Source organism: Ruminococcus sp. SR1/5 (genome assembly GCF_000209835.1).
In the GTDB taxonomy this organism is placed as follows: domain Bacteria; phylum Bacillota; class Clostridia; order Lachnospirales; family Lachnospiraceae; genus Blautia_A; species Blautia_A fusiformis.
The window spans coordinates 804,928-862,598 of sequence record NC_021014.1 but is presented as its reverse complement, the minus strand read 5'-3'; the positions used below and the strand labels follow the sequence as shown (position 1 = coordinate 862,598).

Sequence of the window (57,671 nt, the reverse complement as noted above, 5' to 3'; positions counted from 1 at the left end):
GCTTCCGATTGCAGCCGTCTGAAAGAATACTCCCTGCTGCAGCAGCTTTTTCCGAATCTTCTGAAGGTCCCTTTTTTGCCCCTGTGCCTCCATACTGGTTTGCATTAGGTGCACCATCACTGATCACAAACAGCAGTTTCTGCTTTTCCGGTCGTTCTAAAAGCCGGCTGCCAGCATACCACAATGCAGTTCCATCCCGGTTGCTTCCATAAGGCTGCATACCAGCGATCCGGAACCGATCCTTTTCATCCGTTTCAAAATCTGCGCAGCAATGCAGATACACCGTTTCGTCTTTCAGGTTCTCATGCCGGTATCCATCTGTATGATGTCCGCACACCAAAACCGGTATTTCTGATTCCATACAAAAATCATACAGGCAAAGTGCTGCAAGAATGGCATGATCCATCCGTTCCCCACACATGGAAAAAGAATTATCGACCAGCACAGCCACACAGATATCCAGCTTTTTTCCTGGCTGTTGTTTCTTAAATACTGCCCCAGACGGTGCAGCTATGTTTCGAAGATCTACCCGACGTCCAAGAAAAAGCTTATGTTCCGTGCGTTCTTTCTGATTTTTCAATATAGGAAGCAGTTTCAGGCGAAGTCTCTTTTTTACCTGTTTAAGCTGCCCCTCATACTTTTCTGTCTGTAATTTTAAAAAATCTGATATCTCGGTCTTACGGCAAAGTTTTTTCTGTACCAGGTCATGGCCTTCTTCAAACGGTATCTCCATCAATTCCTTTTGAAGATGTTCGAAAATTTCTTTCTGTATCTTTTCATCAAGCGTCTCTTTCGCCATTTCATAAAGGATTTTTTGCAAGGCATTATCACTGGATGCTTCCGTTTCTGAGGCAGGGATGCCACATTCATTCTGTTTGTCTTCGAAGCCGCCAGACTCCCTGACACATTTCGGAAGATTTTCACACAGTTGCTGTAGAAACTTCTGAAGCTCTGCCGTGCGCCCGTTTTCATGGCCTTCCGTTTCCTGATCCTTTCCGTTTCTTTCTGCTTTGTTTTCTGTTTCCGACTCCTGTTCCGTATCCTCTTTTCTGATCTTATCTTCATTTTGCTCAGTCTGTGCCCCTGTGTTACCCTGCTTTTCTTCCTCCGGTTCTTCTTCGGATTCAATCTGGTTTTCCTTTTGCCCTTCACGCTCTTCCTGTTCTGGCTTTTGCTCTTCATTTTCTGTACTGTTCTTCTCTATTTCGTCTATGATTTCCGCAAAATATTTCCAGATCATCAGAAGAATATGGTTGGTGGCAAGATATCTCTCCATGTCATCTGCTGCCTTTCCCGCTTCATCAATGACCGGCATAAGCAGTTTTAGTGTATCAATAAGCTCGTAATCCGCACCATCCCAGGCATTGACCCTTGAAGACAAGGCATACTGTGCACACAGGTTCATAAGAATAGATAACCTGTCTTTCTCCGTTTCCAGCATTTCCCTAAGTGTTGGAAGCCATTCCACATTCCGGTCACGATTCATAAGGATTCCCCTGCGGATGCTTCCCGGAAAAAGGGCGCACATCTTCTCTTCTATGTACATATCATTCAAAAGATTGCTGAGATAAGATGCTGTCTGCAGAAAGATAGAAAGAATTGCTTTATCTTTTCTTTCAAAGTAGACATTCATCGCATCCAATGCCTCTTTTTCCTGTGCATTTTCCGGTACTGGCTCCTTTGGATACCAGCTGCCATTTAACATATTCTCGGCATACCTTTTTCTAAGTGCAGAATCCGTATACCGGTAATGTCCGCATTCATGTCCCAGAATCCCGATCAGACTGTCACTTTTTAATTCCAGTGTCAGAAAACTTGACGTAATCTGGTTTCCAAGATTTACGGCAACTGTTTCTCCCTGATTCCATCCTGCAATCCCTGAATTTTTATCATCGTATAACCGTAATGTAGTCAACTTTCCACCCGTGATTTCATGCCCGATCGAGGTCAAAAGATCACGATACTGCGGCGTATGAAATACTTTTTCCGGTGTCAGTTTTTCTTTCTCTGCACATATCCGTTTCCGGTATAAAGCCTTTTTCATTCGTTTCCTCCATCCGTTTTTAATCCACATCACAATGAGGAAGAAGAAAGACGCGTTCCATAGTTCCCCGTTCTTCCCTGTCCATGGATGCTTTACTGAGCAGTGCTGTCCATGCTGACCTCCTGAGATCATTGGAAACCATGTAACTTAACACCCAGTTTTCCAATTCCCGGTATCCGCATACGCCATCTGTAATGTCCTGTTCGATCAAATATTCATGGATCTTGCAGACCGTGGCAGCCATAAAGGACAGAAGTTCTTTGTTTTTAAACCCGGTTCTTTTCATTGCCCTTTTTGCCATTTCCTCTTCTGTCAGGGCTTCCTTTGGCTGAATCAGGTTCATTCGGGAAAGAACGGACTGGTTGAAGTTCTGACAGCCAACATAATCCAGATTGGTGGTCATGATCACAATCGTATCCGGATTTCTCCGTATCTGTTCTCCATTTACCAGATCGGTTACAGCTCCATCGTCAAACAGGGAGTTTAATCTCGTAAGTGTCCCAGGTTTTTCAATCATGGCCGGCTCCTGAATTTCAATCACAGATGGTTCCCTGCATGCCTTTACGATTTCTGACTCTTTTAATAGGAAGTCTTTTTCATTTTTCGACTTTTCATAGCCTTTTTCATAAACTGCTTTCAGGATCTCCCGAAAAGCTTTTTCCCGGCTGATCCCCTCTTCATAAATGCCATTTACCGTTGCAAGAGCTGAAGCCGGATCCATTTCAATGTCTTCCAGACGTGGCAATTCCATTTCCAGATGTGCTGTTCCGCCCATATTTGGCACGGTGGTCGCTAAAAGTTCCAGTTCATCCGTTCCAGGTCCACAGGTGAACACATAATATGGAAGCCCTAAGATCTGGGCGATCATTCTGGCATCCGTTGTCTTTCCAGTACCGGCATCGCCTGTCATCATAAACAGCCTTGCCGGTGTCTTATCCACCATCTGCAGGATTTCTTCAGCTTCTTTACTTACCAGATAGTCTTCCGGAAGCGAAGGGATCCTTTCTTTTGTCCTTTCATTTACATCCCATCTGCCAGAGTAGATCTGTTTTAATTCAAAAAGTGTTCTTTTTGTCTTCTCATTTACAGGCAAAAGCACATGAAACTTTCCATAGATTTCATCGTTTGGCGCATATACCCCGGCCGCAATTTTATATTCCGGAAGCACATCTTCCAGTTCTTCTGTATGGAACTGACTCTTTTCCAACGGGATTGCCCGCTCCGGATTTGCTATGACTTCGCAATATATGGCATCGCAGCAGATAAATGCTGCCCGCAGTGCAGCTTCCTTGTCTTCCCATTCATTTTTTCCTGTTCTTCGAGTATTCGGAAATTTCTTTGGAACTCTTCGTTATACAAAGGATTATCCGGGACCAGATTTGCATACGCCAAAAGAGCCAGATACTGCTCCCCTGTATTTTTGCCTTCCCGGATTCCCGGAAGCTTCTCGTTTTTTCTTCTGTCTTTAAAATCCCACTGAAACGTCCGTTTTTCGAATTATAGGTCATTACATACCTTCCCTGTTTTCCAGGGTATTCCATGCAGAAATAATTTATGGTATCCCTGCCCCTTTGTATACCGGCAGCACCAGAGTCATTTCCTTTTCGAATCTGAATCAGTGTCAGAAGTGCATGTAACGTAGGCCCATGAAGGCGGGAGACTTTTCCCTGCTTCCTGATATTTTGCATGGAACAATCCGCTTCCTCATAACTGATCCGTTTTTTCCCTGCTTTTTCCAACATCATCCGAAATGGGTCCGGAATGGGTTCTTTCATAATCCATGGTGCATAAAAACAAAGAGATTGCATCTTGTTCCCTCCTCTTTTATTTTTGTGATTTTCTGCATACGAAGGAAAGAAACAGGCAGAGCATTGGACTTTTCCAACGTCTGCCTGTCATTCATTCTTTATGCGGTCTTTTCCTGTTCCAGGATTGCTTCATATATTTTTCGGATACGGTACCCAAACATGGTGTTTCGCCGGCTGATGTAATCCGTCCGGATAGCCTGTGCGATTGCACGTTTGCTTCCCACAATTATAAACCTTTCTCTGGCTCTTGTTACTGCTGTATAGAAAATGTTTCTGCGAAGCATCCACCGGAAACATGGAAGCATTGGAAGGATTGCCATCGGATATTCACTGCCCTGAGCCTTATGTACCGTAATCGCATATGCCAGTGTCAGCGGCCAATAGTCTTCCTCCTGATATTCCATGACCCGGCCATCCCCAAAATCTACACGCATGACCATTTTTTGATCTTTCCGAAAAATCCCTACGACTTCTCCAATGTCGCCATTTGCTACTTCATCGTTGTTTTTTGTCTGCATGACCCGGTCACCTTCCCGGTAAGTATTCCTGCCATTTGTGATTTCCGGATAACCGAAACGCTTTGGATTCGCAATGTCACGCAATACCAGATTCAATGCATCCGTACCTGCTTCCGTATCTTTCCGAAGCGGTGACATCACCTGCACTTCTTCCAGAGAACCGTTTCCCTGCAGCACTTCTTTTCGATAGATCTGCTGTATCTTTCGAGAAGCCTCCTCCGGTGTGGAAGCCGGAATAAACCGAAAGGTATCATCAAACACCAGATTCAGCTGATTCTTATTGATCTTAATGGCATTCTGGTTGATGGTAGAATTCCCTTCCTGCCGGAAGCATTCATCTAAGACAGTTACCGGAAATACGCCGGAATCGATGATCTCCTGAAATACTTTTCCAGGCCCTACGGATTCGATCTGATCTTTATCACCCACCAGAACCAGTCTGGCACCGGATTTAATACTGGAAAACAGTTTATCCGCCAGATACATATCAACCATGCTGAACTCATCTGCTATGATCAGGTCATCTGGAATTGGCTGCTCGTTCTTCCATTCTTCCTCTCCAGCTTCTCCTGTAAGCCCTATGGATTTATGAATCGTCAGTGCTGGATACTCTGTACATTCCCGCATTCGTCTTCTGGCGATGCCTGTAGGTGCACATAAAAGGATCACCGCATTTTTATCCAACGCTTCCTGTACAGCAATGATGAAACGGATCACCGTAGTCTTTCCTCTGCCGGGTCCTCCTGTAATGATGGATACCGGGTTTTCAAAGACATTTTTTACTGCCACCTGCTGTTTCGCATTCAAAATAATATCCTGTTCTTTCTGGATCTTTCTTAAAATACGGTCAACATTTACAGCCATTCCAGTCTGCATATGAAGCCTGACTAATGCGGCAGCAGCTCCCAGTTCGGCCTGAAAGCTTTTGCGTGTATAAAACCCTCCATCGTGGCAGATCAGGCTCCCATCTGTATGGATCATATCATTGCCTGCATCCCGGATTGCCCGTTCAGAGACCGTTGAAACATCTTTGTTATGATTTAAAAGTTTTTCGACACGTTCAATGATGTCCTCTCTTTTTAAATACAAATGTCCTTCGCCTTCTGCTTCTGACATAATATGCAGAATAGCAGCTTTGATACGAAGGGGATCATCTGCACGGAAATGTTTTGCCTTTACTGCAATCTGGTCAACAGTCAGAAATCCAAATCCATGAACCTCACAGAGCCGGAAAGGCTCCTCCTTCACGATCATAACTGCAGCAGGGCCAAATTTCTCCTGTATTTTTTGATACTTTTGCAGGAGTCACCCCAAAAGGGGACAAATACATCATCAGTTCCCGGATAGAACTGCTTTTTTGATATCCTTCCAAAATATCATCTAAGCGTTTCTGGGTAATTCCTTTTATCTGAAGAAGTTTCTCCGGGCTGTCATTAAAAACATTCAGTGTGTCTTCCCCAAACGTTTCCACGATGCGGGCTGCCATTGCCGGTCCGATCCCTTTAATCAGGGATGACGACAAATATGCCCGAATACCTTCTTTTGTGGTTGGCATGGTTACTGAAAAATTACTCACGCTATACTGCATTCCATATTTTGTGGGTTTCCATTCTCCCGTCAGTTCCACATCCAGGCCTTCGTTCGTCGGAAGTTCGGTTCCAAACGCCTGAAATATTCCATAATTTCCATTCTTCTGTTTTTTACTTCCTCCGGTAAATCTTCATTGGTCATGTAGGAAGCTACCGTATATCCACTTCCTGCATTATAATAGATCTGCCGGATGGCTTTACAGCAAATACTCATGTCTCAGCTCCTCTCTACCATGAGATCCAGAGATAGTTATTGCATCCCATACTGGTGATGAAACCATCTTTCTTTAGTTTTTCCCGGATCACCTCTGTCTGTCCGGAAGGATATCCTTTTAAAATTCCAACCCTCTGATATTTCCTTTTTCCAATGGAAATCCAGCAGATTCCTTCCCTGTTTACTGAAAAACGATGTCGATTTTCAGATTCCAGAGTTTTCCGAATCGCCTGTATCCGCTCACATCCCTCATTTTCGTACCATATGGCAGCCTGTGCCCTGCATCTTGACTGCTTCTCCTGATTATCGAAATTTATCGTTTCCGATCTCTTCTCATGATTTTTCGGTAAATCCTCGGTCTTTTCAGCATCTGCATGTACTTTACGGGCATCTGCATGGTTCTTTTGCTGTTTGTTATCATCATCATTCTCATTCGTTTCCTCCTTGTCCATTTTCATAATAAATTTTTCATAGAAAAACAATCCTGCTGCAACCGGAATGACCAGTGAAAGGGACTGTATGATCACTGCCAGAAATACCGGCCATAAAAATGGTGATACTAACAGACCAAAAATTCCAGTTATCACGCACAGCTTTTTATGTGCATACAACCATTTGTTCATTTCCTCCATCATAAGCATTTCCTCCTATGATTTGCTCAGTCAAAATCCAGTTTTTCATCATCTGTTTCCATGTAACGGTCATCAATATCCTGACTACGCTCTCGGCTTCTTGCCGAAGTTCCTCTGGATCTTGTCCCGCCAGAATTTGATCTCCGTCTGTCATCCGATGCATCTGTCCTGGTATTGCTTCTGTATCTTCCACCTTCACGTTCCCTGTCATAGTCACGGTCATCCAGTTCTGCTGCTCTTTCACTTCTGGTGCTTCTGGAAGCTGAACGCTGGTTTTCTGCACGGTCAGAACGGTTTCGATTAGAAGATGCCCTCGTTTTCGTTTCTCTTTCCAGTTCTTCCCGCTCGTCATTTCCAGATTCTAAAGCTTTCTTACTTTCTGCAAAAGAAATCTCTTCAATCATAAGCCGCATGCCGTAGACATTTTCACCAGCCCGATTCTTGTAGTTGTCATTCTGCATACGACCTTCTACCAGAATCTTGATACCCTTAAACAGATATTTTTCCGCGAACTCTGCTTTTCTGCCAAAAGCCGTACAGCTGAAGAAATCTGCTTCCGGATCTCCTCTTCGTACAAATTTCCGGTCTACCGCCAAGCGAAAGTTTGCAATGGCAAGTTCTCCATTCTCTGTCTGTGTGTAGCGTAAATCAGGCTCATTTACTACTCGTCCCATCATGATTGATTTATTCATAGTTGTCCTCCCATAGCTTTATAAGGTTTTCCAGTTTCATTCCAGATGCTCCCGCATACATTTGACTAATGCTCCCATACCATTTTTTCGGATCTCGCGGGCAGCAGAGTCAGCCGTACATAAATTTTTTGCCATCTCCAGTGATTCTTCTCCCGGATGTGTTGCAAACAATACCGGTATCAGATAAAACAGAGATTTTTTGACCAGCATATCATATGCCATCTTAAAAGATTCAGGCGAAGTTTCTTTTCCATCTGGATTACATACAATCTGCCATACTCCTGGATATTCGATAATCCATTCAAGAAGGTGCACGACCTCCTTTTCCATCTTTTTTCGTTTCATAACGCCCTCCTTGCATTCTGAGTTTCCTTGTGTTTTTTATGATCCTCCTTTCCTTATTTGCTGATCTGTACTTGTTGTCTGCCATATTTTTGCAACAAAAAAAGGCCATTTAGAAATTTTCATTCTAAATGACCTTATTTATTACAAAGGCAGGAGGCTTTTGGCTCCTTAATGTTTTACTCCCGGTCAGATCCGGAACCAGCGTTTCTTATCTGTGTCTACAGATACAAATACAAATCTCACAATCATATTAACACAAGATATTGTTGGCGTCAATCGCACTTTTGCTATATTTTGTATACCATATAAAATTTTTACACCTTTATAATCCGTGTTTTTCTTTTATAAAAACAATTTGTCCTAACGAATCTAATAGATCCGTATTTATTTTCCCATATTTTTCATATTCACATGTTCCAATGAATAAATATCCTATATGATATTTTTTATTAATTCCTGTATTTCATTCTTATCAGTTGAAGTATATATCGTCTCTACATCTGCTTTTCGCTGGTTCTCTTCTTCCAGATTATTTCTCCATAACCATTCGTGTACATACCATCCGAGAACAGTCGGAAGTCCCGTCATTGCTGAAACACGATTGTCATAGTCTTTGTAGCTGTCACCGCATGCTTCCAGAACTATCGGCTGCCCTTTGACATTTTTGTTGAGCCATCGAATTGCCGCCGCATCATCCGGAATCGAATTTTCCAGGTATCCTGTTGCATTCAGTGTCTGATAAGCACTTTTTCTTGGAAATCCATCAAACCAATGGTCAATCGCATTGCACAGATATCCGCAGGTTGATATAAGAAGCAAAATCGCAGAAAATCCAGCCAGGATCTGTACGAAAATAGTTTTTTCATCCTTCGTCTCTCTCCACTCAATGAATTTTCCTTTAAGCATCTTATTCTGCCTGTCACAAAATAAACCAATATATATGACATCATAAGGGCAAATAAAATGTACGCCTGATACGTCAATTTAAACATGGTATTTGCTCTGGGTGCTGTTTTTTCATAGATATCTCTGACGTAAACAACTTCAGGAATAAAAATCAGACCTGTGGCACAAAGTACAAGAACCACACTATATAAATCTGAATACTGTATATTAAAAAAAGTTCTGCAACTTTTTATCCTGAAATATTTTTATTTTCATCAAAACACCCACGACAAATGGCACACACACCAGCAATGGGAAAGCCCATAATACGCAAAACTGGTAAAAAGCTGTATGTATCTTTACAGTTCCGATTCCCTGCACCATCACATTCTGGAAGGTCAGATGAAACGGAAAAGATACCACTACAGCAATCAACAGCAACTCACTCCATTGTACAAGGCTCCATTTTACTGCTGCTGTAACCGAAGCAGAACTATATCTTTTTAGATTTCCAAAGAACAGCGTTCCGCAAATCACCACATAATAGATCATGAAATCCCAGGTATTGGAAAACAAAAACATTCCCAACAGCAGGCCCAAAACGCCTATCTCCTTCTTTTTCCAGCTTTTTCCTTTATTATTTTTCATCCAAGCATAGAGGATTCCCAGCACAGTCAGCACCATAAATACATTGATCACATGTGCATGAAGATCTCCGAGCACAAAAGAATAGGAAGGAAATTCATGAATCGTTTCATCCCCTTCTACAACAGGATCAAAGCCTATATAGCGGGTAGAACTTGGAAACCAGTAATCTTCCCTTATTTTCAGCAGTTGAAAAATCACTCCATAAATAATATAGTGGAGATTTCCGCTTATGGACACCGCCATCCCTGCCAGAATGCCTCCTGCTTCTGCAATCCATTCCCTGTGCCTTTTTATTTTCAGTCTGTCTTTCAGCATCTGCCGGATGAGAGAAAACGGAAGTATAAAAGCAAATGCTGCTATCATTGTACGCATCAGGTTATAAGTGATCTCTACTCTGGTCCCTGTCAGCTTTGTAAGAAATACAGCAAGGTACTGACCGCCATAATAATAATTAAATGTCTTTCCGGCATACCACATATCCTGGGCAGGCAAAGTCGTGCTTCTCATCATGGACTTCATAAAACCAAAATCCATATACTTTTCAGTTCCATGCGCGGCTGGGTGAAAACCTGCAAGATATGTCCAGAAAAGAAATACTGCAAAAAACAAGATTTCCTCCTGATAAATAAGTGTTATATGCTTCCAAGGAAAAATCATAGAAATTTCTTTCTTACTTTTAGCTATGTACAAGAAAATAATTGAACAACTCAAACCAGTAACTACGATACAACTTTGTGTTGTAAACGATATAACCTTTAAGGATGTCAGCCCCCACTGTATATAACCACATAAAGCTACTGCCAAAACTTTTGAATACATCCAGCCTTTATCATCAAATTTACTGAAAATCCTAGAAGTTATTGGCAAAAACACCACTCCTAATAGCCAGAGCAGTTCCCACCAAGTCATAAAAGTAAAAAATCCGAATCTAACAGCCAATATGAAAAAAGCAGTAGTAAAATGGCGAATACTATCTTAATCCCATACTGAAATTTTCTATTTTTCATAAAAATATCCAAATTTGAACCTATTTCTTTTTAGCCGCACATCTACTACATTGGTAATATCCTTTCTTTTTTACCCAATTATGGCCTAATGGTGCTGTAGGTGTTGGTGCATTTCTAACCTTTCCGCAAGCACACACATTGCACTTTTCTCCCGACGCTGTACAAGTTGCTTTTTTAGTTACGACCCAATGAAATCCTGTATGTTTTTTTGCCGTACAACTAGCTGCATATACATTAGTTGTATTTCCTCCAACGGATAAACACGTACAACACATTAAAATCATCATGGCATATAATACTTTTTTCATGATAAGTCCCTCCTTTTTATTCTCTACAATGTTGTCGTGCTTTTAGAGTATGACAATTATACGTTTTTGTCAATGCTTTTTTCTCTACATTCTTGTAAATATTGACATTGTTTAATTTTTTGTCTTGACTACAGTAATTATTATATTGTACAATAATAAAAATTAAAAATAATGTAAGGAGATGGCATTATGCAGGAGCATTATAATCTTTCGGATACCGAATACCAAATCATGCAACTTTTTTGGAAAAGCCCAGATCCGCTTCCTTTTAATGAAATTTTGAAATATTGTAATGAAGAACTTCAACTTAATTGGGCTGTGGGTACTGCTCAGACTTACCTTAATCGTCTAGTTTTAAAAGGGATCTTGAAAACCAATAATAAACGTTATCGTAAATTATATTCTGCACAACTCAGTGAAGCGGAACTTGCTCAAAAATATGCTCACCAGTTTGTAGATGACTCTTTTGGTGGATCTCTAAAAAATTTCCTGGTTTCTTTTACGCAGGGCACCCAGTTATCTCAAAACGATGTGAATGAACTAATAGATATTCTGCATTCTAATATATCTGATGATAATACTTAATGAAGTTCTACGGGAGGTATGCTTCCATTGAAAATGTTAATCTATTTACTTTTATGTATGAGTACATCAGGTAGCATTTTTTTTCTTATCTATTTGCTGCTTAACTTTCTCACACATGAATCATTTACAGCTTCATTTCGATATACGATGTTGAAATTGAATATTTTTATTTTTTGTTTCCCTTACCACTGGTTAAACATCTGATACAAACATGGTTTTTTCACCATAATTCGGATCTTATCAAAACAAAGGGGAGTTATTTTTTTGACAGTAATCATTTTTTATATGTGACCCATACAGGATTTATCTTTCCTACCCTATTTACTTATCAAAAAGTTTTAACAGGATTATGGCTAAGTCTTATATTATTAATCATAATTTCTCAGATTTACCGCTTTTATAGTTTTAAACATAAGATCAGACAATGCTTATTACCACTCAACAACTATGATAAAGAATTACATTCTATAAAAGCAGATTTGAATATAAAAAAGACTGTAACTTTGTACTATTGCAATATGGAAATTTCACCTTTTACATATGGAATAAAATCCCCTAATATTGTACTTACTTCACTTGTTACAGATGAATCTAAAGATATGATTTTACGACACGAATTACAGCATATAAAATCTAAAGATTTTATATTTCGAGCATTCTCATTATTGGTAGTCTTGTTACACTGTTTCAATCCAATATCATATTTACTTTTAAAGGACTTAAAGGAGATTCAAGAAATGAATTGTGATGAAAAACTAATTACCAAATTCACACCTGAAGAACGCATAAAGTATGGACATATCTTAATTTCAATTTCTTCTAAAGCGAAATATTTAACCGCACCTGCACTTTATCTTTCTCAAAATAATAAAACTTTCTTAACCAAACGTATCAAAAAAATAGCTTCCACAACATTCAATAAAACCTCACATGTAATTATAGCAACTATAGTTCTATGTATTTTTAGTTCTATTCCAGTATTTGCCTATTCTCCAGAAACTATTGATTGGAGAGACAGTTCATCACAAATCCAGGATAGTATAAAAAATTCAACATGGATAGAATTAGAAATAGATTCTTCTATAGCCACGGAAAATCCATTAGCTTTTCCAGATGATGAAAAGTTTTTTTCAAACTGCAAGCAATATATACTTTTAGATGATGGGACTATACTTCCACTACCAGATACAACCGTTAAACCATTTTCCAAATGCAAACATTCTTTTAAAAATGGCACTTTTAAGAGCCACATTCCCAAGGGAAAAGGCTGCACTGTAGAAAGTTACAGTGTAAGGGTCTGCACAAAATGCAGTGCAATTCAGAATAAGGCATTGCTAAGTTCTACGCATTATCCCAAGTGTCCACATAATTGACATATAACAAGCCTCAAAATCCGGATAGCTGATAACAGTCTATTACGATTTTGAGGCTTGTTGATTATTAAAATTATTTACTATAAAATACTCGATACAATGCTAGCTTATTGTGATTTCACTAATTTGGAACATTCCCTCTTTTTCTAACACATCTGCCGGATGAATTACAAAACAAATTTCTGCTATTTGTCCTAATGCCTTGGATCGCATTTTCTTTAAAGGTATATGTATTTTGTTTTCTCCATAATTTATTTGAAATTCCATAGTTCCCAAAGGTCTGATTCCATCAGAATGCTTGAATTCTACAAAAATTCTAGTTAATGAATTTGTAAAACTTGTCAGTAAAAAATTGAATTCAGCCTCATCGTTGAAATCCAGATATCTGCCTAAATCTATTTTATCTGGGAAACCTAATACCATGCTAATAAAGTTAGGATATTTTACATTTTCCTTTTCATATGGATTCATATTATAATTAACTACAATTGCATTATCCTTAATACTATATTTGACAATATCTTCTTTACATCGAAAATCAATCTTATCATCAAAATATGTTCCAATATTTGCCATTTCGATAATATTTTGATTTTTTAATAAAATTTGATCTATCTCTGTTATAAGAGCGTGTAATTTTCGATTTGCTCCCGCACCAACATGAATTTTTCGTTCCAGGTCTATATATTCAAGAAGTGATCTGATATCCTCTTTGTCATTAATTTCTCCTACCTGAATATTCATCATTGGTGTTCCTGCCAATGCCTGACTTTTGGTTACCGGATACAACGCATATGGAAAAATGTAATCTTCCCCTTTGCTTTCATACTTTTTTATCAAATAAGAATATGCAACCCCCAATTCAATCATGCAAAAATTTTGCTCTCGTAATACTCTCTGCTCAAGACTGGAATAAAAAGGTCGCAGGCATCTAATTCGTCAAATATTGTTTTTACAAAGTTTTTTCCAGTTCCAATGCTTCCCTTTTCAGAAGAGCAAAACACTTCAATTTCACTATTAATTGATTCTAAAAATTCTGCGAATTCTAAAACAATTTCCTCGTTTTTTATTGAATGACTAATAAAAATACGCATATCTTAATTTCCTTTCTTTCAAATAAAGTTACTTGATATGTCCTAATACCAGCTCTTTCAAATAGATTTTTTCATTTTCAATATCTATAATTTTTTCTTCACGTAACCTTTCAATGGTTTTATCCCATTCTAAATTATCCGGATATTTATCCAGAGTCCTCTCGCACCAATGCAGATATTCCTGTTGAACCTCTGATTCACAAATTCCCTGTTCGTAACAGTTCCGTTGGTGTAAAAAATATAATACATAAGCATCTTCCTGTTTGATTTCCTGCTTTGTAGCTTTTTGAATAAACAGAGCTGTGACGATTAATAATTGCAGGTAATTAAAAAAGCTCTCTGGTAAATTGACTGATGCAACCAGTTCTAATGCTGCTATAATTGCACTTTTGATATTCAGACGCACATTTCCTAATTTGTACGATGCGGATTCTTCTCCCAGAAAAATCATTCCCTTTCTGGGATCATCAGGAATTACCAGAATATTTCTATCAATAAATTCACCTCCAGCTTTCCCTTCAATCCCAAGTGTTTCTGCTTCTTTTATCACTTCATGGATTAATAAATGATTATACTCTTCTGCTTCATGTTGGGTCATTTACTCATCTCCTCATTCTGTTTCTTCGCTCTGTATGAATAATTTTATCCAATTTCCCTTTTCTTTTTTAGAAAAACCTGATCCCTATATTCATCATAGACGTCAAGGAATCCACCATATAGATGATTTCCATCTATCGTATCAAAATCATATTCATCTCTATCTACAATGGCAAATAACTTTCCTTTTCGCTTAACTGGGTTTGGATGCTCTGAGTCTGAAAGCATTGTCTTATACAATACACGGTCTGTATAATAATACAAGTCAAAAAATCCATATACATTGCAGGTGCCAAATAAGTATATTTTTCCAGAATCGGCTCCTCATTACTCTCCTTCATGATAATTTTAAGGACAATATCATAGGCTATTGCATCTGCATCGTATTCTTCCTTCTCCAGATGTCTTTCGGAGTATTTTTTGCCAATATGCGCGAGATAAGCATGTGCAATTTCGTGAGCCATGCTGAAAACTACAATCGTCCAATAACAGTCTTCTGCAAGTTTCATAATCTGCATATCTCCATTTAGTAAATGCAGCAAAGCATTATTTGCATCAAGTGCCTGCATCTCGCCAAAAATACATACATCATTCATCAAAAAAAGTGTGTATCTAAAACAGTCTCCGTAAATATCCAAGTTATCAAATTCTTTGGACCACTTGAACATTGCTACGAAAAAAGAAATCACTGTTGATTCAAATAATTCATCTATATGAATAAAAGTTGGATTTTTTGATCGTTATAAATATAGCTATTGATTGTCTTCTGATAACGATTATTTAACTGAATTGCATTTCCTTCAAAATCATATTCTTTTTTAAAATACTCTTTTACTAATTCAAACATTTTAGGGAGATTATATTTTTTCATATTCTCCCGAATTTGTTCTTCTGTTAAAAGTCCTGAGAAATTTTGCAGCATTCTTTGTATGCCAACTTCATCATTTTTTATTTCTTCACCTCCGAAGCGAAATATATCATACGTTTGTGACACCATAAACTTTTCTAAAAAGGGGATTTCATTCTGATCTTCAGGTGATTTTTTTGCCATATTTATCATCTCCCACTATTTGTTTTTCCTATATTTTACCATATTTTTATTATTGTCACTACATTTTAATATAAATATTATATAATTTCAAAAAAATAAGAGCTGCCACTCCATGTATTCATGAAAGGCAGCTCCTGCTTAAATCATTTTTATTTAACAACTACTTTTACTTTTTTACGGATCTTTCCAGATTTCACTGTGATATAGGCTGTTCCCTTTTCTTTCCGGTGATCACACCCTTGGAATTTACCGTCACGATTTTCTTATTTGAAGAACTGTAGGTAACCTTCTCCTGGGAAGTGATCGGGCTGATGACCGGTTTCAGCGTAAGTTTTTATTCCTTGCAACGGTCACCCTGGATTTCAGTCCGGTGATTTTCGTTGTCCTTACCGTTGTTTTCTGCACAGTAATGGAAATGACCTGTTTCTTGCCGCTAGCCAGTGTAATGGTCACTTTGGCTTTTCCGGCTTTCAAGCCTTTCATCGTTCCCTTGCTGTTTACAGAAACGATTTTCTTATTGCTGGAAGTCCAGCTTTTAACGGAATCACCTTTTGCAAGTCCGGAAACCTTTATTTTTGAAGTAGACTGTTTTACTTTCAGCTTAATGCTGGTAGCCGTTACTTTGATCGTAGGTGTCAGTTTTTTGCCGACAGTCCTCTTTTCCTTGCGGCCCTTGTTGCTGGTACGCATCTGTACAGCCGGTGAAAATACTGTGGCAACAGAGATCGTTTTCCATGGTCCGAATACCTCCGGAACTTCTGTAGGTGTTGGTGTCGGAACGATTTCTTTTCGCTGTATGGTAAGAAGATAGTCTGTTTTTCCGCTTCCGGCAGCTGTTACCGTGATCTTCACCTGTGCTTCGCTTGCATCGGTTTCCCAGTATACATTTACACGTTTCGTTTTTCCGTTTGCCACAACCGGCATGGATACTTTCTCAACACCTTTTACTTTCTGTACCGTTACCGTGGCATCCCCATCTGAAGGTTCCACATAAAGGCGGAGGAACTTCTCTTTATTTTCCTCTTTGTCTGCAAGGTACGAAACAGTATAGCTGGTTTTAGTGCTGTCAAATACCGGTGATAATGTAAGATATTTCGAAGTGTCTGTAAAAGTATTGCTGGTACTTACCACCAGGTTTGCCAGGGAAGAGTTTCCAAGCCCACTGGTAAGGTGGAAGATATAATCCCTGCTCTTTCCGTTCAGTGTTGTTTTAACCGTAACATCTGCCTGTCCGGATCTTACATCTGCCACATAGGTTCCATTGGAAGCTTTTCCGTTGACGGTCAGGGTACATCCGGCAGGTGCTTTAAATGTCAGGGTCACTTTTGTAGCATTTTCGGCAACCCTTAAGGTATGCTCTTTTTGCGAACGCTGGAATGCTTTTTCCCAGCTGACCCGGCCAGTATCTGCTTCTGCTGATACACTGTCAAGGTAAGCTCCATTTGTTTCCAGTGCCATCAGATAACAGGAGTCATTCTTATAATAAAGTGTCCCATCCCTGTCCACGCAGATCGGGCTGATGCAGTACTCCTGCTGTGCAAGTACCGGACGGAAGAGTTCTTCCGGTTTTCCGGAAGTCTGGCCCGGCTCATCTGTCAGCATATAGATACCGCCAGGTTTTGCATTGTAGGTAAAATACAGATAGACACGTCCATCCGCTTTGCCATCTCCATTAAAGTCCTGGTTTTCATAAGCGGTCGAAAGAAGCGGTGCTGCCTGCGGATATCCCGGGATAGAGACTTTATATGCAAGGGAAAGACCGGAAGCGGATTCTGTCAGGACATCAAAAATGGTGTCCCCCATCCGCATTGTACTGTCCGCCGTTTCCGCAGACACCTACATAGATCCTTCCTTTATAGACGACCGGTGTAGATGTTGCCGCACCGCCCAGGTTATAGCTTGCCACTGCGCCAAAAGTACCGTCTGCATTCATGGCAACCCGGTAGAGATAGCCGCCTTTGGTAGTAAAATAAACATATCCATTGTTATAAACGATGGTGGAGCGGATATCGCCGATCATATCCGTGCGCTTGTCGATCAGCTGTCCGGTGTGCGTATTAACCGAATACAGGATAGATGTATAGGCATCACCGGCCCCGTCATCAGAACCAAACACCAGATAATTTTCGGACGCATAAGCACCTGTCCAGTAAAAACCGCCTTTGTGGTTATATTTCCAGGTACAGTATTTTATCTCATCGCCTTTTGACGGATCTTCATCTGTAACAGAAAGGCAGAAGTAAGAACCAGGGGTTGTATCCGAAGTCCAGGTTCCGGTATAAATATATCCATCTTTATAGGTGATCGGGGAAAGTGTCTGGCCGCCCAGGCTCTCACTGATCCAGAGGGATTTTAAAGAAGTAGCACTCAGTGCCTGGATCTGGCCGCCGCCGATCTGTGCAAAAAGCATTCCTTCCGCATAAGCAAGCGGGATCATTGCATACTGCATATTTCCGTGCATCTGTTCACTGGTCTGCACGATATCCCCGGTATTTTTATCTATTTTATAGATGAACTGTCCGGATGCCACGTAAAGATAGCCGCCCAGGATCAGTGGAGGGGTAAGTGCTGCATCCCATCCCTTTGCATCCAGATGCAGGGACCATTTCTGTACCGTTGTATCCTTGCTGGTCGGCGTGGAGGTATTGGTGATCCCGTTGTTTGTTTCACTGTTCCGGTAACTGCTCCAGTCATTATCCGTGATCTCTGGCTGCGTTGCCGTCTGCTGTTCCAGTTTTACCTGGATCTCTGTTTCCTCACCTACCGTAAACTTCTTTCTTCTGGAGATATATCCATGTCGTGACACATTCCAGGTGTACTCATCCCCATAATAAAGGGAATCATACACATCCGCATCTTTGGAAGGTTCCACGCGCTCCCCTTTGGAATCATATACACTGACCACTGCATCCGATGGATCTGTTACAAACGTGATCGAGGACTTTGCTTTTTTATGTACGGTGATCGTATAGGTTCCTGTGGAAGTATAAGTGATATCCTGATAAGCCGGATCCTGATAAGTCCCGTCTTCTTTCATCTGGAATGTGATCTTGGTCTCAGAACCGTCAAGAGGGATCTCAATGGCATTGCTGCCGGATACTGCCTGTCCGTTTACGGTAAGGCCATACCACTTGTCATTAAAGGCTTTTGCAGAAACTTTTACAGATTTTGTATTCTCACCCACTGTCACATCATAATCCCTGGTGATACCGGCACTGTCAAACTCTGAGATCAGGTTTTTGGCCATGTCCGTGTCCGAGGGAAGGTAACAGCCGATCATGGAAAGGTCCAGCCTCCGGAGCACTACGATCTTATAAGTCTGGCTGTCTGTAGCTGTACCGGCTGTTACTGTGTAAACAGCCCTTTTTCCATTATCCTTTGTAAAAACATTTGAAAAATTATAACGTTTCCCATCGGTATATCCGGTTGCAATGATCTCACTCTCAACCGTCTTTCCATCAAGATCGCAGGCAGATAACCGGATCGTTGATCCCTCCGGTGCATCGGCCCCAAGATCTGCCGTTACATAAAATCCGGTAGAATTATAACTGGATCCGATCTCAACGGTATAAGTTTTCCCGCCATAGGTTTCATCCAGGTCTTCCCTGCGGCTGATCTCCAGAGGATCTTTAACGCCATAGCCGGAATACACACTGAGATCCTTGAGATATTCTTTCGTGCTGTTCTCCCCGGCAGCTGGAGCATCCTCAAAGGTAAGTTCTGCAGAATCTTCATCGTCAGAGCCGTCCATGACCAGTTCCTCCTGATCCTCGCCGTTAAATTCCCCTTCTGAGAATTCTGGTTCCTCTGTTTCCGGTTCTTCTGTAATCTCCACGTCACTGTCTCCCGGCTCTTCTGTGATCTCGGTTCCTTCCTGGACATCCGGCTGTGCTTCCGTCTCTGCTGCCCCGGAAGAAAAATCACTTTCCATGGATATGTCGGCTCCATAGACCGGAGCTGTCCCTGCCAGCATGCTCACCGACAGAAGGACTGCCAGCCATTTTCCTAGTCTTCCTTTCATCTGATGTTTACCTCCCTTTTTGATCTTTTACTGCTGAAGCAGTGGATTCCTGCTTTTTATCTTTCTGAAACTGCGTCTCGCTCCTGTCCACAGGAGCAGATACAAAACTCCTGCCAGTGCAAATAAGGATAAGATCTTTGTAAAAAGTTTCATATGCGTCCAGGTGTCTGTTACCTTACTGCCAACCAGTTCCGGGATGCTTTTTCTTCATTTTTGGAGGAAGCGGACACAATACCGGATGCGGTCTCTCTGTCGTTGCTTCCTGTCAGTTCCTCTGTGGATGACTCTTCTGTTTTTCTTCTGTTTTGTCTTTTATGGCATCCGCTTTTTTACTGCCTTTCTTTTCACCTGATGTACCAGAACCGGAACTTTTTTTCTTTGTGCCTGCATAAGCCGTCAGTTTCTTTTCCTTGTTTTCTTCCGTGCTGTCCGATCCGTTCTTTCCATCTGACGTGCCTTTTCCGCCAACCGTTTTCAGATTTGCGAGGGATCCTTCCCCATTATTGCCTTTACCCGGGACTCCGGCTTCACTTTTATTTCCACCATATCCGGGTCTCTGGGCTATAGAACCGGAATTTCCACTGCCCCCATTTCCCGCTGTCCCGTTGTTCTTCTTTCTGACATCAGGGATCCGGATCACCAGCGGACTGCTGACATTGCCTGCAAGGTCTTTCACCACGATCACCACATCTTTTTCACCTTCTGACAGGCCTGTAATGGTCAGGGTATCGCTTCCTTTCAGTACCTCTCTTCCCTCTTTTGACGTGTCCGGGGTCTGTACTTTCGCGCCGGCCTCTATGACACGGTAATAGCATTGTCCCCTTTCACTGGTCTTATATACTACTGAGGCCTGGTCCACGGATATCCTGCTGGCACTGATTTTTTTCAATTCCGGCGGGGTCTGGTCTGTGATCCCAAGTGTCAGGTAATAATCCCTCCGGGTGCCGTCCTGTGCGGTTACCTGTACCCGGACCATAGCTTCCTTTTCCTGGTCTCCGAAATGGATCTTCCAGTAAACATGCCCCTTTCCATCGTTGCTTTCTTTGATGGTCTCATCTTTTTCCACGGTAGAATGATTCACTCCGCTCAGCGCATAAATCTTGACCGTGGCATGTTCTTCTTCCGCTGCCAGCCAGATGTTCAGGCTCTGGCGTTCCCCGTCATAAACCGCCTTGTATCTGTCCCGGTCCTTGTTTAATACAGGATCCAGTTTTAAGATCCCTTTTCCCCAGGTATCGGAACTGGATATATATAATTCTTTCAGATCTGCATTGCTGCTTTTAACTTCCGGAGTGACGGTCGGTTCCGGTGTAACAGAAGGTTCCGGTGTAATAGAAGGCTCCGGTGTAACGGATGGCTCTGGAGCTGCGGTTGGTTCCGGCGCAGCAGTTGGTTCCGGAGTGGCAGTTGGCTCTGGTGCAGCAGTCGGTTCCGGTACAGCGGTTGGTTCCGGTATCTGGGTCGGCTCCGGTTCTGCAGTCGGCTCCGGTACAGCGGTCGGTTCTGCCGGTACCGATGGTTCTGCCGGCGTTTCCCCTTCCGAACCCTCTGCGCTGTCTGCTGCATAAACTTCCCTGACAAAGATCGCATCTGTTTCTGGTGCAGCCCCTCCTGCCAGCAGTCCTGCAGAAAGGGTCCCGATAATAAATTTGTTAATGATCGGTCTCTTTAAATTGTTTTTTTCATTACCAGTCCCCCCATACTTCGCCGTTATCCCCGACACCCAGATCTGCTCCGGAATACAGGGTAAAGCGAAGCCTTACTTCGTCACCGTCTGCCGGGAAATAGCCCGACATTCCAATGTTCATATATTCACCGTTTACAAAATACATCCAGCCGGAATTCATGGTAAAATCAAATTCCCCCAGCCAGTTGGCATCATGCCCGGACAGCTGGCAGTTTACTTCTGTCAGATGCGCCATCAGGTCATCCGGGATCGAGGCTCCGGAAGTGATGCCGCCACGTCCGATGGCCTTCAGGTAAAAGCCTCCTGTTGCACTTCCATCATTTCTCCAGTCAAACCCGCTGTTCTGCAGAAGCCTTAAGACCACAGAGGAAAGCTGCTCGCCCTGATAAAAGTCGATCGAGGTAGCCGGCAGGATCGTCCCAAGTCCGACAGTCCCGGCCTCAATGCTGACAGTAATGGAACCGGCAGGTTCTTCCTGGCTTTCATCCCCTTTATAGATGGTAAAAGTTGGAAGTGTGGTACTCCACCCCTCATCATCCGTTGCCTTGATGGTCACGGTGTTGCTGCCCTCATTGAGATCCAGGCGGTAAGCCAGGATCCCCGGCGAAGGCTCCCCTTTTGAAGAAAGCCTTTCACCATTTCCATATACTTCCAGTGCCGTAGAGGATAAGCTGTTCCCGTACCAGTCTACCGCCTGTACATAAAATGTACGGTACGCGGCATTTACCGTTTCCCCGTCAGTCAGGTCTGTGGCGATCGTCGGATAATGGTCTTCCTCCGGTTCCTGTGTCGGTTCCGGCTCCGGGGATGGCGTCGGCGTTGCACTGAGCGGTACCTGCGCCCCGTCCTGGTTCCGGTCATCGTCCTGATCCGGTGTTTCTTTCTGGCTGTCATCATCCTGGTCACCATTTTTGTCATAATGGATGGTATTGTCTTTGGAGCTGTCATTATCCTCTCCTGTGGAACCGTCTTCCGGATCGGTATCCCCTTTTTGGGTATCTTCCTTCTGACTGTCCGGTTCCGGTGTCTGTGAAGCTTCCGGCTCTGATGTCGGCTCCGGGGTAACGGTCACCTGTGCCTCTTCTTTTTTCTTTTCCGGTTCTTCCTCCGGTTCATCTTCCAGGAGCTGTGCCTGTTCTTCAAAGGAGGATTCTTCACCCGTGGAAGCATCTTCCTGGCTTCCGGCATAAGCATATCCCTTTCCAAGATAGCCCTTTAAGGAGCTTTCACTGTTCACCCCCTGTACCGGATTTTCACTTTTCTCCGGTTCATAGTTTTTCATTCCCAGAAATAATACTCCGGCAAAAAGCAGGAGACAGACAAGGGCTGTCAGAAAGGAAAGCCGGTTATTCTTTTTTCTCTTTTTCATGGCCATTCCCTCCTTAATACAGCCTTTCTATGTATTTCATGATCCAGTTCCCATACCAGCTTCTGGCTTTTTTCAGTTCCTTTTTCATTTTCTGCACGCACAGAGCGGTATCCTTTCGTTCTTCTTTTGATACAGCATGGGGACTGAACGCAGCCTTTTCCCCGATAACGCTTGTTTTCCGGTAACACTTCATGGCATCTTCCGAATAAAGCTCAGGGCCATGATAATAAAGAAGCCGCGCATATCCGGCCATGGCGCGAACCGCCTGGCGGTCATCTTCACTTTCAAACAGTTTTCTCCGTCTTCTGTTTGCGTGGATGCGGAGCACACAGACCGTAAAGATAAATATCAGGCAGAAGAGGTCAAATACCGCAAGCAGGAGGATCAGAAGCTTTTCGATTCCGAACAGTGCCAGTTTTAAGCTCCAGTGTGTCTGGATGTTCTCCTGTGCAGGCGGTTCGTCCTGTGCTTCCGGGATGGCAGCTGCTTTGGCTCCTTTTGCCTCCAGGCCTGCCGTGAGGTCTGCTTCCTCCATGACATTGTAGTATTCCGGTGTCATTTCTACCGGTACCCATCCAAGGCCGTCCATATAGATCTCGGTCCAGGCATGTCCATTCTTTCCCGGGACTTCTATCGTATCCCCCGGGTTTTTATCTTTGATATCTTCCGGTGTGACCAGATATCCTTCCACATAACGGGACGGGATCCCGTAATAACGGAACATCAGTGCCGCTGCCGTGGCATAATGGACACTGTGGCCGATCCTGGTGTTTGTCAGGAAGTCCTCTGCAAAATCCCCCTGTCCGGTATAGGGATCGGCTGCCGTGCTGTAAGTCAGGTTCTTTTCCAGATAGGAACGGATCCTGCTGATCGCTGTATAGTAATCGGTATGCCCCTGTTCCCGGTTTCCACCGTCCCCCAGTTCTTTGCGGAACAGGGTTTCCAGTGCACCGGACAGCTTCGTATCCTGGCTGTACACAAATGCGTTGTAATAACTCTCATCATCACGGTAGGAATCCCCTTCATCCCTGGCAAGTGCCTGATAGACCCTTGCCCCCAGCACCGTAAAATCTTTTACCAGGTTTCCATTTGCCTGATAGTGATAGTTTCTTGCTCCAAAGAGTCCTTTTGCTTTTAACATACTGTCAGCAAACGGTGTCTCTTTCCTGTATCCGACAGGCAGTTCTGTGATCTCATAAGGGGTATAGAGATAACGGCTGTCTGCCTTTTCATTTTTTATATCCACTTCGGATACTTTGTCAGAAAGGGTATCATCATCTGCAAGTGCCCTTGCACGGCTTAGCTGGGTCTCCCCATAAAATCCATCCTGATGGAGCCAGTAAAAGAGCGTCCTCTGTTTATAGGCATCCTCCGTATCCAGGCTTTCCCAGGAAGAACCGTCATACACGCTTCCCACAAATCCTCTCAGGTAGAGAGAATCCGGATTTTCCATGGTAACGGAAAGTGCCGTATCGTCTGAGGCACTCCAGGCACCGCATTCTTTCAGCTTTCCATCCGGAAGGGTATTGATCTTTCCTTTTCTGTACCGCAGGCTGCTGATCCCGTCCAGGGCCTCTTTTTTAGCTTCTGTGACAAGTGTCGAGGAACCATAGTCTTCGGACGGCATAAACTGTTCCAGAAGGATCCCGGCTGCCAGCATTACCGCACATGCCAGGATGCTTCCTGTCAAAAATGCCCGGCTGCTCTCTGCCCGGTGGCGTTTCCTTCCAGAACGGGAAAGGATAAGATTCAATTCCAAAAGGATCCCCATGTAAAAAATAACTCCTGTGCCTGCATCCGGTTCCATACCAAGGATTCCCGAAAGGACAGGAAGTACCAGAGCCCAGGCAAGCACCAGTAGATAAAACTTCAATTTCAGGATAAGGAATCCGCAGACTGCCGCTGCCATTCCAAGATAAATAAGGAATACCATGCGGGCGGCATCCCCTCCCTGTATCCCGGCAGTCTCAAACCTTTTGAGGTAAATTCCTGCCCGGCTTCCCAGGATGTCTGCCATATCATTCCAGTATAATGCCATGCCGTCTAAGAGCTGTCCATGGAACAGGAAGATCCCTGCGATGGAAACCATTCCCAGTCCCAGCCGTCCATAAAGCCCATATTTTCCCATTCTTTCTGTTGCAGTACAGAACACTGCCATAAGAAGCACGCTTCCCAAAATCGGTGCCATGCGTTCCTGCTCAGTAAGGACACTCATGAAAAGCAGGAGCCCTCCGCCTGCACTAAGCCAGATCAGTGCAGTTTCCGGCAGGATACCGGACAGTTGTTTTCCATATGCTGTTTTTGACTGTCTTTTGGATTCTGTGATCCGTATTTCCATAATACCTGTTCTCCTCCACTGTCTCTGCCGCCTGTGCCGCATCCTACGATAGTCACTTCTCCCTTTGCTGCCAGGAGTTCTGCTTCTTTGTCCTGCGGGTCGCCGGTTATATATACATAGTTTGCAAAATTCTGTATTCCCGGGTCTTTCAGATATTCCCGTACTGTGACCGGCGTTTTTGCATCACTTCCATAACGCAGGAAGCGGTACAGGATGTTTTCGCGGTCCTCTTCTGTACGGATCTTCTCCAGCCGAAACTTCCCAGTGCTGTGGTCATAGACTCCGGCCTGGCAGGAGATCTTCTTTTCCATAAAGCTCTGAAGGACTGCTGAAAAGACTTCTGCCACCGTTTCCGCACGCTGCGGATCCCGGTCTGCCTGAAATGCTTCTGCCAGAATCAGTACCGTATCATCCACCGGGAAGCTTTTTTCCCGGATCATAATGTCATCCAGTTTTCCGGACAACTTCCAGTGGATCTGCCGGATACTGTCACCGGAACGATATTCCCGGATGTCATAAGTTTCTCCCGGATCATCCCCCGGGCGGCTTCCGGAATAGCGGAAACTTTCCATGTCGAATCCTTCCCTTGTAAAAAGGGAAAGCTCACCTTTTTGTCTTTCCGGCATTACAACGGTATAAGCGCATGTATCAGCCTTCCTTTTTAAAGAAAAGACACGAAAAAAATCCTGGCATTTCCAGTCAGAAAAACAAAATCTGATACAGCCGCACCAATTGCTTCCAGCCTCAAATTCAATGACCTGCTTTTCCTTTCCTCCCAGGGAAAAGGAAATCGGGACCACCCTTTTTCCCCGGTAAAAAGATTTTCCCATCTGAGCACTCCTGCTCCGCCAAATACCGGCCATGCAGACTGATTTTCCAAATACATTTTTCCATGGAAACACTCCATTCTCTCTGATGCCTTTGGAAGATGCAGTTTGATAACGGCTTTTTTTCCGGACAAAACCACACTCCCTGCAGAAAAGATCAAAATAAGAACGGTGAGCAAAAGAACCGCTGCAAAAAGCCATGTGCCTGTAATTACTGCTGCTCCTGCCATGCAGACCAGCCACAAAAGCCACAGGATCCTGTTCTTTATCATCCTTCCACCTTCGGTTCCGGCACTTCTGACAGGATCTCCGAGAGGATCTCACGGGCAGTTTTTTCCTGATACCTTGCCTTGGAATCCAGGATCATCCTGTGTGCCGCAACGTCCTTGAATACCTCCTGCACATCCTTTGGAATGACATAATCCCTTTCTTTCATGTAAGCAGCTGCTTTTGCCATCCTTACCAGTGCCAGGGTTCCACGCGGGCTTAATCCCAGCGTGATCAGCACATGTTTCCTTGTAGCTTCCGCAAGGTCTGCCACATAGTCGAGCACCTGGTCTGCCACATAGATCTCCTGTACCTGTTTCTGGAGTTCCAGCACCTCATCCCGGGTAACTACGGTCTTTGCATTTTCCAGGGGATTTTCCTTCTGTCTGTCCCGTAACAGTTCCACCAGGCTCTGGTGATCCGGATATCCCATGCTGACACTGATCATAAAACGGTCAAGCTGTGATTCCGGAAGGAGCTGTGTACCGGAAGAGCCCACCGGGTTTTCTGTGGCAATGACTACAAACGGGGATGGCACACAATGGGTTTCCCCGTCTACCGTCACCTTTCCTTCTTCCATTACTTCCAGAAGGGCAGACTGGGTCTTACTGGAAGTACGGTTGATCTCATCTGCCAGTAAAAGGTTGCACATGACCGCTCCCTCATGATAGGAGAACTGTCCGCTCTGTTTGTCATACATGGTAAATCCGGTCACATCGGAAGGGACAACATCCGGGGTGAACTGGATACGGTTAAATTCCATCCCCATGAGACGGCTCAGTGCCAGTGCGGTCGTCGTCTTACCGACACCAGGAACATCTTCCAGAAGGACATGTCCCTTTGCGAGCACTGCCATGAGGATCTTATCTGTGATATTTTTTCCTTTAATGATTTTCTCCAGCTGATTCTGAAGTTCTGTTATTTTCTGCGGCATTTTTTCTCCATCCTTATCTGTGGTCTGTCATATCAAAAAAACTGTTTTCCTTATCCTGGTAACGCTGGTAAGCCACCAGTGCACAGAATCCCTGGTCTGTTGCCATAGGATCGCTCTCTCCGTCCAGGATGTGTTTAAAGCTTCCATCTTTCTGATAAAAAGTCATCAGTGTATCATACAGGCCTTTTCCATCTTTCTGGAAACGTTCGTCTTTATTACAGTCTACACCTACCGCACTGAGTGCGATCACGGTCTGGGAAATGGATTCCGAGCTCTTTGCGCCAAATGCGGTATAACCGCCATCATCGTCCTGTATCTCTGCCAGAAATTCCACACCCTTGTCAATGACTTCCTTTACATCTTCTTCATCCTGGTATGGTTCCAGGCTCTGCAGTGTCATGGCGGTCAGATCCACATCCCCGTCTTTGGCGTTATCATCCAGGGAAAATCCGCCATCTGCTTTTTCCCGTTCCAATATGTAATCCAGATATTTCTGTTCTAGTTCCCCGTCTTTATTGGCATCCGGGTCATCGGCATTTAAGGCGATCAGTGCATAAATGGCACCGTTTAATCCCTGGGAGACCACTGCATCAAAATCTTCCAGCGGCTTTTCAATATCGTAACCGCCAATATCTGTCGGATCTTTCCCTATGGATTTCAGGGCCATGACTGCCCTGGAATACTCGGTATAACGGTTATCGCTGAGCACGCCTTCCTGGTCTTTGACACGTTTTTCAAGATTGGCCCGGTATTTTTCAAAATAGTTTTCATCTACCGTTTCTCCTGAACGGGCAAGTGCGATCACTGTCCATTCCCCACCCAGGGTATCTGATGCCGGTGAAGTTACGGTTTCCTGTTCATAAGCAGCTGTCTTTTTCAGTGCATCTTCCAGCTTTGGGGTTCCGCCCCCGCAGCCTGTCAAAAGCCCCGCTGTGGTAACTAACACCAGAAACTGGCATGTCCGTTTTTTAATCTGTTCATAATTTCCCCCTCATTTTTCGTTTATCTGTTTTATGCAAAGAATCACATCTTCTTTATTGGAACATTCTATCGTCCAGGTCCGTTCCTTTGTGCAGGGAAGAAGTTTTAAAACCTTTTCCCATGGAATTGTGCCCTTTCCTAAGCCCAAATGGGAATCCCTGTCCCCTGCGTTGTCATGGATATGTACATGTCCGACACATGGAGCAAGTTCCTTCGCCCATTCGAGGACAGAAATTTCCGAATAGCAGTGTGCATGCCCCATATCCAGACACAGCTTAAAGTTTGGATAATCCACGAGCCTGTATACATCCAAAAGAAGCCGCCAGTCTTCATCCAGGACATTTTCCATGACGATCTCAGGGCCTTCCCTGTCTTTCAAAAACTCCTGGAAAAACCGGCCTGTCTGTTCCGCCCATCCTTCCCGGAAATATACCGTAGGGATCATCCCGGAATGATATACGATCTTTTTTGCTCCAAGGCGAATTCCTGCCTGGTAACACTGGTCAAACCGTTCCATGGTCACTTTCCTTATCCGACTGTCAAAAGATGCCGGGTTTAAGTCCAGAAATGGCCCATGCAGGGTAAGCGGTGGATTTCCCATCTGCTCCAGTCTTTTTTGATACTGTTCCATTTTTCTTTCCAGCTGGTCCAGATTGTCAGATATGGAAAACTCGATACTTTCCACACCGGCTCCATACTGACCGCAGATTTCTTTCATATCTTCATCACAAAGCAAATGGCTGACATAGATCAAAGCATTTCCTCTTTCCCGGACTCAATCAGCCCGTATTTTTTCTTAATGCGTTCCAGTTTTTCAAGAAGCGGCCTGCTCAAAAACCATAAAAAGATCACGGTTGACAGTGCATGCACCAGGTCCACCGGGATTCCTGAAATATAGAAAGCAACCAGGCTGGCCGGTGTGATATACCCATAAGACATCAGGATGCTTGCCGGGTTCATGATCCCGCCGTAGATCAGGACCACACTTAAAAATCCATAAATGCAAAGGTCCCGTTTCCTTGCTTTTAAGATTCCTTTCTGGTAAAGGATTCCTGCAAGGAAGCCAATGATGCCAAAAGAAAACATCTGCCATGGTGTCCAGGGACCCTGTCCCATAAACATGTTGGATAACATCATGATTAGACAGCCAACAAGAAAACCTGCCTCGCCTCCGAAAGACACACCGGTAAGGATCACAATAGCAGCTACCGGTTTGAAACTGGGTACCATAAAGAAGGCTGCCCTCCCTGCAACACCAATCGCTGCAAGGACAGAGATCACCATGATTTCCCGTGCTTTTGGTTTGCGTCCTTCAAACATCATAAAAAACGGGAGCATTGCAGCCACGATCACAATCAGGCTGCATATCAGATATTTCCTTCCATGGAAAAACCGGACTGACAGATACAAAAGCAGTGGTACGACCAAAAGCATCAGAGCAAGAGCAAACCAGGTCCTCCGGTTCACTTTCCCCTTCTTTTCCATCTGCCGGATGATCATCCCATCGGAGGGAAGGGTATATTCTTCCAGGTCTTCTGCCGGTTCCTCTTCCTGTGTTTCATTTGGGATGTCTTCCCAGAATTCATCTATAAACTGGTCCAGTTGCTGCTCTGTAAGCACGTAACCACATCCTTTCCGGTCACAGCTTCCGGAAACAAATGCCTTGCCATCCGGTTTGCTGCAGTTGTGTAGAAATTATTTCCGGCAAAAAACTCCCGGGTATCCTGGCTGGTAACGATGTTTCCCTCAAAAAACAGGCCTACCCTGTCCGCGTATTCTGCAACAAATTCCACGTCATGGGAGATCATAAAGATCGTCAGGCCATGCTGTTTCAGCCGGGTTAAGATCTTTCCAATCTCTTCTTTATATTCTGCATCCATTCCCTTCGTAGGTTCATCCATCAGGAGAATCCTCGGACGAAGCAAAAGGACTTTGGCAAGTGCCAGCCTCTGCTGTTCCCCACCACTCAGATCATAAGGATGTCTTTCCAGAAGCCCTTCCAGCCTGGTAAGGCTTACGATCCCTTCTATGGCCTTTTCTTTTTTCATGTGAATCTGATATTCCGAAGACATTTTTTCTCTCCTGCCCCCGATCACAGAATACAAATCTTCCAGGACTGTTTTCTTTAAGAAAATGCTCTGTGGGTTCTGCGGCATGACTCCCAAAAGCCCGCAATACAGATCCCGGTCTTTATACGAACGGATATCCCGCCCTTCCAGAAGGATCTTCCCGCGATATGGACATCGCACCCGGCTTAAAAGAGACAGCGTAGTGCTCTTTCCCGTACCGTTTCCACCTACCAGTGCATAGAACTCTCCTTTTTTACCTCCAGGGAAAGATCCCGGACAACATCCGGGCTGTCCTTTTCATACCGGAACCAGACATCTTTCGCCTGAATGGACAATTCTTTCTTCGAACTATCTGTTTTTGTGTATCTGACTTTTTCAGTGCTTTCGCTCTTTCGCTGACTATCCGAAGCAATTCCTTTTTCGTTACAGTAACGGGAGAGCCACTGTCTTCCCTCACTGACTGTCAGCGGACAGGTTGCCTGACTGTCTGTCTCACCATAGATCTGCATAGGAATCGGCATGGAAAGAAACATGCCATGTTTTTGTTCCTTTAATTTTACCCCGATTTCCCTGGGAGTTCCTTCCAGATAAACATTCCCCTTATCCATGACAAATACCCTATCCGCATAAGGGATGATATCCTGAAGCCGGTGTTCCGTAAGGAGCACCGTTGTTCCAATATCACGGTTAATCTTTTTTACGGTTTCCAGAAAATCAGAGGCAGCGATGGGGTCCAGCTGAGACGTAGGCTCATCCAGTATTAAAAGGGATGGATGCATTGCCATGATCGCAGCCAGGTTTAAGATCTGCTTCTGCCCTCCTGACAGCTCTGAGATATTTTTATAAAACCACTGATGGATGCCAAAATAGCTGGCCATCTCCGCAACCCGCAGCCGGATAGTCGCATTGTCATATCCCAGGCTTTCCAATCCAAAGGAAAGCTCATGCCAGACTTTATCCGTTACGATCTGATTATCCGGGTTCTGCATGACAAAACCGATCTCCTGGCTCTGTGTCCGGTGATCGATCCCCGAAAGCGGCATCCCCCGGTAAAAGATTTCTCCCTCTGACTTTCCAACCGGGACCAGCACGGTTTTTAACTGGCGCAACAGTGTGCTTTTGCCACATCCGCTCCGTCCGCAGATCACATTTAACGTTCCTTCTTCTATTTTCAGATTCGCATGGTCCAGAACCTTCCTGGAACATTCCGGGTATGCGAAGCTAAACTCCTTTACTTCTACAAGATTCATAATCATTATCCTTCCTGTTCCAGAGTTTCGTAGATTTTTTTGTAAGTCATGTCCAGATCTGTTTCACAATGCTTCCGGCTTCCGGCAAAACGGATAGTCTCCGTCACATCCAGGATCACCGGAAGGAAACAAAAACATGCAAAGCAGATATATGTAAGCATTGCTTCAACTACTGGAACAGATACCGGAGCCTGATGCCCCTGAATGGTAAAACCAGCAAGTAAAATACGGGGATCATAACTTGCATAAGAAGCCCCATTCATACAGCCAGTGGCAAATACAAGGAATAAAGCTGCCATCACTGCCAGAAGCCCCTTATCCTTCTTCGTAAACTTGTAAATGGAAAAAGCAGTCCTTCCTTTTAATCCATATCCCCTGCTCCGCATGGAATCCGAAGTCTCTATGGCATTTTCCAAAGCCCATGTGACCAGTATCGACAGCATATTAAATCCCGCACGGATGCGGTTAAAAAGACTGCCCTCTGAAACATCCCTTCCCATGGATTTCTGACCGTTCCGGATCACTTTCAGCTGCCCCGTAAATCTGGGGACAAAGCGAAGTGCCATGGAAAGGATCAGAGAAAGGGCCGGTATCAGCCTTCCAAACAGGTAAATAAATTTATCACTTGTCATAACTTTATTATAACAGGAAAACCACTGGATCACTACGAACATGACCGCTCCAAGGACTACTCCATAGACTAAGGCCTCCAAAGTGATCCAGTTTCCACTGCTTTCTACATAATATAGCATCGTGACCCCATAATGATTGAAAAGTGGATTCAGAAGAGCCACGATCAAAAGACTGGGAAGGGTAAAGAGAAAGCTTTGCCTAAGTGTCCTTTTTCCTCCAAGCAGAAAGACGGAATAAGACAAAGCACCCGCATAAGAAATGCAGATAAAGACGGGATGCTGATTAAACATAGTAAATAACAGTACTACAGCAAAATAAAAAAAATTCAAAAATGGATGGCATGTGGAAAAAGCATCAATGATGGATTGATCCGCAGGCTGTCTGTTTCTTTTCTCGGTCTTATTTGTTGATAACACGTTTAAATGTACTCCCTCTTTAATCCCTGCTCTTCACAGTACAAATCCACTTTGCTTCCCTTTTTGCAACGTATCGTGCAGTTTTTGTTCACGATCTTTGAGCCAATATGCTCAGGATCATGATGTATCTCCAGATATTCCAGCCGGTTGCATCCATGAAAGACTTCCTCTCCAAGATACATGATATTTTCCGGAATATATACCTCTTTCAATTTCTTACATCCGAAAAAGGCCCTCTGATCTAATTTTTTAATTTCTTTTGGTAAGACTATGGTTTCAAAGCCACAGAAGTAAAAGGCTTCCATACCAATTTCTTCCAGTGTATCCGGCAGCGTGATCTCCTTTAATTCCTTACAGCGGTAAAAAGCTCTTCTTCCTATACTCTTTAAATGCTCCGGGAATACCACTTTACTTAACTGCGTGCAGGAATGAAAACAGCACTCCGGAATCCTGCGGCATTCTGAACTGGTTTCAAATGCTACCTTTTTAAGGGCTGTGCATCCTTTATAACTATAATCTCCTAAAATTTCCAAAGATGCCGGAAATGTTACTTCTCTGAGAGAATGATTTTCCGAAAAAGCACTCTCTTTGATTTCTTTAACGGTCTGTGGGAATACAACGGGCTTACGGAGCTGGCAGCTTGCAAAAGCTTCCTTTCCTATGATTCTGCAGCCGGATGGCAGGATTATCTCTTTTATTTTCCCGTTGCCCTTATAACAGCAATCATCAATATAAATATATTTTTCAGGAATTGCTGCTACCTGTTTGTTTCTTTGCATACTGGCAAGCTGTGCCGTAAATGTACGATGATCAAATCGCAGTATACTCCATGTTGCTTTATCATTTTGTGAGCGCATATGATCTCCTTTCCAACGTTCGGATCATACAAACTGTATATCTTTTACATGTTTGTATTCTTTGCCTGACGTGTTGGATATACTGGCTCAAAATGTTTTCATAAGGCGTTTTTCATTCGATACATTTCACACAGGGAAAAGCAGCTCCGGAATCGCACCGGATTTCCTTAAATCGGCTGCCATCAGCCGAACCACGCTCGATTTTTTTGTTATTCTAATTATAACGATACGCCTTATTTCTGTCAATGTTCGCCAATGTTTCTGGTCTTTATCTCATACCAGTTTAACTATTTTTCACAATTTCTTTACTTCTTATCTTTGTATGGGTTTCCAACATCACTTCCAAGATTGCAGGTATACTTCCATTCAATCTTATCCCCATCTTTGGGCTTATAACTGGAAGCCCCATAATTCGGGAACTCTCCATTTACACTGTACATCCAGCCAGAATTTTTTCCGCAGTCAAATTCATAAAGCTGATTGATGCCTTCCACATAATAGCTTTTATATAACGGGGTATATTTGGAAGAGAGCTGGATGTTTTTTTCCCCACAGATCTTTTTTAAGATGTCAAATACGGTATCGCCCGTAGTAAATTTAACTTCCATTTCCGGAAGTATCCAGCCGTCTTCCGGGACAAATTCTTTTTTGGTTTCTTTTAGATCACCGATATTGTCAAGGATCGTCTGGCAGTCTATCGAAATGGTACAGGCAGCAGGTTTTCCGGAATCCCCTTTTCCGATTCCACAGCCCGTAAGGAGACAGCTCCACAAAAGCATAAAACAGCTGATTCCTATTACCCCGATCCGTTTCCAATATATTTTTTTCAGTTGCTTCATAATTATCCTCTATCGGATGAAAAGGTACCAAAAACACTATTTGATTTTTGATACCTTTTACACCCTTACTCTGTTTACTTAACTGTAATTTTTATCTTTTTAGTCACCTTTCCAGATTTAACTGTGATGGTAACGGTTCCTTTTCTCCGGCCTTTAACCACGCCCTTCGAGCTGACTGTTGCAATCTTCTTGTTGGAAGAACGGTAGGTCACTTTCTCCTGGGAAGTGATCGGGCTGACCACTGGTTTTAAAGTAACACTCTTTCCTTTCTTGATGGTCAGTTTTTTCTTGAGGCCGCTGATCTTCGTAGTCTTTACCTTTGCAGTCTGGACTTTTACTTTCAGAGTCGCTTTCTTTCCACTCTTTAAGGTAACGGTGATCTTTGCCGTTCCTGTTTTGGTTCCGGCTTTGATCTTTCCTTTCTTATCAACGGTCACGATCTTTTTGTTGCTGGAAACCCAGGACTTTATGGAATCTCCATATGCCATGGAAACCTTCACCTTTGTGGTGGCCTGTTTCCGCTTCAGGGTAATGGAGGATACGTTCAGTTTTATAGTTGCCTTTAATTTGCTTCCATAATTCCGTGTCTGTTTTTTACCGCAGAGGGAACAGGTTCCTTCCTGCTTCGCCGGACGGAATACCGTAGCTTTTGCCGTAGTTTTCCAGGTGTATTTATGCGTATGTGCAATTACAGGAATAGTTTCCGTCTTTTCGTATCCGCAGACCTGGCAGGTATATCTCATCAGTCCGGTTGTCTTATAAGTAGCAGCCTTGATCTGCTTTCCTTTTCCATAGGAATGCTTCTGGTAACCACCCTTTTTCGTGTTATCCGTGATGTCACATTTTCCATACATGGCAACACACTCATGCCAGTGGGCATCCTTATCAAAATTCCATTTGCTGTCCCATACATGGTCATGCTCCAGGGTATAATCATCCGTATAATGGAATACGATCTCATCCCCGTCTTCCAGGTACTGCTCTTTTACTCCAAGATCTGGGTGGATTCCATTTAAAGTATACATCCAGCCGGAGTTCTGTCCATTGGAAAATTCTGCAAGCTCCTGACCATCCTTCGTGATTCCGGCAATGTAGGTCTCATCCCTCAATGTACGACAGCTCATTCCATTTTTGGACAGCACTTCTTTTAAGAGTTCCAGGACGTTGGCATTTCCATCGATCGTGTAATCTTTTGCTGCGATCCAGGTATCCAGATTTCCTTTTCGCAGGGTGTGTTCCTGATCCTCCTTTGCACTGCCATGAACAGAGTCTCCGAGAAGCGTAAAGCTTACCGTGATCGTACCGGCATCTTTTTTCAATACCTTAACGGTCAGTTCCACGAATGCTTCCTTATAGGAAATTTTCAGTTTCTGTTCCCCACGTTTATCCTTGTTATATCCCTCTATGGTAAGATCTGTCAGCGAAAGCTCCTGTCTGGTTCCGTCACTGATCACAGCAACCACTTTCATTCCACTGAGATCCAGGTCCTCCCCAAGGTAAAACTCTGTCCGGTAATCACCAGTCAGCTCCAGGGAATCCACATAAACACGCAGGCCTTCTGTAGAGACCAGTTTTTCCTGGTCTGCCCCCAGTGGATCATCCGTCCGGTTATATCCGGTCTGCCATCCGCAGCCTTCCACCTTCGGGCAGCTGGTGGTTTCTTTTTCTGTATTGACATAAGTGGCTCCGCTTGCCGTCTCATGGGTCAGACAGTTGGTATCAATGTATCTTACAAAACCGATCCCTTTATCTGCCCCGCAGTCTTTTGCATAATAATTGTTGGTGATGTCATCGATCCGGTTCAGGCTGTCATAAAAACCAATGATACCTCCTACATATGCTGCGTCTGCCTTTGTTGCCTGTACCTTTCCTGTAAAGGAATTGTTCTTAAAGGTATAAGTGCAGTTATTCCAGGTCTGTGCCACATAGAGGTCTCCACCAAGAATTCCTCCGACCTTGTCAGAACCGGTGATACTTCCCTCTGCACTGCAACTGTTGATAGTAATCTTGCATCCGTTCGGGGCTGTAGAATTGTCATAACCGCCACCTGCAATACCACCAGCCACTTCACTGGAAGCCTCTACGGTGCCATAAAATTTACAGCCGATCACAGAACAGTTTCCCATGGCATTGTCCCTGGTTCCGATAATACCGCCTACATAACTGCTTCCGTAAACGGTGGCATAACTTACACAGTTTTCTACGGTACCTTGCATGCGCCCGGCAATGGCTCCGATCTCATTCTCATTTCTGTCATATCCGATGACAACCCCCTTCTCGATGGTACAGTTTCGTACCACTGCCTCAAAAGCTGAAGAACATCCGGCATAAGGGCTCATCGTCTTATTCGCACCCAGAAGGCCAGATTTCAAGGTACTGGAACCACTTTTCAGGGTAACATTGTCGATCTCAACTGCCGTTCCGGAAAGTCCGACACCCTCAAAGTTGTTGACAAGGCCATAACCGGCAATCTTTGTTCCATAGATGCTCAGGTTACGGATCCTTGTATTACGGACATAGCCAAAGAGAGGCAGCCCGCCCTCCGGTACTATTACGGTATGGTTATTTCCATCAAAGATACCACTGAACACGTTCAAGTTTACACCGTTCTGCAGATCTTTTCTTCCGTCTTTTGTCACACCGATAGGCTTCCATCCAGTCGGCAGGGTGATGTCTTCCGTAAGCTGGAAGTATGTATTTTCAAAGGAAAATCCCTCTGTATTTACCTTGTCGCGCAATGCCTCGACATCTGAAGCTGTCTTAAGGAGATATGGGGAGCTTTCACTTCCGTTTCCCTCCCACGGGAGAGGAGCTTCTGTGACGGTGACAGATACAACATCAGAGTAGACATACTCGCTGTATATATCAATGCCATCCCCATCTATATTAGCTCCAATATCTGTTCTTATTTTACAATAATAGTAGAATTTTCCTGTTTCTTTTACATCGGGCTTATAAGTATTCCCGGTTGCACCTGGAATCGCAGTTCCTCCCTGTATAGAATTTTCTGTGTTCCGGTACCAGCGATACTCTGTATGAACCCCAAATTCTTCAGACTCCTGTACCTTTATCTCCAGTCCTTCCGTGACCGGAATTCCCCTGACGTAAGTCATATCCTTTGGCTGCTGAAGTATGACAGGTTTGTCAGCTACAAGAGGATATACCCTTGCAGTAAAAACGCCACTGAATTTCATATAACAACGGCCATTTATCTCATAAGAAACAAGGCATTTATAATATCTGTAGTATTTCGGCTGTTCTGTAGTGATTGTGTAGGAATTCTGAGTTGCATTCTCTATTTTTTCATAATCTTCCGCGTTTGTGCTTACATACCACTGATAGGAGAGTTTTCCTTCATCTTCCTGTAAAACAGAAGCATTGACTACAAATGCCTTTGCTTTGTCTCCCTGACGGACTCCATAAGAATTTCCGATAACATCCCTGTTGTCTGTAAGTACCGGAGTATAATCAATTTCTCCCGGCTTTATGGTAAGCGTATATACTGTATCTTCTGAAACATACTTTGCATCATCTTTTTTAATGTTATGACAGCTGTATACTCCGAATGACTATTCCAATCGGGCGTGAACCGTAAAGCCCCTCCAAGTGGTCTTTGAGTAAGTTCAACGCCATCCATTACAACCAGTTCCGGATTTTCCGCAATTGAGCCATAACAGTCATTATCACTTCCGGCAATGTCAATATACTCCGTATTTTCCGGTACTGTCACTTCAAGATTCTGGCTTTCTGTGGTATCCTGCAAACCTGTAGGAAATTCATGTCCCCAGGAATCACTGACTGTCAGCTCATTTAAACGTGCTTTATAATGTATCGGAACTTCAACAGATTGTAAAATATTTCCATTCTTTCTTACTTCAAAGCCAATAGAAAGAATTGCTTTTGAAGAATATTTCACACTCGTATTTTTTAATAGAGTTGAGGAATCCTGTGACAATTTCACTCTTTTTACTGTATCATCCAATGGACTGGTGTAAACTGCATATAAAGTACAACCCTCTGGAATGCTTTCCATTGTACTCACATTTACATAAAACTCGCCATGACTGAATCCTGTTGGAAAGTTAAATGCTTGTGTCCCATCAAAAGTGTTGACTGATTCCTCTTTTACCTCAGTTTCACTGTTTTTAATGCAGAGTCTCACACTGCTGATATAATCGCCTTTATCAACTCCACCCGGAACAACGGTTATGTTTGCATATGCTGCTGAAATCGCAGTACTCTCTGTCCCATTATTATTGATTTGTTTTTCTGCTGTAATAAAGTAGGGAGTTTCTCTTGCTTCCAGCACTGGAAGTGTTACTTTTCCCTCTGCATCTGTTATAATGTTTTCCTGCTTTTTTCCATCTATATAGATAGACGCTCCCTTGCAGTTTGAATATGCACGTCCGGCATCATCTTCCTGTTTGAGTCTGAGAACGATCGGCTGTCCTTCTGTAACTGTCTGTTCTTCTTCTGTAAAAAATGCAAGTTTATCCTGGCCCTTTTTCTGTTGGATAAAAAATGCATTTCGTCACCATTTTCTACAGTTCTTCCAAGCGCAGAACCATAATTGGCACTGTCACGATTCAAAGAAGATTTAATATATGGTACATCCTTTTTATCGTATCCCCACAACCGGTAAATGACACCATCAAATATACCTGCGTCATCCGCGTGGTAATCATACCCAGCTTCTGCTCCACCTGGGTAATACAAGTCATGTGCTGCTTTCAAAGCATCGTCCATGGTATAAGAAGACTGACCAGTTAAGGTCACGGTGCGTCCTGCCATTGGATTTCCGTCTTTATCATTAAGAAATTTTCCATCTTTGCTGATACTGACAGTTACCTGTATTTCTTCTTTTGCAGTACCATCTTCGGACTGGTCTGTTCCATCACTGAAAAGTGCAGTACTTCCATCCGTGAATTCATCTTCATCTGTAAATTCACTTGCAAAAGATTCTTCCGTATCCAGATCAGCACTAGTGTCAGTTTCCTCTCTTACGTCAAACGAATCTTCTGTCGGAATCTCTTCCTCGATATCAATCTGGTCTTCCGAATCTGACGCTTCTTCTACATCGGTTTGATCACCTGATGAATCACCTTCTTCTGAAATATCCTGCTCATCTGTAAAATTTTCTTTAGATGAATATGGTGTATTATCTACCCATTCTCCCGCAAAGGCATTTACAGGAAGCTGTAATACAAGAAGAAAAACAAGCAGCCAGCCGGCTATCCTTTTCCACAATTTTATTTTTTCATTTTGTCATTCCTTTAAAAAAAGCTCCTCTTCCTCACGGAAGAAGAGCTTTTCAACTTTTAATTATTTTACCTTGACAGTCACTTTAACGGATTTAGATCCGGATTTTACTGTTATTTTTACAGTACCTTTTTCTTTCCAGTTACAACGCCCTTGGAAGAAACGGTTGCAATCTTTTTGTTGGAACTTGTATAAGTAACCTTCTGACGGGATGTGAATGGAGTTACGACTGGCTTCAGTGTCACTCTCTTTCCTTTCCGAACAGTTACATTTTTGGATACTGTGATTTTGGAGGTTTTTACTGCTGCTGTCTGAACTCTTACCTTAACGGTCTTCTTCAGTCCACTGGCAAGGGTAATCTGCAGTTTCGCAGTTCCACTCTTTTTGCCAGTGATCTTGCAGGTTCCGTTAGACTTGCCTCTTACTGTGAAGATCTTGCTATTGGAGGATTTCCAGGATTTTACAGAATCACCTTTTGCAAGTCTGGTAACTTTAAGTCTGGAAGTAGACTGTTTTACTTTTAAGGTTACAGTAGAAGCGTTAAGAGTTGCCTTCGGCGCAAGCTTTTTGCCAACATTTCTAGTCTCACTCTTATTGCATGTAGAGCATTTTCTGGTCTGAACTTCTGGTTTAAATACTGTAGCTGCTGCTGTTCTTTTCCAGTTGCTCCACTTATGTCCTGTCGCTTTAATAGTTTCGGTCTTTGTTTCGTTGCATCTGCTGCAGGTATAAGTAAGAGTACCATCTGCTGTACAGGTTGCTTTCTTTGTTACCTTGGAAACAAAATCATGTCCAAGTGCTGGAATCTCCTGTACATCTTCTTTTGCATCACAGACTGTACAATGTTTACTCTTCTCACCAGCTTCAATGCAAGTTGCCTCTTTATCTACTACATAATCCTCTGACCATGTATGTCCGGTTGCAGGGATTGCATTCTCATCAGTTGGATAAGAATAATGCTCACCACATACCTCACAAACGCCAACTTCTTTCCAGCCAGCTTCTGTGCAAGTTGCTTCTTTTGCTTCCACTGCATCTGCTTTGCAATGAACTACAGTATCTGCTGGAACAGTTGCTCCCATCCAGTCTGGTTCTGGAACCATTTCATCCCATTTAACTTTAGTTCCTGCATAACAAGCATATTTCAAACTTGATTCATTAAAAGCATTTACTCCAACACTGGATACATCTTTGAAATCAAATGATGTAAGTGCAGTTTGTTGGAAACAGTCATTTGGAATTTTATCAATATTGCTTTCACAATTAAAAGAGGTTAATGCAGTACATCCGTTAAAAGCACTTTCACCCAAATCCTGAATTTTTTTGCAGTTACAGAGGTCAATGATTCACAAGTATCAAAAGCATATTTTCCAATTTCCAATCCTTCATTTTCAAATGTAACACTTTCCACTCCTGACTCGGTAAATGCTGCATTTTCAATAATTTGAACATTGTTCAAATTAATGCTCTTTAATGAAGCTACATGGCTAAAAGCAGATCTTGAAATTTTGGTTACACTTGGTGAAAGCACTACTTTTTCCAAACTATCATAAGCTCCTGATCGGCCATTATTAAAATTGAATGCCCCAATCTGAGTGATTTCACCTTCAATCACGACTGTCTTAGCATTATTAAGTTCTGTTCCGTATTTATTACGCCATTCGCTTGTCCAACCTGATTGTGTATTATCTGGCAAAGCTACAGGTGTTGAACTTTTCATATAAAATGTCTGGTTACTGCTATCATACATAAAAGAAAGTCCCGTAACCTCTTCTGACTGTATCCAACCGTCTTCTTCACTTGCAAAGTCAGTGCTATCACTACCATCATCAAAAGAATCTATTGCACTATTTTCTACACTTTCCTGTTCAGATTCAGTAAGAATAGAGTTGTCCTCAAACACAGCAACATCATCTTCTGGTTCAATTGTCTCAATTTCTGAATCAACCGTCACATCTGGTTCTTCTACGCTTTCAGCAACAACATCTACCTGTTCTGACGCCAATACTGGAGCCGAAGTACTTAAAACCATGGATAAAGCAAGGCAATAGGCAAGATATTTTTTTTCATCACAATTCCTCCAACGCCCTACTACTTACCAATCAAAGTGAGTAGTATCATAGCTCAATACGATAGAAAATTCATTGTCTGATGGTACCTTTGTTCCACCTAATGTTGTCTGCGGATAAGAAGAAGTGTCTTCCAAAGTAACATCATTTCCTGGATACCACATCCAAGAGCTTCCCTGCCATGTAGCATGAATCATATTGCCAGCACTGTCATATGTTGGATTAATATTTTTTCCATCATTAGTCTTAGAATATCCCGGAACTGAGAGTGTAGTTAAATATTCATCTGCTTCTTTATTCCAAAGAACATTTAACTGTTTTTTGCTTCTTGCTAATTCAAGAGCATCTTTGTAAGTACCATTTGAATCTACACCTGTTACAGTAACTACCGGATTAGTGATTCCTGAAATCGGTTTCGGAGTTCCTAAATAAGTATTACTGCTTGTTCCCTGTTCCCATTCTCTGATGTAAATGTGCATTGTTGCTGCGGAAGCCATTACAGTTGAACCAAGCATCATAACAACTGCTAAAATGACTGCTGATAATCTTTTGAATTTTTTGCTCATACCTTTTTCTCTCCTTTTCTTTTCAGATGCTCATTTTTCGTAGTTTCTCCTTAGGACAGCGGTTTCTGTCCCGTACAGATCACGAGTCTGGACCTGCCTTTCTCCTCCTCTCCCGTATTGGGAATATCCTGGTGCTCTGAGATGTGATGGTAACGTGCGGTTTTCCTTGTAAAAAAATAAGCCGCACCCTACGCATGGCACAACCCAGTCACAAAATACCCGTGCCGCCCTGAAACCGAGGGTTGATGCACAATATTGTAGGGATAGACCTGACTTGTAGCTTTTGCTCATCACAGTAGCGTTCCTGTGTCGGATTTTCACCGAACTTCCTATACATGAGTCTTTGACGAACCACTCATATATAAAATCTCTACAATATTACCTTTCTTATAGAATAACTTTTTTTCCATATTTTGTCAATCATTTTGTCTTGAAATAGCAGAAAACGTCATATGTTTTTATAAACAAAATTCGAGAAAAATCGACATTTTTCTTCTCAATTTTAAAAGTAGTCGTAACTAACATCACTTTTCTTTCTTCTTTTTCTGCAATCATATTTCCATCAAAGTGCCATTTAACGCCATTCCTGCAATAAAAAAGGCCTTTCCGGATAGACCATGATTGTTCCTGTCCATCCAGAAAGACCTGAAAAATAAAATGTTATATTTTTAGAAATTATCCATTAAATTTCTGCAAACTTTTAAATAAAATCATGGGTTTCGTTTTCCACAAACTCCCCATCTAAGAAAGCAAGATCATCCCCGGCTTCCTGTATTTCTGCTTCCTCGTCAGAATATTCTATCTGTTCTCCGTTCTCCTCCTGCCTTTCACACCATACGACCAGACGTTTGGAGGCATCTGTTCCACATGTAGAAAGCAGAAGCGTTGGAACTTCTTCCTGCGTTCCAAGTAAGAAAGCATCTCCATCGGCCGGTGTATACTCGCATTTTACGATCACAAAGATCCATACCCCTTCATCCGGAAGATACAGATAGAGGATATGGTGTTCTTTTAAAAATTCATCGTCAAGGAAATTTCGAAGTCCGCGGAACATGCTGCCATCTTTCATATTGTGGCCATAAATGATGTTCTTGTCATCAGAAAAATCGACATTGTTATCGGAATCCAGGAAAATGGCCCCTGCCACATGTTCTGCCTTTTTTAAAAGTATGTGTCAGGTAATAGGAGTCATCGTTTCCCTGGACTACCGGGTAATCAATGCTGGTATCCGGGATCCGGATCCATGCAACGATATCCGGATTGATCTTTTTAATGCCTTAAAATCAACCACGGTCTGTTTCCCATCGCTTCCGTCTGTTCCTTCTGTGTGGTCATCCTCATCTGTTTCCTTGACGTATGTACGCAGGTCTTCATATTCCTGCACACCTTCCCGGTACATAAAGTAAATGCCAAGACCGGTACATACGCAAAAGCTGAGTACCATCAGGCAGACTGCCACGATCATGATTTCTTTTATGTGTCTCATACAAACCTCCGATTATTCTTCCTGGAAAAAGGGCTGCCGGTAAATCGAGCAGCCCTGAACCGTATTCGTTAATTTCCTTTTTTCTTCTTATACCAGATCACGCCGCCAATGCCGCAGGCAGAAAGGACTGCCAGAAGGATCGGAAGCCAGATGTTGGTGCTGTCCCCTGTTTTCGGGCTGTTTCCTGTCGGTGTGCTGCCGGAAGGGGATTTGGTGTTTTTGATCTCTTTTACGATCTCGATCACCTTGGTTTTTCCGTCTTTGTATTCAAAGCGGATCTCTTCTTTTTTGCTGCTTAATTCATAACCATTTGGTGCTTTGGTCTCTACCAGGATATATTCCACGGTTTTCTCTACTTTTCCATTTTTATAAGTAGCAATCGGAATCTTGCCGCTTGTCGCTGTTCCGGTCTTATCCGTTACCAGTTTTTCTACGACTTTTCCGCTTTCCTTTTCACGCAGTTCAAATTCTGCTCCTGGAAGGGCTGCCTTACTGGTGGAATCGGTCTTTTTGATGACCAGTTTTCCATACGGATGTGCGTCCTTCATTTTGACTTTCTGGACTTTTCCAGTATCTTTTACCGTAAATTTCACATCTTCCGCAATGAGGTATCCATCCGGGGCCTGCTCTTCACGAAGGGTATATTTGCCTACCGGAAGTTTTTCGACCATATGCGGTTTATCCGTGGACGTCCAGCTTTCAACTTTCTTTCCATCTTTATCCAGGATGATCAGTTTTGCTCCCGGTACCTCACTGGAATCCGTAATGTCTTTCTTGCTGATTTCCACTTTGGTCACATCATCAAGCATCTGGTGTTTCTGTACTTCTTTTGTGTTTTCGACGGTAAATTCAATACTTTCCGCAGTCACATAACCATCTGCCGGCTTTGTTTCTGTCATCTTGTATTTCTTTCCTACGATAAGACCCTTGATGATATGTGCTTCCTCTTTGGATACCCATTCATCCACCGTATTTCCATCCTCATCTGTTACCTTTAAGGATGCTCCCGGAAGTTCTTTTTTGTCCGTCAGGTCTGCTTTGGAAAGTTCTACCGTAGTCTGTTCATCTTCAAAGGTGAACGCATACTCTGCAACACTGGTTTCACTGCCCTGGTACTCAAAAGTGAATTCCTGCGGTTCCTGGTCTGTCACATAGCCATCCGGGGCGGCAAGTTCCTTAATGTAGTACCTGCTATCAACCGGGAGATCTGCAACAAACTGGATCTTTCCCTCCTCATCTGTGGTCTTCAGTTCGATCAGGGTGTCTTTCGCAAGGAGTACTTTTCCTTTTGAAGATACGATGTCGTCTGCTGCATAGAGGCCAAAGATTGCCCCGGAAAGTACTTTGTCACTGTCCTTTTCTTTTTTCAGGACTTCCACCTGTACCCTCTGGCGCGCATTCTGCCAGTCGGCACTATAAGTAACCAGAGGTGTATCCTGGTCACGGTATGTAAGATCCACATATCTTGGTTCATTATCCAGAACGTAGCCATGTGAGGTCTCTTTTTCCACGATGTAATAGCGTCCAAGCGGGAGGTTATCCATCTGGGCGATGCCATTTCCATCTGTTGTAATGGAGACGACCAGTTCATCTGCCGCATAATAATCTGCACTTACCCCGTCTGCTGCACGGATGGCTTCTGCCGCGTAAACATTGAAGGTTACATCAGTCAGGTTTCCAGTCACATAGTTGAACAGGTGCTCGATCATGCCTTTTGCATTGTCAAGAAGGGATACGCTGTCTAAGAATTCCCCTTTCTTGTTTACCAGAAGTCTTGCTACCGGGACTTCATCTTCCATTTTGACTTTCTGTACTTCTGCAGTATCAGAGATCGTAAACTCTACGTCTGTTGCACGTAAGTAGCCATATGGTGCAAGCTCTTCACGCAGAATGTAAGTTTTTCCAACCTGAAGTCGCTTGATCACATGTGGGGAATCCTTTACGGATGTCCAGGAATCGATCACGTTGCCATCCTTATCCAGTACACTCATGGAAGCCCCGTCAAGTTCTGTTCCGGTCGTGATATCTGCTTTTGTTACTTCTACCGTTGTCGGCTGGTTTTTCTTCACGGATTTTAATTTGATCGTTTTTACGTCCTGGCCCTGGTATGTGGCATCAAATTCCAGGATCTCATCGGAAGATACATAACCCGCCGGTGCCTGCAGCTCTTTCACATAATATCTGCCAAGCGGAAGATCCAGCGAAAACGCTGCCTTACCTTTTTCGTTGCTTGTGATCTCCTGAAGCAGTGTATCTGCTTTTACGACCACCTTGTCGCCGGAAGAAATTGCTTCTTTATTATATAATCCAAAGGTTGCACCTTTTAAAGCCTTTCCGGTCTCGGCATCCTGTTTTTCCACACTCAGCTCTACTTTCTGGCGTTCATTGGAAAATTCCAGTTTTTCTTCGATCTCCGGTGTGTTCTGGTCCTTATAGATAAAGGATACTTCCTGACTGTCTGGATTTAAGACAAATCCGGCCGGTGCTTTTGTTTCTTTCACACGGTATTTTCCAAGCGGAAGGTCTTTGATAACAGCTTCCCCATTTTTATCGGTGGTCACTGTTTTTACCAGGGTATCCTTTGCATAGATCACGTGACGGTTTCCCTGCTCGTCCACCTGATGATCCGGTGTGAAAATATCTTCTGCTGCGTAGATTTCAAATTCTGCTCCTTCCAGGGAAGTTTCTTCGTATACAAAATCCTTTTTAAAGGATTTTAAGGTTTCACCGGATTTATGGATCACCAGTTTACCTTTGACCGGATGGTTTTCATAGGTCACGGTAATGATGGCATCCCCGCTGACAGAATCCATCTGATAAGCTGTATTCTTGTCAACTTTGATCTCCACATACTGGGTATTCTGAGTGTAGCCATCCGGCGCGCTCACTTCCTCGATCCTGTAATTTCCGCATTTTTAAGGATTCCGGAAGGATCAGGTAACCATTTTCGTCCGTAAAATAGGATTTATGGACAACCGTATTTGGATAGGTCGTTACCTGTTCCACATACTTTTTCGCATCCAGGTCGTACACTTTGAATTCTGTATTGGCAAGGAGGACCGGCAGTTTGGTCTCATCATCCTGTTTCACGATCTTAAGCTTTGCTTTGAACTCATCGTCCAAAAGGACTCTCCATACCTGCGGTGTACTGCTGTTCTCAGTTACGGTTACGATAAAATCATCTACCGGCATAAAATTATGCGGTGTTGTAGTCTCACGGACAATGTAGCGTCCATAAGGAATCGGGATGCTGCACGCATAGCCGCGTTCATCGGTAAACATTTCTGTTTTTCCGTCTTCCGTAAGAACGATCGGGGTCGCATTTGTAAAGTCATAGCTTCCATCGTCTTTTACAGTCAGGCTGCTGATCAGATAAGCTGAGAATCCGGCACCTTTTAAAAGATCCGCATCGGTCTTATCATTATCCGCTGCTTTGATCAACTGGAATGGCTGTTTGATCACGTCTTCTTTGGAAACGGTATTTCGTTTTACCGTCTCTACCTGGTCTCCTTCGTAGTTACAGTTTACATCATGCTCCTCTTCGTCCAGAAGATAACCTACTGGAGGCGTGATCTCCTTCAAATAATACTTTCCAAGATACAGGTTGCTTACACTTGCTTTTCCCGCTTTATCGGTCGTCAGGGTAGCTACCTGCTCGTCCTTTTTATAAAGGACTCCGCTCCTGCCATCCGGATGGTTAATGTCTTCCCTTGCATAGAGCCCGTAAATGGCTCCTTCAAATACGGCATCTCCCTGTGCGCTGTTTCCTGTCTTGCTGTCTTCTTTTACCAGGTCGATCGTTGCATTTACACGCTTATTTGTAAAGGTATGGCTAAAGTTTACCTTTTCTTCCTTATCATTGGTAAACTTAAAAGTGAAGGTGTAAGTATCCTCACTGTTTCTAAGGTAAAGTTCCGGTGCCTGGATCTCCCGGATGCTGTAGCTGTAATTAATCGGAAGTTCCGCTTTATAAGAAGCTTTTCCATCGGCTCCGGTCGTTGCTTTTTCGATCAGGGTTCCTTTGGGAACAACGGTCTTACCATCAACTTTGATATCTTCTGCTGCATACAGCCCGTAAATACCTCCGGAAAGCGGATTTTTGGTCTCTTCGTCCTGCTTTTCCACACGAACTGCTGCCTTCTGGCGTTCATTTAAAAATGTTGCACTGCCAGTCTGCACTTCTACGGTCTGGCCTGCATACGCAAGCTCAACAGTCTTGGACTCTCCTTTGCATACATAATTATCCGGAGCCTTCGTCTCGGTTACTGTGTAGGTGCCAAGATAGAGATTTTTTAACGTAACGCTTCCGTCATCTCCGGTAACCAGATTATCCTTGACAAGTGCACCTTTTTTATAGATGAGGGTGCCATCTGCCGCCTTGATATCTGCACCTGCATAAACACTGTAAACGGCTCCTTTCAATTTCCGTTTTTCGTAGGCAAAGGTCACACCATCTTCCGTGACGGCCGCTCCGGTGAGCACTTCTCCTTCTTTATAAATGGTGAGTGCACCTTTTTGCTCTTTATCTGTTAAGTTCTTGGAAGCGGTCTGCCCCACGACCAGCTTTACCCCATAGGCTTTGGTATCCAGCACATATCCGGACGGGCCTGAAATCTCACGAAGGTAAACGGTATCCTGTGTTTTGGTGATCTTTACTTCGGATTCCCCTTTTGCATTTGTTGCCGGCATTTTTTTGATAAGTTTCGTGCAGGCTTCATCTGCATAGATGCCGTAAACGGCACCTGCAAGGAGCGCGTTGCTTCCCTTATCTTTTTTGATGATCTTGACCGTTGCTTCATCCGGCCAGTCTACCTCCAGGTTCAGCTCCAGTGTATCGGTATAATATCCAAAGCCGATATCCTGGCTGTTTGCCAGCTTTAAGAGCATGGCATGGAAATTAAGCGGATAGTTGGATGTAATCGCATATTTTCCTTTCAGGCTTCCAATATTCTGGGTGGTTGCTTCCAGATGGAATTTTTCACCGCCCTTTACGCTCACATTTCCGGTCCCGGTTTTCCCTGTCGTCTCATTTACAAGGGAGACCCCGTTTTCCAGATGGATCGTGATCACAAAAGCTGCATTTGCCTTCCATGTAAATGTCGGGCTCTGGTTTCCATTTGCAGAAGCACTGAGCCCTGGTGTCAGTTCCATGGTCGTTGGATCCGGCATCTTTGCAAGGGCTGCCTTGATCTCTTTTAACATGTTTTTGGCAGTTGTCGAAAGGGAGCCGCCAAATCCGGATTCCCCGTCATATAAATAATCGACCAAATAATGCTGCATTGCACGGGTCTCGGAGGAACAGCCGTATTTTTCCATGATGGATTTGATATTATAGCCGTTGAATGTGCCGCCCCATCCGGGACCGCCATATCCGTAAAACATGGCCTTCCTTAAATAACGGTCATCGCCGCCTTCATCCAGTTCGACCATATTTTTATAAGTCGTTCCACTTGGCGGGGACTGTTTACTGTGCTGCATGCAGTATGCATAGACGGTATAAGTCTTTCCGCCTGCTTTGTAACGGATATACTTATAGGAATCATTTCCGCCCTGTCCCATTACAGAATCAAAAGGATGCAGTTTTCCATCTGAATAATAGTAATAGGTATTAGCTTCAATGTCTGTTGAATCATCCCACAAGTCTCCATCGGAAGCTGCCACGGTACTAATACCGCCCTCAGCCTGGTCATATAGCACACTTAATGCAACATCATCTTCCGGCATCTCAAAGCTGAAGGAATTTGTTCCCTCATCGTAGCTTACTTCTGCATACAGAAGATCTTCGGTATTCTCTGTCTGGTTTGCTTCGACAAGACTTGTTCCCACTGCGATCAGGCTTCCCTGCGGGATATCACCGGAAAAGTTGACCGTCTCCCCCGTCTGGTAACGTCCGTCCTCGTGGTCCAGTTCAATATTGAATTCATTTCCCTGTACAATGTCAACCTGATGGCTTCCATCCTCTGTTTCCTCATCGGAAAATCCTTCTGCTTCCTCTTCTTCTGATTCCTCCGTTTCTTCCGGCTCTTCCTGAGTTTCCGGGGCATCTTCCGGGCTTATGGTCGGGAGGACGGGGTCTGCCTCCGGTTCGTCATCGCCGGTTTCCTGTTCCTGGCCGCCATTGGATCCGTCTGTTTCTGCTTCCCTTGGTGTCACCGTAATGTTTCTGGCAACCAGATAGGCTTCCCCCGATGCGGGCGTAACAAGATATACGCATTTATAGGTCCCCGCATGGTTATAATCAAATACAGTCCCGTCTTCCATTGCTGCTTTTTTCAGTTCCACATGGTCTCCGTCAGAGAGTTTCAGTCCTGTAAAGTCATTTTGAATATCAAAGGCTTCCCCTTCGGTAACCGTAAGCGCAAGTTCCGGATCTGCAACGGTTTCCTCGATCAGTTCCTCCTCGCTTTTCTCCGTCTGTGTTTCTGTCTGTACCTCGATCTGCGTCTCGCTCTGTGCGGAAACGCCTCCCACCTCAGCGGCGGATACTGCAGAAGCTCCCGTCTGCAAGAGCGTAGTGCAGCACAGAGCAAAAGCCATCGCACCCGCCATCCATCTTTTCTTCCAGTTTTTTCCAAGTGCACGTTCTCCTTTCATGATCGCTTTTTTCCCTGCTGTTTTCTTTTGGTCCGTCTCTTATCTGCATCACATTCTCCTTTCTTCCGGCTTTTTCAGCCAGATAAAAAGGAAACTGAAAAAAATTCCAGTTTCCCTTTTATCTGACCAAACATTTTATGCCGTCTTCCTGTGTTCTTTTTCCTCTTTTTTGAAGGATCCAGTCATCCACGCCTTTGTAGTGTTCCATCCAGATGCCGGATGCATCGGTATCCCAGGTAACTCTTTTGCAGGATACATTCAGTTCCTCACAGATCTCATACAGCTTTATACAGCCTTTTCGGATCATGTCCCGCTTTCTGCGCTTTTTGGGGCATTCTCCATGATACAGATGAATTCCATGTTCACATTGCCGGCACGCACTTTTTTCATCGTGCTTACAGGACAATTCCATCATTTTATCCATGTCGTAACATTCGTAAACTCTTTTTAACCCCTGCTCTTTCAGTTTTCGCAAGACAGTTTCCAGTCCTTTATGATTGGAAACTCCAGGGACTCCGATATAAGGATTTCCTGTACACATCCATGCGATCTCTGCCTTTAAGATCCCTTCCGTTACGTAAACCGTGCCATCCTTTATTTTCCCAAACATTCCTGCCGGGCTGCCGCTTGAGGTGCCTTTTTCTAAGCCGCTGCTGGTAAACCAGAGGTACTTCCGTTCTTTTAAAGGAACATCCAGCCGGATCTGGAATCCTATGATCCGTTCCTTCCCATCCCGGACCGGGCAAAGATACCCGTTATTCTTCCTATAAAAAGCAGCTTCCCAGTCACCATCCCGGTTGATGAAAAATCCAGGAACCCCATCCAGGCGAAATCCCTTTTTTAAGAGCTTTCTGGCAATGGCCACGGAATTCTCCTCATCCGTACTTAAAAACCTCGTTCTTCCATCTGTCTGACCTCATTTAACGTCAGCCCACGCAGGAGAAGGTTCCTCCGGTGTGTTTCCTTAAGCTTAAGAAAAGTGAGCATTTCCTTATATACATGGTCCCGGTAATCCCATTCCGCTTCCGTAAGGGAAATGCGTTTCTTTTTAGAAACGATAGAAACGAAACCATTTCGTGTCGTGGACTGCTGTCTTTTATCCGTTCCAGAAAAAGAAAGTGCCTGCTTTATCTCCCGGTAGGCTTCTTTATACCGGTTTCTCCCGTAAATGCCGGATAGTTCCGCATACAGTGTCAGCATGTTTCCGGATGCTCCGCAATGATAGCAATGGTAAACATTTTTCAGTTCTCCATTTTTGCGGATGCAAAAACTGCATTTTCCTCTTAAATCCCCGCAAAAAGGACATTCCACCGGAAATTCGTCCTGGTAAGAATCACTCAGTCTTCGGATTGACAAAAGATCTGCTACTTCTGCGATCGTAAACGATTCTCTGGCATACATGCCTTCCTCCTTTTCATAAAAGATGGCCCCGTTCCCGGAGCCACCTCAAACTATTTCTCTGTTTTCAGGCTGCTTTTTGCATTTCCTTTTCATGATCCAAAAGGATCTTCGCAGCTTTCTGTATTTCCTGATTCTGGCCTTTGTAACGCTGTACCAGCCATTTGATCGTCTGGTAACCTCTGGCATCCTGCATCATTTCCCCAAGAGGGGTTCCGGCATAGACACCAAAATTGCAGATAACCTTTTCTGCCCATTTCACTTCATCCTCTGCATCCTCTTCGTGAGCCATATCCTCCAACACTTCCTCTGCAGTCTCTTCTGGTGTTTCTTCCTCTTCTTCTGCATCAAAAGAAATCTCATCATCTTCATCAAATGGAACTTCATCCGTTTCTTCTACTGCACGGAAACCGTCTGCATCCGTCTCGGCAGTAATTTTCTCATCTACGGAGATTTCCTCGGTCTGAACCGGATCTTCCGCTTTGGTTTCTTCATCGGAAAATTCTTCCAGTCCGCTTTCACTTTCTTCCATTCCAAAAGCCATCTGTCCAGGAAGGTTTTCTTCTGTATCCGTCACTGCATATTCCACTTTTACAGGATCTTCTGATATGGCATTTCCATCACGCAGTTTTTTACGGTCCGTTTTCTTTTCCCTGACCGGTTCCGTTTGCTCCGGCTTTGCTGCGGTTTCTTTTCTTTCTGCCTTTTCCTGTTTCTTTTTCGGTTTTTCCGGTTTTACGGAAGCTTCCTGCTTCGGCATTTCTTCTTTTTCCGTCCCACGCATGTCCGGATCGTCTATTCCAGATGCCTGCATGATGTTGAATTTATTTAAGAAATAATACTTCAGGCCATACGTCCATGCCGCACCTTTTGCTTTATCCGGTGCTTCATTGGTTCCAATGACATGCAAAAAGCTCCGTACCTTGTCTCCCGGACGGTCTGCATTGGTCCAGCACAGCTCCAGATCAGCCTCATATCTCCAGAGCGCTCCCATTTCCTTTAAAAACACGGAATTGCCCTGTTCGTCCACCTGTGTCGGCCTTTCACTTAAGATGTCAAAATCGACCCCGTATTTATTAAGGGCCGGTGTCAGGCATTCATAAATATCATCCAGTTTTACAAAATCATAAGTAACGTCCTCACTGTACCGTTTGCGGATCAGCTTCGGCACTTTCTTCCGGATCCTGATCATCTTCTGGTTCAGATTCATGTAATTGTATTTACCCATATTATTCGTTTCCTCCTGATTTTTTCATTTTTTATACTAAGCAGAACGCGGAAGGCTTACCTCCGGCCCTGTCCCAGTCTTTTTTAACATTTCTTCCATTTCCTCCCGGATACATCCGATACAGATCTTCTTTTTTGAAATCTCCGGAAGTTTTTCAAGCAGCCACTTCTGGGCGAAAAGCTCTGCTGCCCGCTGTGGGTTGCTTAAATATTCCAGAAACATCCAGTCAGAAAATCCCCACTTCATATCCGCAAAATGAAACTGCGGCTGATAGATCAGATCCTCCGGCCGCTTTCCTTTTTTAATAAAACGGTCTGCATTTAGCTGGATATAAACCCTGCTGATTTCCGGGATCATCTGTGCAGCTGCATACCCGCCTTTTAACAAAAGTTCATCCCATTGTTCCCGGATAAGTTTCTTTCCAATGCGGCTTATCTGTGTTTCCAGTTTCGGGATCAGATCCTCACGCACAGGAAAACAAAAATCATCCGGTATCCCGATCGGCTTCAGAAAAAGATCTTCTGCTTCATAAAGGGAATACTCCGGCATGTGGATCACGGCACACCAGTTCCGGTCTGTTTTTCTGTTTTCCTTTAAACAGTCAAAGAAAAAGAAACAGTTTCCATATCTTGCCTTTATAAACAGCTGTCCGGAAAATTCTTTTACTTCACAATCCGGCGATTTCAGCCATGCGATCAGTTTTTCTGCCTCCCTGCTCTCTTTTAACCAGTCCGGAAGTTTTCTATCCATCACATACCTCCGTAATTTAGATATATGGCAGGGAATACCTGGAATACACCATCTTTGCCCGTTTTAAAAATGCAGATCCTTTTTCTGCCTTTGCAAACCATTCCACAAAAAACCGTGTCAGGTTCTGCTGCAGTGTCCGGTGGGTATCAAGGGCATAATCCACAAATTCCCCATATCCGTCCATACTTCCTGCAAGCAGGTAGCAGGTAAACATTTTTGCCATCTGCTCTTCATCTGAAGGATTGATCTCCATTTCCTCTGCACCTTCATACACCAGGCGCACCCTTTCTGGCTGTTCCTTTACATGCAGACACAGATCATCGGCCATCAGTTTCGATGCTTCGTTTCGAAGGTCGTAATATCTGACCTCTGAAAGACCTTTTAGCCAGGCAAACCCAAGATAAGTGTAATTGTCTTTTATTTCCTGCTGCTCTTTTGCCATGGACTCCATAAATTTTTTGTGTCCGGTGGGATGGCAGTTCAAGTATTCATCTACCAGCAGCCTTGCCACATCTTTTCCATTCGTAACCTTCATGTTTTCCTCCCATCAAAAAAAGACAGTCCATGCTGTCTCCATTCTTTTAAATCCTGTTAGTATTTTACAGTGCCAGGAATATCATATTCATGCCAGCGTTTTGACACACAGCCGGCAATTTTTTCTTCCAGAGCTAAAAGTCCTCTCTCATTCGTCTTTTCCTGCCTTGCAATGGTAATGGATTCACAGATCCCGCAGTAGATCTCGTATGCGCTGCATGGCTCATCCCCAGTAGTAGCCTTAAACTGCTCCACGGTTTCTGCAAGCAGTTTTTTTCCAAATCCCGCCTGCTTCATGATCCCTGCCATGGCATTTGCCGGATGCTCAATCCAGATATCACACAGCCGCATGACCCCTTTTAAGACTTCCCGGTAGTAATCAAAGATCGACTCTATGTTTTCCGTGAAATCTTCCATTCCTTTACAGTTTTTGTGTGTAACCTTCAGGGCATTGCCAAGGATCACATTTCTTGTCGGCTCCTGCAGGGAATAAAAAATATTCGCTCCGGACACACCAACGTCTGACGTAGTGATCCGTACAACTGCTTTTATGTCCTTATTGGTCTTTCTTCCATAATTCTGCATCAGTTCCTTATAAACATCTGTAAGTTTCGTATCTTCCAGCTGCCAGGACGCCGTAACAGAATAATGGTCTGCATAGCCGTTTAAAAACGTTGCCTTCTCATAGTCCCCATGGATATATGCCGAGGTAACCATGTACATATCCGGCATGGATATGATGGCATAATCTTTTTCATCACCAGACAGGACTGCCCTTATTTTTCCTTCACAGAAACGGATCAGTGCTCTTCCTCTTGCAACCTTCAGGCATTTATTTAAGATCTCTGCCAGTGTTTTCTTATCGACATCTGCCAGGGCTTTGCCATCGATCCTGGCCCGTCCTTTCAACGATTTGATAGCTGAATTTCCTATATAACAGGTTCGCTCAGGTAAGATAAGGACCAGTCTGGAATGAGATAAGGTATCTTTTTCCAGTGCTTCCAGGGAAACACCAGGAACCTCTGTACAGATTTCTTCTCCTGCAGCTGCCACCTTTAATTTCTTACTGGTGACCCGGATCCATTCTGCACGGCTGTCAATCTCTTCCAGATACTCACACAGTTCCTTTTCTGTCCGGAACTCCTTATAAAAGTCATCTTTATAATACATAATGTCCGCCTTTCCACGCTAACTGAAAATCCGGACTTCAACAGCCTGTATCTTTCCATCTTCGATGCAAAACACATAACCGTCTTCTGCCATCTCCATAAGCATTCCAATTTCCAGTGCATTTGCGTTTTCCCATTTAATCGTCTCCATAATCGACCCTCCTGATTTTACAATGTGTTTTCTTTTTTTGTTGTTTTTAAGGTATTTCTTTTTGCAGTTTCCTTAACTGCCAGTTTCATTCGTGCTCCTCCTTTCTGCTTTTTTATGCAATAAAAAAAGACACAAAAAGAATCTTCTTTCCTTCTTGCATCTTCCTTATATTTTGCATATCCATTTTTTCTCATTAAGGGCAAGACCGCCCCAAAGTGTTTCTTCCGGAATGTCCGGAACTAAAGAATAACCACAGTCTTTTATAGACTGTTAAATTATTTTTCATTTAAAGACTAACACAATATATTGTAGTTGTCAATTAAATTTATCTATATATTGTGTCGTCAAGTTATTGTGTAAGTTAGTCTAATTTGGTTGTTGCATATTGTGGCAGGCGGCATTCTTACCGCCTGCCCTTTTCATCTGTCTGCATACGTGCATGTATCTGAGGGGAATAGGTGATCTGTACATGCACTATGAAAACGTCTTACTCGGCGTTTGGATCTGCCGGTGAAATGTTTTTGGCAAGGCTGCGCCCATTGGCATCCGTCCCTGCTTCAAAAAGGACCGGCTGACCGCCGCTTAATTTCCGGTATCCATCCATCTGGATCTCCGAAAAGTGGGCGAAATAATCAATCCCGTCTTCACCGGTGATAAAACCGTATCCTTTCTGTGCGCTGAACCATTTCACGGTTCCCTGTAGTGTTTCTGACATATCCTTCTCTCCTTTGTTGTATTTCCCGCAATCGTCTTTTGCGGAAACAGGGCAGCATGGAATCGAACCATGCCTGGTGCTCCCCTCCCTGCTATAAAAGGAATTCCTTCCTCTTATATTTCTTCATTTCCCAAAAAAGTCCCGTTATTGAGTGCTGCATCCACCCGGCGGATTCCTACCAGCTTCTTTTCATTTATGCCAAAATAAAACCGGTAACGTTTTCCCTCCAAAACTTTTACGTTTTTATCCAGCAAAAGTTCACTCTGCCGTCCGTCCGGATCACTCACCCGGATCTTCCGAAATCTTGCAAAGGGATTTTTCCCGTCTATCCCGGTTACCAGCCCTTCCACGATTTCATAGGTCTTTTTATCCGCTGTACGGAAAATAAGATATGTTTTTATGAACCCGATAATCCCAAGCAGGAAAGACCAGAAAATAAAAGTTTTATCTTTCATCCATGTTCCCATAAATGATCCGAAAAGCAGGATAAAAAGAGACAGGATACCATATCTCTGGATCCTGTCCTTAAAAAAACCGGTATATTCTGATAACGTGTGCCAAAAATCTTCCAAGCATCTATACAGCCTGTGCCAATACGGATGTTCCGTTTGCTTCAAGACAGTCCTCCCTTCTTATGTTGTTGATCACAAGCTGTTTCTTATAGTAAAGCTGCGCTACGCGGCTTATAAATTCCCGTTGTATCTGTGCCTGGAGGGAATCTGCTAAATGGGGTTCCCTGCTTTTTGCCTCTTCCTTTAAACATTTCAGGTGGCAGGAAACATCCCCTTCTCTTTGAAGATAGGAAAGTAGCTGGTATTCCTCTTCTGTAAGCAGCGGCTTTTTAAAGGCCCTCAGTGAAAACTTCAGTCCTTTTCCCATGGAAAGGGATTCCATAAAATGCTTCATGCGTTCCGCAGGTGAAAAAATCATGGGAGCCATGACTGACCGGCTGATAATGCTGTATACAGCTTCCTCTCTGGTACATCCTTCTGTCAGCACAACCAGGCCCCGCTTTACCAGACGGTTCAGGCAAAACTGAAAATCCTCTTTGTCCGCCCATTCCTGTGCCTGTTTTTCTCCAAGGCTGAACACAAGAAGACGATGCATCTGGGAATGGACCTTATCCTCTTCACAGAAAGACCAGGTGAGCGCAGCCCACAAAATAGTTTCCATTTCTGTAAGTACTTTTTCTTCCCCATCTACCCAGACACAAAACCTTCCATCTGCATCATCTTTTTTCATTCCGATTGCTGTATACCATCTCATGACATTTCCTCCTTGTCATTTTCACTCTTTTTAGTCTCTGCTTCTGATCTGCTTTCTTCCATATAGCTTGTTACCCATACATCATTTCCAAAAGTTTTGGAAGTACATACCCCAAAAGCATGCCTGCTGCCGTACAGATTCCGATATTCGGCCGCCGCAGTTTCCATACTTCCTGTGTTTTGGTCCCGATAATCCTTGTTCTTCCTGGTACGATCCACCTGAGTTTCCGATAAAACTCCATGAATCCCTGATTGTCAAAGCCAAAGGATCGTACACAGAAAACATCCCGTTCCTGTTCTTCCTCATCCAAAAGGAAAAAGCTTTTCTGTTCTTTCCCTTCTTTTCGGATCACGATATAAAATTCCGGAACTCCCCGCCTGGTTCCTTCTACGATCTTGTCCATCTCATCGTAAAAGATCCTGCAGGACTCATATTTTCCGTTCTTTTCCGGCTGGCAGACTGCCAGGCTGTCCTCTTCAAGTGCCATATAACAGTTTTCTGCCTCCATGATCCTCCGGCTGATTTTTATGGCCTGACGAAGAAGCAGGATTATCGCAAGCGCCAGTGCAGTACACAAATATACAAGATCCCAGCATCTTTTCTGGTAT

At 43.5% G+C, this 57,671-nt stretch carries 57 protein-coding genes, 2 pseudogenes and 1 riboswitch (1 of these 60 running past the window's edge); of the genes and pseudogenes, 2 read left to right on the top strand and 57 right to left on the bottom strand.

Features of this window, described 5'->3' with window-relative positions; translation table 11 throughout:
- The 12 genes and pseudogenes from CK1_RS04455 to CK1_RS04400 form a co-directional block, all read right to left on the bottom strand.
- Positions 1–2,044 carry the 5' portion of a cobaltochelatase CobT-related protein gene (locus CK1_RS04455; RefSeq protein WP_015525093.1) on the bottom strand. It extends 29 nt beyond the left edge of the window, so 2,044 of the gene's 2,073 nt are visible here — the first part of the coding sequence; the start codon lies at positions 2,042–2,044; its stop codon lies beyond the left edge, outside the window.
- A 19-nt stretch (positions 2,045–2,063) separates the two neighbouring features.
- Positions 2,064–3,251, bottom strand: coding sequence for a P-loop NTPase family protein (locus CK1_RS04450; RefSeq protein WP_306288762.1), 1,188 nt, complete (start codon positions 3,249–3,251; stop codon positions 2,064–2,066).
- 699 nt (positions 3,252–3,950) lie between these two features.
- The gene (gene recD2 / locus CK1_RS04445; RefSeq protein ID WP_306288761.1) at positions 3,951–5,618 is read right to left on the bottom strand and encodes an SF1B family DNA helicase RecD2; all 1,668 of its coding nucleotides are present in this window, start codon (positions 5,616–5,618) and stop codon (positions 3,951–3,953) included.
- Positions 5,590–5,997 carry a helix-hairpin-helix domain-containing protein gene (locus tag CK1_RS04440; RefSeq protein WP_306288760.1) on the bottom strand — a complete coding sequence of 136 codons (408 nt, stop codon included), beginning with the start codon at positions 5,995–5,997 and terminating at the stop codon, positions 5,590–5,592. The genes recD2 and CK1_RS04440 overlap by 29 nt, the downstream gene beginning before the upstream one ends.
- Positions 5,988–6,173: a hypothetical protein gene (locus tag CK1_RS04435; protein WP_015525090.1), complete on the bottom strand. Its 186-nt coding sequence runs from the start codon at positions 6,171–6,173 to the stop codon at positions 5,988–5,990. Before CK1_RS04435 ends, CK1_RS04440 begins: the two co-directional genes overlap by 10 nt.
- 14 nt (positions 6,174–6,187) lie before the next feature.
- The gene (locus CK1_RS04430) at positions 6,188–6,808 is read right to left on the bottom strand and encodes a hypothetical protein (RefSeq protein WP_015525089.1); all 621 of its coding nucleotides are present in this window, start codon (positions 6,806–6,808) and stop codon (positions 6,188–6,190) included.
- Positions 6,809–6,831: 23 nt separating this feature from the next.
- Positions 6,832–7,497, bottom strand: coding sequence for a single-stranded DNA-binding protein (locus CK1_RS04425; RefSeq protein WP_015525088.1), 666 nt, complete (start codon positions 7,495–7,497; stop codon positions 6,832–6,834).
- Positions 7,498–7,533: 36 nt separating this feature from the next.
- Positions 7,534–7,842 (bottom strand): hypothetical protein, encoded by a 309-nt coding sequence (locus CK1_RS04420; protein WP_015525087.1) that lies wholly within the window; start codon positions 7,840–7,842, stop codon positions 7,534–7,536.
- 432 nt (positions 7,843–8,274) lie between these two features.
- A complete protein-coding gene (locus tag CK1_RS04415; protein ID WP_015525086.1) occupies positions 8,275–8,748 on the bottom strand; it encodes a hypothetical protein in 474 nt (157 codons plus the stop codon).
- 110 nt (positions 8,749–8,858) lie between these two features.
- Positions 8,859–8,930 (bottom strand): annotated as a pseudogene (locus CK1_RS04410) (hypothetical protein); the annotation flags it as partial.
- A gap of 25 nt (positions 8,931–8,955) precedes the next feature.
- Positions 8,956–10,284, bottom strand: coding sequence for a DUF2298 domain-containing protein (locus CK1_RS04405; RefSeq protein WP_306288759.1), 1,329 nt, complete (start codon positions 10,282–10,284; stop codon positions 8,956–8,958).
- Positions 10,285–10,402: 118 nt separating this feature from the next.
- Complete coding sequence (locus CK1_RS04400) at positions 10,403–10,690, bottom strand: hypothetical protein (protein WP_015525084.1); 288 nt, start codon at positions 10,688–10,690, stop codon at positions 10,403–10,405.
- Positions 10,691–10,879: 189 nt separating this feature from the next.
- On the opposite strand from CK1_RS04400, the gene CK1_RS04395 reads away from it, so the two are divergent.
- On the top strand, positions 10,880–11,275 hold the full coding sequence (locus CK1_RS04395) for a BlaI/MecI/CopY family transcriptional regulator (RefSeq protein WP_015525083.1): 396 nt from the start codon (positions 10,880–10,882) through the stop codon (positions 11,273–11,275).
- Positions 11,276–11,562: 287 nt separating this feature from the next.
- Positions 11,563–12,648, top strand: coding sequence for a M56 family metallopeptidase (locus CK1_RS04390; protein WP_306288758.1), 1,086 nt, complete (start codon positions 11,563–11,565; stop codon positions 12,646–12,648).
- A gap of 102 nt (positions 12,649–12,750) precedes the next feature.
- Here CK1_RS04390 and CK1_RS04385 read toward each other — a convergent pair whose 3' ends face one another.
- The 45 genes and pseudogenes from CK1_RS04385 to CK1_RS04180 form a co-directional block, all read right to left on the bottom strand.
- Positions 12,751–13,518 (bottom strand): hypothetical protein, encoded by a 768-nt coding sequence (locus CK1_RS04385; protein WP_015525081.1) that lies wholly within the window; start codon positions 13,516–13,518, stop codon positions 12,751–12,753.
- Entirely contained in the window at positions 13,515–13,742 is a 228-nt protein-coding gene (locus tag CK1_RS04380) for a toll/interleukin-1 receptor domain-containing protein (RefSeq protein ID WP_015525080.1), read from the bottom strand. Before CK1_RS04380 ends, CK1_RS04385 begins: the two co-directional genes overlap by 4 nt.
- Positions 13,743–13,770: 28 nt before the next feature.
- Positions 13,771–14,340, bottom strand: coding sequence for a hypothetical protein (locus tag CK1_RS04375; protein WP_015525079.1), 570 nt, complete (start codon positions 14,338–14,340; stop codon positions 13,771–13,773).
- A 163-nt stretch (positions 14,341–14,503) separates the two neighbouring features.
- Entirely contained in the window at positions 14,504–14,848 is a 345-nt protein-coding gene (locus CK1_RS04370) for a phage exclusion protein Lit family protein (protein ID WP_306288757.1), read from the bottom strand.
- Positions 14,849–15,048: 200 nt separating this feature from the next.
- Positions 15,049–15,390 (bottom strand): hypothetical protein, encoded by a 342-nt coding sequence (locus CK1_RS04365; protein ID WP_015525077.1) that lies wholly within the window; start codon positions 15,388–15,390, stop codon positions 15,049–15,051.
- A 193-nt stretch (positions 15,391–15,583) separates the two neighbouring features.
- Positions 15,584–15,694, bottom strand: coding sequence for an Ig-like domain-containing protein (locus CK1_RS17975; RefSeq protein WP_353611216.1), 111 nt, complete (start codon positions 15,692–15,694; stop codon positions 15,584–15,586).
- A 17-nt stretch (positions 15,695–15,711) separates the two neighbouring features.
- Entirely contained in the window at positions 15,712–17,199 is a 1,488-nt protein-coding gene (locus CK1_RS04360; RefSeq protein WP_015525076.1) for an Ig-like domain-containing protein, read from the bottom strand.
- Positions 17,174–19,411 carry a cadherin-like beta sandwich domain-containing protein gene (locus CK1_RS04355; RefSeq protein ID WP_015525075.1) on the bottom strand — a complete coding sequence of 746 codons (2,238 nt, stop codon included), beginning with the start codon at positions 19,409–19,411 and terminating at the stop codon, positions 17,174–17,176. Before CK1_RS04355 ends, CK1_RS04360 begins: the two co-directional genes overlap by 26 nt.
- Positions 19,412–19,676: 265 nt before the next feature.
- Positions 19,677–21,134: a hypothetical protein gene (locus tag CK1_RS04350; RefSeq protein ID WP_306288756.1), complete on the bottom strand. Its 1,458-nt coding sequence runs from the start codon at positions 21,132–21,134 to the stop codon at positions 19,677–19,679.
- Complete coding sequence (locus CK1_RS04345; RefSeq protein WP_015525073.1) at positions 21,097–22,467, bottom strand: DUF4430 domain-containing protein; 1,371 nt, start codon at positions 22,465–22,467, stop codon at positions 21,097–21,099. The genes CK1_RS04350 and CK1_RS04345 overlap by 38 nt, the downstream gene beginning before the upstream one ends.
- 13 nt (positions 22,468–22,480) lie before the next feature.
- A complete protein-coding gene (locus tag CK1_RS04340; protein ID WP_015525072.1) occupies positions 22,481–24,805 on the bottom strand; it encodes a transglutaminase TgpA family protein in 2,325 nt (774 codons plus the stop codon).
- A complete protein-coding gene (locus tag CK1_RS04335) occupies positions 24,718–25,377 on the bottom strand; it encodes a DUF58 domain-containing protein (RefSeq protein WP_306288755.1) in 660 nt (219 codons plus the stop codon). The genes CK1_RS04340 and CK1_RS04335 overlap by 88 nt, the downstream gene beginning before the upstream one ends.
- An 89-nt stretch (positions 25,378–25,466) precedes the next feature.
- Positions 25,467–25,904 carry a hypothetical protein gene (locus tag CK1_RS04330; RefSeq protein ID WP_306288754.1) on the bottom strand — a complete coding sequence of 146 codons (438 nt, stop codon included), beginning with the start codon at positions 25,902–25,904 and terminating at the stop codon, positions 25,467–25,469.
- Positions 25,901–26,833 carry an AAA family ATPase gene (locus CK1_RS04325; RefSeq protein ID WP_015525070.1) on the bottom strand — a complete coding sequence of 311 codons (933 nt, stop codon included), beginning with the start codon at positions 26,831–26,833 and terminating at the stop codon, positions 25,901–25,903. The genes CK1_RS04330 and CK1_RS04325 overlap by 4 nt, the downstream gene beginning before the upstream one ends.
- 13 nt (positions 26,834–26,846) lie before the next feature.
- Positions 26,847–27,779 (bottom strand): prenyltransferase/squalene oxidase repeat-containing protein, encoded by a 933-nt coding sequence (locus tag CK1_RS04320; RefSeq protein WP_306288753.1) that lies wholly within the window; start codon positions 27,777–27,779, stop codon positions 26,847–26,849.
- 45 nt (positions 27,780–27,824) lie between these two features.
- The gene (locus CK1_RS04315; protein WP_306288752.1) at positions 27,825–28,568 is read right to left on the bottom strand and encodes a sugar phosphate isomerase/epimerase family protein; all 744 of its coding nucleotides are present in this window, start codon (positions 28,566–28,568) and stop codon (positions 27,825–27,827) included.
- Entirely contained in the window at positions 28,565–29,434 is an 870-nt protein-coding gene (locus tag CK1_RS04310) for an ECF transporter S component (protein ID WP_294417417.1), read from the bottom strand. Before CK1_RS04310 ends, CK1_RS04315 begins: the two co-directional genes overlap by 4 nt.
- A complete protein-coding gene (locus CK1_RS17970; RefSeq protein WP_353611215.1) occupies positions 29,401–30,081 on the bottom strand; it encodes an ABC transporter ATP-binding protein in 681 nt (226 codons plus the stop codon). The genes CK1_RS04310 and CK1_RS17970 overlap by 34 nt, the downstream gene beginning before the upstream one ends.
- 29 nt (positions 30,082–30,110) lie before the next feature.
- A complete protein-coding gene (locus CK1_RS17965; protein WP_353611120.1) occupies positions 30,111–31,133 on the bottom strand; it encodes an energy-coupling factor ABC transporter ATP-binding protein in 1,023 nt (340 codons plus the stop codon).
- 5 nt (positions 31,134–31,138) lie between these two features.
- Positions 31,139–31,885, bottom strand: coding sequence for an energy-coupling factor transporter transmembrane component T (locus CK1_RS04300; RefSeq protein ID WP_353611119.1), 747 nt, complete (start codon positions 31,883–31,885; stop codon positions 31,139–31,141).
- 299 nt (positions 31,886–32,184) lie between these two features.
- A complete protein-coding gene (locus CK1_RS04295; protein WP_015525067.1) occupies positions 32,185–33,039 on the bottom strand; it encodes a leucine-rich repeat domain-containing protein in 855 nt (284 codons plus the stop codon).
- Between the two features lie 55 nt (positions 33,040–33,094).
- Positions 33,095–33,250: riboswitch (cobalamin riboswitch) on the bottom strand.
- Positions 33,251–33,344: 94 nt separating this feature from the next.
- Complete coding sequence (locus CK1_RS04290; protein ID WP_015525066.1) at positions 33,345–33,878, bottom strand: DUF4430 domain-containing protein; 534 nt, start codon at positions 33,876–33,878, stop codon at positions 33,345–33,347.
- Positions 33,879–33,952: 74 nt separating this feature from the next.
- Positions 33,953–36,991, bottom strand: coding sequence for an Ig-like domain-containing protein (locus CK1_RS04285; RefSeq protein ID WP_306288750.1), 3,039 nt, complete (start codon positions 36,989–36,991; stop codon positions 33,953–33,955).
- A gap of 371 nt (positions 36,992–37,362) precedes the next feature.
- Positions 37,363–38,187: a hypothetical protein gene (locus CK1_RS04280; RefSeq protein ID WP_306288749.1), complete on the bottom strand. Its 825-nt coding sequence runs from the start codon at positions 38,185–38,187 to the stop codon at positions 37,363–37,365.
- A gap of 56 nt (positions 38,188–38,243) precedes the next feature.
- Positions 38,244–39,125: a hypothetical protein gene (locus CK1_RS04275; RefSeq protein WP_306288748.1), complete on the bottom strand. Its 882-nt coding sequence runs from the start codon at positions 39,123–39,125 to the stop codon at positions 38,244–38,246.
- A 131-nt stretch (positions 39,126–39,256) separates the two neighbouring features.
- Positions 39,257–40,240, bottom strand: coding sequence for an Ig-like domain-containing protein (locus CK1_RS04270; RefSeq protein ID WP_015525064.1), 984 nt, complete (start codon positions 40,238–40,240; stop codon positions 39,257–39,259).
- Positions 40,241–40,342: 102 nt separating this feature from the next.
- Positions 40,343–40,447, bottom strand: a pseudogene (locus CK1_RS17960) (hypothetical protein); the annotation flags it as partial.
- Positions 40,411–41,169 carry a leucine-rich repeat domain-containing protein gene (locus CK1_RS04265; RefSeq protein WP_306288747.1) on the bottom strand — a complete coding sequence of 253 codons (759 nt, stop codon included), beginning with the start codon at positions 41,167–41,169 and terminating at the stop codon, positions 40,411–40,413. The pseudogene CK1_RS17960 and the gene CK1_RS04265, both read right to left, overlap by 37 nt.
- Before the next feature lie 63 nt (positions 41,170–41,232).
- Entirely contained in the window at positions 41,233–41,772 is a 540-nt protein-coding gene (locus tag CK1_RS04260; protein ID WP_015525063.1) for a hypothetical protein, read from the bottom strand.
- Between the two features lie 700 nt (positions 41,773–42,472).
- A complete protein-coding gene (locus CK1_RS04255) occupies positions 42,473–42,919 on the bottom strand; it encodes a class B sortase (RefSeq protein ID WP_306288746.1) in 447 nt (148 codons plus the stop codon).
- 57 nt (positions 42,920–42,976) lie between these two features.
- Positions 42,977–43,258 carry a hypothetical protein gene (locus tag CK1_RS04250; RefSeq protein ID WP_015525062.1) on the bottom strand — a complete coding sequence of 94 codons (282 nt, stop codon included), beginning with the start codon at positions 43,256–43,258 and terminating at the stop codon, positions 42,977–42,979.
- 68 nt (positions 43,259–43,326) lie between these two features.
- On the bottom strand, positions 43,327–46,146 hold the full coding sequence (locus tag CK1_RS04245) for an LPXTG cell wall anchor domain-containing protein (protein ID WP_306288745.1): 2,820 nt from the start codon (positions 46,144–46,146) through the stop codon (positions 43,327–43,329).
- On the bottom strand, positions 46,091–49,852 hold the full coding sequence (locus tag CK1_RS04240; protein WP_015525061.1) for a SpaA isopeptide-forming pilin-related protein: 3,762 nt from the start codon (positions 49,850–49,852) through the stop codon (positions 46,091–46,093). The genes CK1_RS04245 and CK1_RS04240 overlap by 56 nt, the downstream gene beginning before the upstream one ends.
- A 118-nt stretch (positions 49,853–49,970) precedes the next feature.
- Positions 49,971–50,717, bottom strand: coding sequence for a hypothetical protein (locus CK1_RS04235; RefSeq protein ID WP_306288744.1), 747 nt, complete (start codon positions 50,715–50,717; stop codon positions 49,971–49,973).
- Between the two features lie 20 nt (positions 50,718–50,737).
- Positions 50,738–51,253, bottom strand: coding sequence for a DNA primase (locus tag CK1_RS04230; protein ID WP_015525060.1), 516 nt, complete (start codon positions 51,251–51,253; stop codon positions 50,738–50,740).
- Positions 51,254–51,317: 64 nt separating this feature from the next.
- Positions 51,318–52,478 (bottom strand): ERF family protein, encoded by a 1,161-nt coding sequence (locus CK1_RS04225; RefSeq protein ID WP_015525059.1) that lies wholly within the window; start codon positions 52,476–52,478, stop codon positions 51,318–51,320.
- Positions 52,479–52,514: 36 nt separating this feature from the next.
- The gene (locus CK1_RS04220) at positions 52,515–53,228 is read right to left on the bottom strand and encodes a hypothetical protein (protein ID WP_015525058.1); all 714 of its coding nucleotides are present in this window, start codon (positions 53,226–53,228) and stop codon (positions 52,515–52,517) included.
- Positions 53,229–53,244: 16 nt separating this feature from the next.
- Positions 53,245–53,763: a hypothetical protein gene (locus CK1_RS04215; RefSeq protein WP_015525057.1), complete on the bottom strand. Its 519-nt coding sequence runs from the start codon at positions 53,761–53,763 to the stop codon at positions 53,245–53,247.
- 56 nt (positions 53,764–53,819) lie between these two features.
- A complete protein-coding gene (locus CK1_RS04210) occupies positions 53,820–54,932 on the bottom strand; it encodes a hypothetical protein (protein ID WP_015525056.1) in 1,113 nt (370 codons plus the stop codon).
- A gap of 18 nt (positions 54,933–54,950) precedes the next feature.
- Positions 54,951–55,082 (bottom strand): hypothetical protein, encoded by a 132-nt coding sequence (locus CK1_RS04205; RefSeq protein WP_005423021.1) that lies wholly within the window; start codon positions 55,080–55,082, stop codon positions 54,951–54,953.
- Between the two features lie 17 nt (positions 55,083–55,099).
- Complete coding sequence (locus tag CK1_RS04200; RefSeq protein WP_015525055.1) at positions 55,100–55,276, bottom strand: hypothetical protein; 177 nt, start codon at positions 55,274–55,276, stop codon at positions 55,100–55,102.
- 293 nt (positions 55,277–55,569) lie between these two features.
- Positions 55,570–55,797, bottom strand: a complete 228-nt coding sequence (locus CK1_RS04195) for a cold-shock protein (RefSeq protein ID WP_005423033.1) — start codon at positions 55,795–55,797, stop codon at positions 55,570–55,572.
- 113 nt (positions 55,798–55,910) lie between these two features.
- Positions 55,911–56,252, bottom strand: coding sequence for a hypothetical protein (locus CK1_RS04190; RefSeq protein ID WP_306288743.1), 342 nt, complete (start codon positions 56,250–56,252; stop codon positions 55,911–55,913).
- A 121-nt stretch (positions 56,253–56,373) separates the two neighbouring features.
- Positions 56,374–57,063 carry a hypothetical protein gene (locus CK1_RS04185; protein WP_015525054.1) on the bottom strand — a complete coding sequence of 230 codons (690 nt, stop codon included), beginning with the start codon at positions 57,061–57,063 and terminating at the stop codon, positions 56,374–56,376.
- A 70-nt stretch (positions 57,064–57,133) separates the two neighbouring features.
- On the bottom strand, positions 57,134–57,671 hold a 538-nt coding region (locus CK1_RS04180; protein WP_306288742.1), incomplete at its 5' end, for a hypothetical protein.

Bases quoted from the DNA above. Each gene is read 5' to 3' on its own strand.
- CK1_RS04225 (WP_015525059.1), bottom strand. From the start codon at position 52,478: ATGGGTAAATACAATTACATGAATCTGAACCAGAAGATGATCAGGATC.
- CK1_RS04240 (WP_015525061.1), bottom strand. From the start codon at position 49,852: ATGAAAGGAGAACGTGCACTTGGAAAAAACTGGAAGAAAAGATGGATG.
- CK1_RS04205 (WP_005423021.1), bottom strand. From the start codon at position 55,082: ATGGAGACGATTAAATGGGAAAACGCAAATGCACTGGAAATTGGAATG.
- CK1_RS04265 (WP_306288747.1), bottom strand. From the start codon at position 41,169: ATGGTTTTAAGTACTTCGGCTCCAGTATTGGCGTCAGAACAGGTAGAT.
- CK1_RS04435 (WP_015525090.1), bottom strand. From the start codon at position 6,173: ATGAGTATTTGCTGTAAAGCCATCCGGCAGATCTATTATAATGCAGGA.
- CK1_RS04210 (WP_015525056.1), bottom strand. From the start codon at position 54,932: ATGTATTATAAAGATGACTTTTATAAGGAGTTCCGGACAGAAAAGGAA.
- CK1_RS04415 (WP_015525086.1), bottom strand. From the start codon at position 8,748: ATGCTTAAAGGAAAATTCATTGAGTGGAGAGAGACGAAGGATGAAAAA.
- CK1_RS04345 (WP_015525073.1), bottom strand. From the start codon at position 22,467: ATGAAAAAGAGAAAAAAGAATAACCGGCTTTCCTTTCTGACAGCCCTT.
- CK1_RS04200 (WP_015525055.1), bottom strand. From the start codon at position 55,276: ATGAGAAAAAATGGATATGCAAAATATAAGGAAGATGCAAGAAGGAAA.
- CK1_RS04215 (WP_015525057.1), bottom strand. From the start codon at position 53,763: ATGAAGGTTACGAATGGAAAAGATGTGGCAAGGCTGCTGGTAGATGAA.
- CK1_RS04355 (WP_015525075.1), bottom strand. From the start codon at position 19,411: ATGAAAGGAAGACTAGGAAAATGGCTGGCAGTCCTTCTGTCGGTGAGC.
- CK1_RS04285 (WP_306288750.1), bottom strand. From the start codon at position 36,991: ATGACTTACGTCAGGGGAATTCCGGTCACGGAAGGACTGGAGATAAAG.
- CK1_RS04365 (WP_015525077.1), bottom strand. From the start codon at position 15,390: ATGGCAAAAAAATCACCTGAAGATCAGAATGAAATCCCCTTTTTAGAA.
- CK1_RS04375 (WP_015525079.1), bottom strand. From the start codon at position 14,340: ATGACCCAACATGAAGCAGAAGAGTATAATCATTTATTAATCCATGAA.
- CK1_RS04185 (WP_015525054.1), bottom strand. From the start codon at position 57,063: ATGAGATGGTATACAGCAATCGGAATGAAAAAAGATGATGCAGATGGA.
- CK1_RS04290 (WP_015525066.1), bottom strand. From the start codon at position 33,878: ATGAAGCAACTGAAAAAAATATATTGGAAACGGATCGGGGTAATAGGA.
- CK1_RS04250 (WP_015525062.1), bottom strand. From the start codon at position 43,258: ATGAGACACATAAAAGAAATCATGATCGTGGCAGTCTGCCTGATGGTA.
- CK1_RS04335 (WP_306288755.1), bottom strand. From the start codon at position 25,377: ATGGAAAGTTTCCGCTATTCCGGAAGCCGCCCGGGGGATGATCCGGGA.
- CK1_RS04220 (WP_015525058.1), bottom strand. From the start codon at position 53,228: ATGGATAGAAAACTTCCGGACTGGTTAAAAGAGAGCAGGGAGGCAGAA.
- CK1_RS04385 (WP_015525081.1), bottom strand. From the start codon at position 13,518: ATGATTGAATTGGGGGTTGCATATTCTTATTTGATAAAAAAGTATGAA.
- CK1_RS04395 (WP_015525083.1), top strand. From the start codon at position 10,880: ATGCAGGAGCATTATAATCTTTCGGATACCGAATACCAAATCATGCAA.
- CK1_RS04400 (WP_015525084.1), bottom strand. From the start codon at position 10,690: ATGAAAAAAGTATTATATGCCATGATGATTTTAATGTGTTGTACGTGT.
- CK1_RS04425 (WP_015525088.1), bottom strand. From the start codon at position 7,497: ATGAATAAATCAATCATGATGGGACGAGTAGTAAATGAGCCTGATTTA.
- CK1_RS04270 (WP_015525064.1), bottom strand. From the start codon at position 40,240: ATGGTTCCAGAACCAGACTGGATGGGAGCAACTGTTCCAGCAGATACT.
- CK1_RS04405 (WP_306288759.1), bottom strand. From the start codon at position 10,284: ATGACTTGGTGGGAACTGCTCTGGCTATTAGGAGTGGTGTTTTTGCCA.
- CK1_RS04295 (WP_015525067.1), bottom strand. From the start codon at position 33,039: ATGCGCTCACAAAATGATAAAGCAACATGGAGTATACTGCGATTTGAT.
- CK1_RS04370 (WP_306288757.1), bottom strand. From the start codon at position 14,848: ATGAAACTTGCAGAAGACTGTTATTGGACGATTGTAGTTTTCAGCATG.
- CK1_RS04190 (WP_306288743.1), bottom strand. From the start codon at position 56,252: ATGAAAGATAAAACTTTTATTTTCTGGTCTTTCCTGCTTGGGATTATC.
- CK1_RS04340 (WP_015525072.1), bottom strand. From the start codon at position 24,805: ATGGAAATACGGATCACAGAATCCAAAAGACAGTCAAAAACAGCATAT.
- CK1_RS04300 (WP_353611119.1), bottom strand. From the start codon at position 31,885: ATGCTATATTATGTAGAAAGCAGTGGAAACTGGATCACTTTGGAGGCC.
- CK1_RS04195 (WP_005423033.1), bottom strand. From the start codon at position 55,797: ATGTCAGAAACACTACAGGGAACCGTGAAATGGTTCAGCGCACAGAAA.
- CK1_RS04380 (WP_015525080.1), bottom strand. From the start codon at position 13,742: ATGCGTATTTTTATTAGTCATTCAATAAAAAACGAGGAAATTGTTTTA.
- CK1_RS04360 (WP_015525076.1), bottom strand. From the start codon at position 17,199: ATGCGGATGGGGGACACCATTTTTGATGTCCTGACAGAATCCGCTTCC.
- CK1_RS04420 (WP_015525087.1), bottom strand. From the start codon at position 7,842: ATGAAACGAAAAAAGATGGAAAAGGAGGTCGTGCACCTTCTTGAATGG.
- CK1_RS04330 (WP_306288754.1), bottom strand. From the start codon at position 25,904: ATGATAAAGAACAGGATCCTGTGGCTTTTGTGGCTGGTCTGCATGGCA.
- CK1_RS04230 (WP_015525060.1), bottom strand. From the start codon at position 51,253: ATGTATGCCAGAGAATCGTTTACGATCGCAGAAGTAGCAGATCTTTTG.
- CK1_RS04430 (WP_015525089.1), bottom strand. From the start codon at position 6,808: ATGATGGAGGAAATGAACAAATGGTTGTATGCACATAAAAAGCTGTGC.
- CK1_RS04260 (WP_015525063.1), bottom strand. From the start codon at position 41,772: ATGAGCAAAAAATTCAAAAGATTATCAGCAGTCATTTTAGCAGTTGTT.
- CK1_RS04325 (WP_015525070.1), bottom strand. From the start codon at position 26,833: ATGCCGCAGAAAATAACAGAACTTCAGAATCAGCTGGAGAAAATCATT.
- CK1_RS17965 (WP_353611120.1), bottom strand. From the start codon at position 31,133: ATGAATCTTGTAGAAGTAAAGGAGTTTAGCTTCGCATACCCGGAATGT.